Source organism: Verrucosispora sp. NA02020, from assembly GCF_013364215.1.
Lineage (GTDB): Bacteria > Actinomycetota > Actinomycetes > Mycobacteriales > Micromonosporaceae > Micromonospora.
The window spans coordinates 57,672-113,148 of the sequence record NZ_CP054923.1; the positions used below are offsets into that span (position 1 = coordinate 57,672).

The window sequence follows — 55,477 nt, forward strand, 5'->3', positions numbered from 1 at the left end:
CCCGGCCGGACGGCGCGAAGGAGCTCTCCACCATCATCGTCCCGAGCGGGACGCCGGGCTTCACCGTCGCGCCGGGCTACTCGAAGGTGGGGTGGAACGCCTCGGACACCCACGAGCTGACCTTCGACGACTGCCGGGTGCCGGCGGAGAACCTGCTCGGTGAGCGCGGCCGGGGCTTCGCCCAGTTCCTGCGGATCCTGGACGAGGGCCGGATCGCGATCGCGGCGCTGGCCGTCGGGCTCGCGCAGGGCTGCGTCGACGAGTCGGTGAAGTACGCCGCCGAGCGGCACGCCTTCGGTCAGCCGATCGGCAACTACCAGGCGATCCAGTTCAAGATCGCCGACATGGAACTGCGGGCGTACACCGCCCGTCTGGCGTACTACGACGCGGCGGCCCGGATGCTGGCGGGTGAGCCGTTCAAGCGGCAGGCCGCGATCGCCAAGCTGCACGCCAGCACCGTCGCGGTGGACAACGCCCGGGAGGCGACCCAGATCCACGGCGGCTACGGCTTCATGAACGAGTACCCGGTGGCCCGCTTCTGGCGGGACTCCAAGATCCTGGAGATCGGCGAGGGCACCTCCGAGGTGCAACGCATGATCATCGCTCGCGACCTGGGCATGTGAGCGCCCGGTCAGCCTGACGTCAGGAGACGTCGCAGGTACGCCTGGTCGGCGCCGGCGATCACGGCACGGGCGTCGACCCGCTCGCCCGCCGGCCCGATCAGGACGCCCCGGACCGCCGGATGCGCCAACCGCCAGCCACGGCGCAGCAGGTTCTCCTCGACCAGCCAGATTGTCGCGGCGGGCGGTTCGTCCCACTCGCAGTCGCCCGGATCGTCCGACAGTTCGCTTACCGGCACATGCATGGCGGCGGCCAGCACCTCCCGGGGGCGGGTCCGGATCACCTCGATGGCCTCGACGTCGTCGACGGGCGGTCGGCCCAGCACCGCGGCCACGTCGGCCCGGACCGAGCCGGCCTCCTGGGCGGCCCGCCGCAGCCACCAGCGCGGCGGGGAGTCGGCGAACGTGTACCACCGGATGTAGCGCGGGTAGGGGATGTTCAACAGCCGTCGGACCAACCGGCGGCGTTCCCGCCCGGACAGCGGGGCGACCGGCACGGGGCGGGCGGTCGGCACCACCGGCGGTGGTGTCCTGCCGAGGGCCCGTAGCGCGTCGGCGAGCCGGGGATGCAGGGTGGCGAGCACCTGCGCCTCGTCCTCGCCCCACTCGACGTCGAGCGTCCCGTGTCGCAGCAGGTGCCGCCACCCGTCGGACACGTCGCTGATCCCCACCTCGACCGGCCGCCACCACCGGTGCTCGGGCAGCGCCGTGCCGTCGAGGAAGTCGGCGTACCCCTCCGCGACGGCGTCCGCCAGCGCGAACGCCCGTGCCGCCGCATCGGCGCCGGCCGCGAGCACCGCGGCCTCGTCGGCGTCGTGCTGCACCTCGGCGGCGAAGCCGGCCAGCGTACGTCGGAACTCGGTGACCCGACGCAGGTCCCGGCCCTGCTCGTACGTCTCGGCGCGCACCGCCTCGGTCCAGAGGTGGAGCAGGCCGACGACCAGAGCGCAGTGGCGGTGGCGGAGCAGGGCGAGCCGGTGGCCGACGAGCGCCCGCAGTTCGGTCGCGCTGAGGCAGTCCAGCAACGGCAGACCGATCAGCAGGTGTCGACGCCGGTGTGCGACGGCCAGGTCCACTGTCGGCGTGCCGGTGAGCAGCACCCGGTCGGGCATGGCGGTACCCAGCCGACCGGCGGTCTCCGCCACCGTGTCGAAGAGTTCCGGTCGGGTTCGCCGGGTCACCGGTACGCCACTGAGATGGCCCGGGTGAGGCTGACGACCGAGTAGGCCGGCGTGCCGGGTCAGCATCCAGCGGGCCTGCCGGATGTCGAGGTCGCCCGGCAACCGATTGCTGGACATGGGCCGCATTGTGACCGCTGCCGGTGAACTCGATCAATGGCTGATCGTCCAGTGCTGTCGCCCGGTCGGCCGCTGTCGGGTTTCTTCGCGGTGGGGTCGGGTGGCCGACGATCCCGTGTCCCGTGTCGGGTGTGGCCCGTAGTGTCCGTGGCCATGCCTCCGGGTCATGATCGTCGGGTCGGGCCGGTCACGTACGCCGGTCTCCCGGAACTGTTGCGGTCGCACCGCCTGACCGCCGGCCTCACCCAGGCCGAGCTGGCGGTGCGCGCGGGCGTCGGTATCCGGACGGTGCGGGACCTGGAACGGGGACGGTCCGTACGCCCGCAACGCACCACCGTCGAACTGCTCGCCGGAGCCCTCGACCTCACCGGTGACGCCCGCGCCGCGTTCCTGACCGCGGCCCGGGGGACGGGCGCCGCGGGCGCGTCACCCCATCCGGGTCCGGCGCTGGGCCTGCCGCCCGCGCCGGACCTGATCGGCCGGGAACAGGACGTGGCCGAGTTGACCGCGATGTTGACCGATCCGCGTGGCCCCCGGGTGGTGAGCCTGGTCGGGCTGGCCGGGGTCGGCAAGACGGCGCTGGCGTTGGCGGTGGTGCACGCCGTCGCACCGGCCCATCCGGGTGGTGTCGCCGGGGTGCTGATCGGCGCCGGGTCGGACGTCACCGACGTGCTGGCCGCCTCGGTGACGGTGTTCGGCGCCGCCCGGATCACCGAACTGGCCGCCCGGCTCGGTGACCGGCGGGCCGTACTCCTGGTGGACGCGGCGGAACGCGCGCCGGGCCCGGTCGCGGCCACCCTGCACCGGCTCGTCGGCGGAGTGCCGTCGCTGCGGGTACTCGTCACCGGCCGGCATCCGGTCGGGCTGCCGGGGGAGCGGGTCCGTCCGGTGTCGCCGCTGGACGTACCGCCGCCGGGCGGCACCGACCCCGCGACGCTGGCCACCTCTCCGGCGGTCGCGTTGTTCACCGCGCGGCTCGCCCAGGTGCGCCCGGAGCCGCCGTCCGACGCCGAGCTGCCGGCGCTGGCGTCGCTGGTCCGGCGGTTGGGCGGCCTGCCGCTGGCCATCGAGCTGATGGCCGCGCGCGGGCGACTGCTCGATCTCACCGAACTGCTCGACCGGTACGGCGACCGGGTGCTGGACCTGGACACCTCGGGCGCGGCACGCGGTGGGTGGGAGGCGGGGCCGAGCCGGGGCGACGACGCGCGGACGGCCGTGGCGGAGACGCTCCGCGACGCGGTGGCCACCAGCTACCGGTTGCTCGCCGACGAGGAGCGGGCCGCGTTGCGCCGGCTGGCCGCGTTCGGCAACCGCTGGTCGGTCGAGATGGCCGAGGAGATGCTCGCCGGTACGGGCACCACCGCCGATCCGGTGCCGATGCTGAACCGCTTCCTCGACCTGGGGCTGCTGAGCGTACGCGGCACCGGGCCGTTCCGGTTCCGACTGGTCGACGCGGTGCGGGACTATGCGGTGGAGCAGGCGTCCGGTGCCGGTGAGTCGACCACGATCCGACGCCGGCACGCCCGGGTGGTGACCCGGTTGGTGGAGCGCACCGTCCCGGCGCTGAGTGGTGCCGGTGCGACCGTCGCGGCACACCGGTTGGACGAGGTGACGGGCGACGTCAGCTCGGCACTGGCGTACGCGGCGGTGGACGACCCGCTGACCGCACTGCGCCTGGCGGCGGCGCTGTCCCGCTGGTGGCGGCTGCGGGGACGGGACGTCCTGGGGCGGCAGTGGTTGCTGCGGTTGCTCGCCGATCCGCGTACCGCCGATGCCGATCCGGCGTTGCGGGCGTGGGCGTCGCTCGGCGTCGCGATGCTCGCCGGTGAGCACGGCGCGGCGGGCGAGGAGTTGCCGACGGCGCGGGCCGCGCTGGCGGCCTTCCGGCGTCTCGGTGACGTGCCGGGTGAGTTGGAGGCGCGGAACGTGCTGGGTGCGCTGCTGTCCGCGACGGGCCGGCCGGGACAGGCCCGGGAGCAGGCGGAAGCGGTGCTGGCGGTGGCGACCGAGGCCGGTCTGCTCCGGCAGATGGCGATCGCGCAGCACCACCTGGCCTGGCACGAGATGCGGGTGGCCGACCTCGCTGCCGCCCGACGTCGTCTGGCCACCGTGGACCGTCTCGGTGGGCAGTGCGGTGAGCAGCGGTTGCGGGTGCTGGTGCGGGGCACGGTCGCGGAGGTGCTCCGCCTGGAGGGCCGGTACGTCGACGCGGTCGACGAGGCGCGGCGGGTCCTCGTGGCCCTGGCCGACCTGGGGGTGCCCCGGCACCGTCGGCGGGTGCTGGGCACGCTGGGTCTGGCGCTCGCCCAGGACGGTCGTTCGGCCGAGGCCGCCGAGGTGCTCGCCGAACTGCGGCCGTTGGACGGGACCGGCGCGCTGATCGAGGGACACCTGGCCCGGCATCGGGGGGATCGGGAGGTCGCGGTCGAGTGGTTCACCGCCGCGGCCGAGATGAACGGGGAGGACCGGGACCGGCGTCGGGTGGTGGAGGCGCTGGTCGGCCTCGCCGCGAGCACGGCGGACCCGGAGGTACTCGATCGACTGGATCTCGCCTGCCGTGCGGGCGGTGTCCGGCTGCTGGCGCAGGAGCAGGAACTGCTGTACGCGTTGTCGGTCGGCCGTCGGATGTCGGCGGTGACCGGGGCGGACGGTGCCCGGAAGCACGGCGGGCCGGGCTCGTGGCCCGGCCGGCCGGCGGCGGAAACTGGGGTGGCGCGGGCGAGGAAGCCCCCTGATACCACCCCTCGCTCATCGCCCGCGCCGATTCCCCCCAATGCGCCCCCGCTCCAGCGAGATTAGCGAGCGACCACTGCGACGTCTGTCCGGTTTAGGAGTTATCGCCGGTTGCTCGCCTGGTTCTGCCGGTCCTTCTGCCGGTGCGGTCACGCTCGGGTGTGCAGACCGGCACCGAAGGTCGGACGGGTGTGCGCGGTGGAGGCGCGGAGCCGCTCAGCAGGGGGACGAGTCGGGCGTTTTCAGAACCGTTTCCCCCTCCGGGGCCGTGTCGCTGCTGCCGGCGGTCGCGCAGGGATGGACGGCGTCGCGAATCTGCCGCAGACCGTCCAGCAGTGCGTGCAGCGCCGCCGGGTCGAGTTGACCGGTGAACCAGTCCTCGATGAGTTGGAGGTGGCCGGGCAGGCTCTCGTCGAGCCGCCGCAGGCCGGAGGGGGTCACCACCGCGTACGAGCTGCGTCGGTCGGAGGGGCAGGCGCGCCGGGTGATCAGGCCGTCGCGTTCCATCCGGTCCACCACCCGGGTGACGCCGCTGGTGGAGAGCGACGTCTGCGCGGCGAGGTCGGTCATCCGTAGTTGGTTGCCGGGTGAGCGGGTGAGCCGGGTCAGCACCTCGAACTCGACTGCTGACAGGCCGTGCTCGTCGAGTTGCGTGGCGAAGCGGGCGGAGAGGCCCGCGTGCACCTCGAAGAGGAGGCCGACAGCGGTGATCCGAGGGTCGTCGAACACGTTCGGGTTCACCGGCCCATCCTATCAGTACTTGACACACGGAATATTGCTACGACTATAGTTGCTAACGCAGTCGTTGGGCTACTAAACAATCTCTTCCGGAGGGCAGTCTCTCATGACCAGCAGCACCGAGTCGGTTACCCGCGAGTGGAACGGCCTCACCATCCCGGCGGCCGGCACCTACCTGCTGGACGCGGCGCACAAGCGCGTGGGCTTCGTCGCCCGGCACATGATGGTAAGCAAGGTGCGCGGTGAGTTCGCCGACGCCTCCGCCACCATCACCATCGCCGAGGAGCCCCTGGGGTCCACGGTCAGCGCCACCATCCAGGCCGCCAGCATCAACACCGCGCAGGCCGACCGGGACGCGCACCTGCGCAGCCCGGAGTTCCTCGACGCCGAGCAGTTCCCCACCCTGGAGTACCGCAGCACCGGCGTGAAGTCGCACGAGGGCAGCGAGTTCGTGCTCGACGGTGAGCTGACCATCAAGGGCGTGACGCGTCCGGTGGAGCTGAAGGTCGAGTTCGAGGGCGTCGGCCGCAGCCCGTTCGGCCAGGACATCTTCGGCTTCTCGGCGAGCACCGAGATCGACCGGGAGGACTTCGGTCTGACCTGGAACGTGGCCCTGGAGTCCGGCGGCGTGCTGGTCGGCAAGAAGGTCAAGATCGAGATCGAGGGCGAGGGCATCCGCCAGTCCTGATCCCGCACGCGAAGGGGCCCGCGCCGACCGCGCGGGCCCCTTCGCTGTCCGGTCCGGTCACGATCGCGGTGCGGTTTGTCACAGGTTGTTAGCAGGGTCGCGGGTGGCGCGACGGACCCGCCCGGGTAGGAATCCCGGCGGGAGCGGCTCACCCGCCCCGTCGATGGGTCCGACCCACCCGCAAGGCGGGTGGACTGCGGCAATGGACCGATCTTCGGGCCATCCGGTTCGGCGCTTTCACCGAGTATGGTTCACACTGCGCTGCGGAACGGCACCGTTCCGTCGCGTCGCGCGCCGGGAGGAAACATGGGCAGGGACGTCGACCGAGCCGCCTTCTCCCGTGAGGATCGAATCCGGTACCGCCAGAAGGTCCGCCGTTGCCTGGACGTCTTCGCGTTGATGCTGGACGACTTCGGGTTCGACGCCGACCGGCCGATGACCGGGCTGGAGATCGAGCTCAACCTGGTGGACCCGCTCGCCGAGCCGGCGATGCGCAACGAGGAGATCCTCGCCGCCATCGCCGATCCGTTGTTCCAGACCGAGCTGGGCCAGTTCAACCTGGAGCTGAACGCCAACCCGCGATTGATCTCCAACGGCGGGTTCGCCGACTACGAGCGTGACCTGCGCGGCAGTCTGGACCGGGCGAACGAGCGGGCGGCCCGCTCGGACACCCGGATCGTCCTGGTCGGCATCCTGCCCACGCTGACCGAGCGCCACCTGGTCGCGGACAACCTCTCCACCAACGAGCGGTACCGGGTGCTCAACGACCAGATCGTCGGAGCCCGGGGCGAGGACATCGAACTCGACATCCGGGGCGTCGAGCGCCTGCGTACGCACACCGACTCGATCGCGCCGGAGGCCGCCTGCACCAGCCTCCAGTTCCACCTCCAGGTCGCGCCGGACAGCTTCGCCGACTACTGGAACGCCTCCCAGGCCATCGCCGGGGTGCAGGTGGCGGTGGGCGCGAACTCGCCCTTCCTGTACGGCCGCCAACTCTGGTCGGAGACCCGGATCGCCCTGTTCGAGCAGGCCACCGACACTCGGCCGGACGAGCTGAAGGCACAGGGCGTACGCCCCCGGGTCTGGTTCGGGGAACGCTGGATAACGTCCATCTTCGACCTTTTCGAGGAGAACGTCCGCTATTTCCCGCCGCTGCTGCCGATCTGCGAGACCGAGGATCCGGTGGAGGTGCTGCACGCGGGCGGCGTACCGGAGCTTGCCGAGCTGCGGCTGCACAACGGCACCGTCTACCGCTGGAACCGGCCGGTGTACGACATCATGGACGGCCGACCGCACCTGCGGGTGGAGAACCGGGTGCTGCCCGCCGGGCCGACCGTGGTCGACATGCTGGCCAACGCGGCCTTCTACTTCGGGATGGCCCGTGGCCTGGCCGAGGCCGACCGGCCGATCTGGAGCCAGCTCACCTTCAGCTCCGCCGAGGAGAACTTCCACGCCGCCGCCCGACGGGGCATGGACGCCGTGCTGCACTGGCCGCGCCTGGGTGAGGTGCCGGTCACCACGCTGGTGCTGGACGTGCTGCTGCCGATCGCCGCCGCCGGGCTCGACGGGTTCGGGGTGTCCCCGGCGGAACGGGACCGCCTACTCGGCATCATCGAGCAACGCTGCCGTACCGGACGCAACGGAGCGGCCTGGCAGACCGCGGCGGTGTGGACCGCGGAGCGGCAGCACGGCCTGGACCGGACCGCCGCCCTGCACCACATGCTCCAGCGCTACGCCGAGTTGCAGCGCACCAACGAGCCGGTGCACACCTGGCCCGTCGACTGACCCGCCGCGCCGACGTCGAGCGCCTCGGCGCGCACCGCCGGGTCAGCGGCTGCGGCGGTTCCGTCGGCCGGTGCCCTCGGGGGCGCTGTCGGACGTGTCGCCGTCCGACGGCGTGGTGGCCGGGGTGGATGGCGTCGACGGCCCGTCGGAGGTCGGCGAGCCGCCCGGGGTGACGGGTGCGTCGTCGCCGACCGTCCCGCTCCTGCCGCCGAGTCGCCGTCGGGCCGTGCTGGTGCTCCGGGGCGTGGCGCGCACGGACTCCTTCGCACTGTCCGCCGCAGGGCCGTCGAGCGTCGATCCGGACCCGGCCGGGTCGGGCGTGGTCGGGTCGGCGGTGGTCGAGTCGGACGCCGTCCGGGTGCGCGCAGCGCCCTCGTCGGCCGCTGGTGCGGTGTGGGCGTCGTCGGCCGCCACGCGTTGCCGGGGGACCCGGGGTACCTCGCCGGTGGGCGGCAGGTCCTGCCTGCGCCGGGCGGCCCGCTGCGCGAGTGCCGCGACCAGGACCGACCCGCCGATACCGACGATCACCGCGTACGGGGCGATCAGGTGGGCCGACACCTGCTCCGGGCTGATCGCGGTCAGCCTCGGCACGGCCAGGAAGTAGGCGACGGCCACCAACAGCGGTCCGGCGGCACCGGAGGCGGTGGCGCCGACCCGTCGATCTGCCGGGCGTACGCCGTGACGGGCGGCCAGCGCGCCGATCAGCAGCGCCGAGGCGAGCGAGAGGACGGCGCCGGGCCAGTAGAAATAGTCGCGGATCCAGAACTGGGGGTTGTCCGAGCTGAGTTGCCAGATGCCGAGCTGGGCCGTGGTGAGTCCACGACCGGCGAGCACCGAGTCGACCACGGCCACCACGGCGAGCAGCCAGAGCCAACCGGCGGTGGCGATGACGTTGGTGGCGGCCGCCCGGCAGCGCAGTGCCCAGACCGCCACCAGCACTCCGACCAGTACGCCGATCGCGGCGTAGCCGGCGGCCATGTTCCGTGGCGACGGGGTGTCCGGCACCTCCGCCACCCGCGCCGGTACGGCGACCAGCAGCACGGTGATCAGTGCGCCCAGGCCGGCGGCACCGGCCAGCGCGATCCACCAGAGGCCACCGCCGTCACCGACCTCCCGACGTGCGTCGGTCGACCCGGCGGCGGGCGACCGAACGTCGTTGTCGGACCGGACGGTGTCGGCCCCGGCGGTGTCGCTCTGCGGGGCGGTGTCGACCGACGGCGGGTCGGCGTCGGGGGGTGCGACGGCCGGACCGGAAACCGGGTGCGGGCCGTTGCGGCGGTCGCGTAGTCGTTGCGCACAGACCGCGCCGAAGATCGTCGAGGTGGCGGCGATCCAGGTGGCCCAGATCAGGCTCGCCACCCAGGCCGCGGTGCCGGCGGTCGCCTCGGTCGGTGCCCAGTTGAGAATGCCCAGGCCGTATCCGAAGCCCAGTTGGGCGGCCCCGGCACCGGCTGCCACGCCGGCCGCGGTGGCGATCGATCCTCCCCAGCCCTGTCTGGCCATGCCGGGCAGCGTAACGTCCTGTGGTCGGTGCGGCGAGTCGTGCGCAGTACCAGGCGGCAACAGTGACGGACAGTGCTTGGCGTCGGCGACTACCGTCGCCGGTGATAGGGCGGTGGCGGAGATGACGGACGAATCCACGGATCGGGGTGAGGTGCGCTCCGGTGCCGGCCCGGACCGCACGAGGGTGGTGATCGGCGGCGGGCTCGCGGCGGTGCTCCTCGCCGTCATCGGGGCGGCCGGCGGCTGGATGCTGGCCGGCGATCAGGAGTCGCCACGCGACACGACCCTCGACGCGAGCGGCAGTCGGGCTCCGACGTCCGAGGGCTCGCCGACGCCGCGCGAGAAGCCGACGACGGCGACCAGCCAGCCTGCCCGGCCCGCGCCGAGCCGTTCCGGCCTGACCGTGCCGGAACTCGTCGGGATGGACTTCGAGGAGGCCCGGGAGGAACTGCGGGACCGTGGGCTGGGCTGGCATTTCGTGTTCGGCGGCAGCGGCGACAGTTCCAGCGTGCGCAGCACCGAGCCGGCCGCCGGTGCACCGGTGAAGCGCGGGGTCACCGTCAAGATCATCGTGGCGGGTGCGGCACCGGAGACTTCGGTCCCGGACGTGGTCGGCGACTCGTGCGGCGAGGCACAGGACGAACTCGTCGACGACGGCTTCTCACCGCGTTACCCCACCGGGAGGTCCGGCACGGTCACCGCCCAGGACCCGACCGGCGGCGCCGTCGGGAAGTGGAACGACGCGGTCCAGATCTGGTGCGGCACGACCCCGAGCCCGGAGGCCAGCGACCAGTAGCAGTGACGCGCTTCCGACACGCTGATGCCGGCCGATGGCCCGACGAACCGTTAGGTTGACCGTCGAGGGCCATGCCGCCCGCCGGACCGGCGGAAAGGACGTGCGATGAGCGACGACCGCCAGGAGCCGCCCGAGGACGCGTCGGACGACCGGACCCGCCGGATCCCGCCGGTCACCGGACGCCCCGACGAGACCGCTCCGCTGGACCGTACGCCCGGTGACACCGCACCCGACGCGACCGCGCCGATGGACCGTACGCCCGGAGAGCCCGCACCGGCGGACGCCACCGCGCCGTTGCCCCCGACGCAGCGGTCCGGGTCGGCGGCGTGGTCGGGCCGCGCGGAGGTGCCGTCGGTGCGGCCGGGTTTCGACGGCGAGCCGGCCGGTGGTGACTGGTACCCCGACGACCAGGCGAGCCGGCGCTGGTGGCTGCCGATTCTCTGGGGTGTCGTCCTGCTGCTCCTGCTCGGCCTGCTCGGTCTGGGCCTGTGGTTGGTCCGGCAGGCGCTCGACGAGGACGGATCGACGCCACCGTCCCCACAGCCGACGACACAGGCACCGCCGACCACCGCCGCACCGTCGCCGACCACCCCGTCACCGTCTTCACCGCCGACCACCAGCGCCGCCCCGGCCCAGCTTCCGGTGCCGCCGTTGACCGGGCTCTCCGAGGCGGCGGCGCGGGCGCTGCTGGACCAGCTCGATCTCGGCTACGAGGTGGAGTACCGGCCGTCGGACCAGCCGTCGGGCACGGTGATCGCCACCGAGCCGGGTGCGGGTGTGTTGGTCGAGGCGGGTGACGAGATCAGACTGGTGGTGGCCGCCGCGAGCCCGAGCCCGTCGCCGACGACCGGTGCGCCGACAGCCGAGCCGACCGGCACGGCGAGTCCGACCGCCTGAGGGCCGGTCACCACATCCGGCGTCTGGTGCCGACCAGGCCCAACCCGGCCAGTGAGATGGCCAACCCGAACACGCCGGACCAGAAGAGCGAGCGGCTGAGATCCTGGCGAGGATCCGCACGGGTCGCATGGGCCGTCGGGGCCGTCTCCCGGTCCTGGCCGTCCACCGACACGGCACCGCCGTACGCGGTGGTCGGATCGACGCCCGGCTGGTCGCTCGTGCCGAACCGGTCCCAGCCGCCGGTCACGCCGTACGGGCCGGTCGGTTCGGTCTGCACCACGGTGATCTCTGGTGCCGGCACCGGCTCGGCCAGCCGGGTGGACGAGAGGGCGGGGTCCCGGACCAGCACCAGCATGGTGGTGGCGGCGCCGAGCAGCGCCAGGACTCCGAAGGCGTAGGTGATGCGGGATCGTCGGGGCTGTCGCGTGGGCAGATTGACCATGGCCATCCCAGGTTCAGGGCCCGGGACGCGCGGGATGGAGACTTTGCCGGGGTGGGCATACCGATTCTATGGCGTCGGCATGCCCCCACGGCGGCTGTTCGTGATGCTCAGCCCACCCGGACCGGTGTTCGGGTGACCGGCCGACGGGCTGAGCGGACGGTGTGCGGACGAGGCTGCGGAGCGGCCTGGATCTGCTCCAGACCCGCTCGCTGGACGAAGATCGAACGCCGGTTGACCGCGTCCCCCGCCGCGTTCAACTCGTAGCCTTCGAGCCAGAGCCAACCGTCGTAGGTGGGTCGGTCGAGTACCCGGATCACCCGGAACTGGATGGGCTTGCTGCGGAACTGGACACTCGCCGCGCGAGTCACGTGCAGTACGTCACCGGAGCGGGGATGCACATGGGCTCCTGAGAGGGTTGGCCGGCGGGGAAGGCCGGCGGGGGCGATCGGGGGGAGATGCGGCTCCGGCGACGAGGTCGTGTCTCGTGCGCCGGTTCGTGGCGCGGGCGTTGGTCGGTGCCGGGAACGCTGGTGGCGCGCCGCTCGACCGGTGCGGGCTCAGGTGGTGTCGCCGGAGCCGCCGTCGGGGGTGGGCGGCGGGTTCCCGTGCGGGAGATCCGGGCCCGTGACCGACGGTCGGGTGTACGCCCCGTTCGCGGCTCCGCCGTGGAGATCACGGGGGGAGACGGCGCGGAGACGGTGCGTAACCCAGGTCATACGGACAGAGTGCATCAGAGGCGTGCTGCATGCAAGTTGCACGTAGACTTTTGCCGATAAGTGAGCGGCTCGCACGAAACGGCGCTTGAACGCGCCACCACCCGAGCGGCACACTGAGGAACGGTTTCGCCGCCGCGGCCGGCCGACGACCGGCACCACCCCAATGCCGCGTACGCTCGCCAGCCCCGACGGTCGCGCCCGAGGCGGGTGTCGAACCAGCGGCGCGTCGAGGCGAGAGGTGACAACGGGTGAGCGAGCGCCGCAGTCCGACCATCCGGCGGCGCCGGCTCGGCGCGGAGTTGCGCCGCCAACGCGAGGCCGCCGGCATCACCATAGAAGCCGTCGCCGAGCAGTTGGAGTGCTCGGCGTCGAAGATCTCCCGCATCGAGACCGGCCACACCTCCGCCACGCCCCGCGACGTGCGGGACATGCTCCGGATCTACGGTGTGGTCGGCGCCGAGAGTGACGAGCTGGTCCAGATCGCCCGCGAGGCGCGACAGAAGGGCTGGTGGCACCCGTACAGCACGGTGTTGGTCGGTGCGTTCGTCGGCCTGGAGGCGGCGGCCAGCTCGATCCGTGCGTACGAGCAGCAGGTGATTCCCGGACTGTTGGAGACCGAGGAGTACGCCAGCGCGATGATCAAGGCCGCCCGTCCGGACTTCACCCCCGAACAGGTGCAACAAAGAGTGCGTGTCCGACTCGGCCGTCAGTCGTTGTTGACCCAGGATGATCCGGTCGATCTGTGGGTGGTGCTCGATGAGGCGGTGCTGAGCCGTCCGGTTGGCGGGGACACGGTCATGCGTGGCCAGCTCAAACGATTGGCGGAGGTGGCCCAACTGCCGAACGTGACGCTCCAGGTCCTGCCGTTCGAGGTAGGGGCGCACGCCGGCATGGACGGCACCTTCACGATCCTCAGCTTCCCCGAACCCGGTGATCCGGATGTCGTGTACGCGGAGAACGCCACGGGTGGGCTTTTCCTGGAGAAGAGCGACGAGCTACAGAAGTACAGCTTCATCTTCGATCACATTCGAGCAGCGGCCCGACGTCCGGAGGAGTCCGTCGAGTACATCGCGAGACTGGCAGAGGAGCCGTTGTGGAAGTGGCGACGCAAGGATTCTCCGTGGACCTGACGCAGGCGACATGGTTCAAGAGCTCGAAGAGCGGCCCGAACTGTGACAACTGCGTGGAGGTGGCGTACGTGACCGGGGCGGTCGGCGTCCGGGATTCGAAGGACAAGGCCGGTCCGGCCCTCGTCTTCGCACCGGGACACTGGCACGCCTTCGTCGCCGGCACCAGGGACGGCGCGTTCGGCCGGAGCTGACTGGCGGTAAGCGGTGTAGACGGTCCCCGTCCGGCCTGGCCGGACGGGGACCGTGCGTTGCGGCACGGGCCCGCCGGTCGGCCGGGACGGCTGCCGTCGCCACATCGACCGTGTCTCGTTGTACTACTCGGTACGCGCTGGTCGACATCCCCCCGGCAGGGCGGGTAACCGAGCGAGGCAGGCGAGACGGAATGACGAACATCGGATCAGAGAACATCAGCAACGGCCCGGCCAAGGCGGAGCGCTTCGGCGGGCAGTACCGCGGCGCCCGCAGGGACAGCATGCTGACCGAGGTGCCGCCCGACGGTGATCGCGGCGGGCGGGACGTCAGAGGCGTGGCCGAGTCGGTACAGTCGCAGCACGCGCCGTCACTGGATCCGAACCCGCTCACCGAGGCATCGTTCCCGCCGCCGGGATGGCCGATGGCGGAGAATCCCTCCCTGGTGGACCACCCACTGATGCACGGGCTGATGATGGAGCTGCCGCCGCGCGGCAGCGTCCCGCCGCCCGGCTGGCTGGACCGCTGGTTCGAGGCGACCCGGGCGATCCTGGAACTGCTATACGTGCAGGGCTCGGGCCGGCTGCGCTGAGGTCGCCGCCCGCTCCGGCATGGCCAACTCGGCGAGCCGGTTGTGCCGCAGCGCATGGCGTACGCCGATGGCCGCCACGCCCAGCGCGCCCACGGTGACCGCCGGTCCGGCCGCACCGGGCCCGAAGAGCTGACCGGCGCCGCTGGCCGCGATCAGAGCCGGCAGCAGAGCCAGCCCGGTCACCTGCAACGGCAGGCCGATCAGCGGATGGGCGGCGGCGGCCCGCAACCCGTGCGGGGCCGGGGTCCGGGGGGCGGTGGCGAGCGTGCTGGCTCCGGCCAACAGGCGGCGGACCCGGCGGACCGTGCAGATCGCCACCACGGCGGCGGGTACGGCGGCCAGCGTGAGTCCGCTCGCGGCCCGATCGGCCAGGGTGGCCCCGGGAGTGCTCAGCCCGGCGATCGGCAGCGCCACCGTCAGGGCGAGTCCGACCCCGGTCAGGCCGAGCAGCCAGCCGGTGTGTCGGCGCAGGCCGCGGGCGTGGGTCATCCGGGGCAGCCCGTCCGCGAGGTATCCGGCGACCCACCAGACGGTGGCGACCGGGAGCAGGAGGGCGAGATGGCTCTGCATGCCCATCAGACTTGCCCGATTTCCGCTCTCGCGAATCCGGGCCCGCCCCCCGTTCGTCCCGTACCTGGTCCCCGTAGGGGGCCATCGCACCGACGTGATGGGAGATCCGGCATGTTTATCTGCCTCCGGGCACACCACTACTCTCACCTCGATCGGCATTCATCGATCAACCTGCCACGAGCGGGTAGACGATCAGGGCCGGTCGGAGGGAGGTAGGAAGATGGCTCTTCCACACAGGTCCGTACTCGTCGGCCTGGCCGCGCTGGCCATGGTCGCCACTGCCACGCCGGCCATGGCGGCCGAGCCGGTCGGCACGATCAGGAGTGCCGGCGGTGCCACCGCCGTCGAGGGCAGCTACATCGTCGTGTTCAAGGACGCCGAGGTGGGCCGCAACGCCGTCGGTTCGTCGGTGGACCGGCTGGTGCGCCGCCACGGCGGCAGCACGGCCCGCACCTGGACCGCAGCGGTACGCGGCGCGGAACTCCGGGTCAGCGCCAAGGCTGCGGCGCGGATCGCCGCCGACCCGGCGGTGGCGTACGTCGAGCAGAACCACACCGTCACGATCAGCGGCACCCAGACGAACCCCCCGTCCTGGGGCCTGGACCGGATCGACCAGCGGAACCTGCCGCTGAACAGCTCCTACACCTACCCGAACACCGCCTCGAACGTCACCTCGTACGTCATCGACACCGGCATCCGGACGACCCACTCCGACTTCGGCGGCCGGGCGACCTGGGGCACGAACACCGTCGACACCAACAACACCGACTGCAACGGCCACGGCACCCACGTCGCCGGTACGGTCGGCGGCACCGCGTACGGCGTCGCCAAGGCCACCCGACTGGTGGCCGTCAAGGTGCTGAACTGCCAGGGCAGCGGCACCAACGCCGGAGTCATCGCCGGCATCGACTGGGTCACCGCGAACGCGGTCAAGCCGGCCGTCGCCAACATGAGCCTGGGCGGCGGGGCGAACACCTCGGTCGACAACGCGGTGATCAACTCGATCAACGCCGGCATCACCTACGCGGTGGCCGCCGGTAACGGCAACGCGCTCGGCCAGCGGCAGAACGCCTGCAACTACTCGCCGGCCCGGGCCGCTCCGGCGATCACCGTCGGCGCCACCCAGAACAACGACGCCGCCGCGAGCTTCTCCAACTTCGGCACCTGCGTGGACATCCTCGCGCCGGGCGTGAGCATCACGTCGGCCTGGCACACCGGCGACACCGCGACCAACTCGATCAGCGGTACGTCGATGGCGTCCCCGCACGTGGCCGGCGTCGCCGCGCTCGTGCTGTCGGCCAACCCGTCGTGGACCCCGCAACAGGTCCGGGACTACCTGGTGGCCAACTCCACCCCGAACGTGATCACGAACGTGGGCACCGGCACCCCGAACCAGCTGCTCTACGTGGTCAACGGCGGCACCCCGCCGCCGACCAACGACTTCTCGGTCTCGGTGTCGCCGACCGCCGGCTCCACCGCGCCCGGTGGCTCGGTGACCACGAGTGTGTCCACCGCCACCACCAACGGGTCCGCGCAGTCGGTCAGCCTCTCGGCGAGCGGTCTGCCGTCCGGGGCGACCGCCTCGTTCAGCCCGGCCACCGTCACCTCCGGCGGGTCGTCGACGCTGACCGTCACCACCTCGGCCGGTACTCCCGCCGGCACGTACCCGGTGACGGTGACCGGCAGCGCCGCCTCCGGCAGCAGGACCGCGACGTTCTCGCTGACGGTGACCGGCAGCGGCAGCGGCGGCTGCACGGGCAGCAACGGGACCGACGTGGCGATCCCGGACGCCGGATCGGCGGTGACCAGCTCGATCACGATCGCGGGCTGCAACCGGAACGCCGCGTCGAACTCGACCGTCGCGGTGAACATCGTGCACACCTACCGTGGTGACCTGGTCGTCGACCTGCTCGCCCCGGACGGCTCGTCCTACCGCCTGAAGAACAGCAGCATCCTCGACGGCGCGGACAACGTGATCGCCACCTACACGGTGAACCTCTCCAGCGAGGCGGCGAACGGCACCTGGCGACTCCAGGTGCGGGACGTCTACAGCGGAGACACCGGCTACGTGAACACCTGGACGCTGACCCTCTGACGTCCGCGACGGCATCGGGCCCCCGGCATCAGGCCAGGGGCCCGGTGGTCGTTCGACGCCGTGGTCAGACCGCGAACGTGCGCGGACGCTCGGTGGCCGGAGCCGGCGGCCGGGCCTTCCACAACCCGGTCTTCTGCGCGAACAGCCGGCCGAGGTAGGCCGGGTTGAGTATCACGTAGCGACGCCAGAGCCGCTTCGGCTCCAGCCAGAGCCGCCAGAACCACTCCAGCCCGGCCCGCTGCATCCACGGCGGCGGCTGACGCAGCAGCCCGGCGTGATAGTCGAAGGCCGCGCCGACCGCCATCATCGGCATGTCCAGCAGCGGACGCATCGCGTACGTGAAGACCTCCTGGCGGGGGCAGCCGAGGCCGACCAGGACGAGCCGGGCGCCGCTGGCCCGGATCCGGTCGGCGATCTCGACGTCCTCGCCCGGCTGCACGGGGCGGAACTTCGACGCCTCCACCCCGGCGATCTTCAACGCCGGGAACATCCGCTCCAGCTCCGGGATCAGCCGGGCCAGCGTCTCGTCGGTCGAGCCGTACAGGTAGACCGGCAGGCCCTCGTCGGCGAAGCGGGAGAGCACGTGCAGGGTCAGCAGTGGCCCGTACACCCGGTCGGTGAGGCCGGCGCCGTGCAGCAGGTTGAGCGCCCAGCGCACCGGCTGGCCGTCCGGGGTCACCACGTCGAACGAGTTGAGTCGCGCGTTGTGCGGCGGGTCCAGTACGCCGGTCATCACGCCGTGCACGGCCAGCGCGGTCAACGCCATCGGGCGGCGTTCCTGCGCGGCGGCCACCACCCGCTCGGTCGCCTCGGCGTAGGTCGTGGCGTCGACGAGGACGCCGAGGACGTTCTTCTTGGTCATGCTCCGGGCACCCACTTGTCCACGTTGGCCTCGTAGATCTCACGCATGATCATGGGTACGTCGTAGACCTGCTTCCAGTCCGGGTAGTCGGCCTGGAACGCCTCGTTGGAGCCGATCCACCACTTGTGGTCGCCGACCCGGTTGGCCTCGACGTACTCCGAGATCATCTCTTGCCCGGTGATCCGCTCGGCCTCGGTGAACGCCTCCCGCATGGAGGTGTTCGAGTGCCGGCCGCCGCCGAGGTTGTACACCGCCGCCGAGCGCGGGTCGCGGAAGAACGCCTCGAACGCGGAGACCACGTCCGAGCTGTGGATCGCGTCCCGCACCTGCTTGCCCTGGTAGCCGTAGATCTTGTACGTCCGGCGCTCCAGGTTGCAGCGCATCACGTACGCCAGGAAGCCGTGCAGCTCGGTCGCCGAGTGGGCCGGGCCGGTCAGCGTCCCGCCCCGGAAGCAGGCGGTCCGCATGTCGAAGTAGCGGCCGTACTCCTGCACCATCACGTCCGCGGCGACCTTGGAGGCGCCGAAGATGGAGTGCAGGCAGGCGTCGATCGACATGTCCTCGCGGATGCCCTGCTCGTACGGGTGGCCCGGCTCGATCTCCCAGCGGGTCTCCTGCTCGACCAGCGGCAGGCTGTTCGGCCGGTCGCCGTAGACCTTGTTCGTGGAGCAGTGGATGACCGGTGCCTCCACGCAGTGCTCGCGGACGCTCTGCAGGACGTTCAGGGTGCCGGCGGCGTTCACGTCGAAGTCGGTGAACGGGTCGCGCACGGCCCAGTCGTGCGAGGGCTGCGCGGCCGTGTGGATCACCACGGCGACGTCCCGGCCGTACCGCTTGAACAGCGCGCCGAGCGCGCTGCGGTCGCGGATGTCGATGCTGTGGTGCGAATACCGCTCACCCAGCTCGTCGGTCAGCCGGCGGACGTTCCAGGCGGTGGACGCCTCCTCGCCGAAGAACTCCTGCCGCATGTCGTTGTCGATGCCGACGACGTCGAGACCGAGGCCGGCGAAGTGCCGGACCGCCTCGGAGCCGATCAGCCCGCCCGAACCGGTCACGAATGCGACACTCACATGCCACTCCTGGTGCGTCGGAGGCAGAAACCATCGGAGCATAGCGTGACGTTTCGTACGCCTCGATACGGAGCGAGGGCCCCGCGTCGCCGCGGAGCCCTCGTCTGTGGTGGGGAAGGGGGGAGTTGAACCCCCACGCCCTTTCGGGCACACGGACCTGAACCGTGCGCGTCTGCCATTCCGCCACTTCCCCGTGGCATGACTTCGGGCAGCGTAGCCCGTGCCAGCTCCACCGTCTCCGGCGGACCTCGGCAATGCTACGTGACCCTCGGTCGTGACCGCGAATGGCATTCGCTGCTTCCAGCGGTTACCGTTCGTGGCGGACGAAAGAGTAGCACGACGATTCGAGGCCGTCCGAACGGGCCGTGGCCTGCTGGCCGAGCGGCGTGTGAGCTGCGTGCGCTCTGGACGGATACCATCATGTCCTCGGGACCCGAGGAGGAGCCGGTGAGCGTGCTGCAACGCTTCGAGAAGCGTCTGGAAGGCCTGGTAGAGGGGGCCTTCGCCAAGGTCTTCAAGGGGGTCGTGCACCCCGTGGAGATCCTCAACGCCATGCAGCGGGAGGCCGAGGCGCACAAGGCCATCCTGGCCGGTGGGCGCACCTTGGTGCCGAACCGCTACGTGATCGATCTCTCGCCGTACGACCACAGTCGGCTGGCGCCGTACGCCGCCGCGCTGGCCCAGGAGTTGGCCCAGTCGCAGGCGGAGTTCATCGGCGAGCAGGCCTGGACGGTCTACGGCGACGTGATCGTCGAGATCGAGCGCGGTGAAGGGTTGGACACCGGCATGTTCCGGGTCACCGCCGAGGTCTACACCGGTGGCGAGGTCGCCCCGGTCTCGGCGCCCGGCGGCGGGTACGACGCCGGTCCGCCCGGCTACCCCTCGTACGACCAGGGTGGCGGCTACGGACCCCCGCAGGGGCACGGTGGTGGCCGCAACGTCCGGCTGGTCTCCGGTGACGGCCGCACCTACCCGCTCCAGATGGGCTCGACCGTGATCGGTCGGGGCGACCAGGCCAACCTGCGTCTGCCCGACGTCGGCATCTCCCGGCGACACGCCCGGCTGGACTTCGACGGCGGCCAGGTCGTGCTGACCGATCTCGGCTCGACCAACGGCACGATGGTCAACGGCCAGCGGGTCTCCGCCGTGGCGCTGAACCCCGGCGACATGATCCAGCTCGGTACGACCACCCTGACCTTCCGCGTGGACGGCTGACCCGCCTTGCCGGAACTCGTCATCACCGTCGCCCGGTTCGGATTCCTCGTCCTGCTGTGGATCTTCGTGTTCACGGTGGTCGGCGTCATCCGTCGGGACCTGTTCGCGGGGGCCCGCTCAGGTCGGCTCGTGGCCGCACCCCGAGCGGTCGGCGCGTCGACCGGTCAGGCGACGGCGAAGCCGGCGAAGGTCAAGCGGGGACGGGCGGCACACCAACTGGTGGTGACCGCGGGGCAACTGGCCGGCACCCGGATCACGTTGGGCGAGGCACAGATAACCATCGGTCGGGCCGAGGACTCCACCCTCGTCATCACCGACGACTACGCCTCCGCGCGACACGCCCGGCTCGTACCGCGTGACGGGCAGTGGTTCGTCGAGGATCTCGGCTCGACTAACGGGACGTACCTCGATCGCGCTAAGGTCACCGGACCGACCCCCGTCCCCCTCGGCGTGCCGATCCGGATCGGCCGCACCTCTCTCGAATTACGGCCATGACTCTGACCCTGCGCTATGCGGCCCACAGCGACCGCGGTCTGATCCGTGACGGTAACCAGGATTCCGTCTACGCCGGACCGCGGCTACTCGCCGTCGCCGACGGCATGGGCGGCATGGCCGCCGGTGACGTCGCCAGCAACATCGTCATCGGTGCCATGGCGCCGCTCGACGAGGACGTCCCCGGTGACGCCCTGGTCGACGCGTTGCGTTCCGCCGTGGGCACCGCCAACCAGCAGCTCCGCGACACCGTGGAAGCCAACCCACAGCTGGAGGGGATGGGCACCACGCTCACCGCGACCCTCTTCTCCGGCAGCAAGCTGGGCATGGTCCACATCGGTGACTCGCGGGCCTATCTCCTTCGTGACGGCGAGTTCGCGCAGATCACCAAGGACGACACCTACGTCCAGATGCTCGTCGACGAAGGCCGGATCAGCCCGGAGGAGGCGAGCAGCCACCCCCAGCGCTCGCTGCTCACCCGGGCCCTGGACGGCCGGGACATCGACCCCGAGTACTCCGTGCGCCAGGTGCTCACCGGTGACCGCTACCTGATCTGCTCCGACGGACTCTCCGGCGTGGTCAGTGCGGAGACCATCGGCGAGACCATGCGCGAGTACACCGACCCGCAGCAGTGTGTCGAGCGACTCGTGCAGCTCGCCCTGCGCGGCGGCGGTCCGGACAACATCACCGTGATCATCGCGGACGCCACCGACCGGGACATCGTCGAGGCGGCACCGATCGTCGGCGGCGCTGCCGCCCGCGACCGTGGCATGGCTACCTCGGCCGACGTCTCCACCCCGGCCGCCCGGGCCTCGGCGCTCTCCGCCCCCCGCCCGCCCGTGCCGGAGGAGCCCGCCGGCAACGGCGACGACGAGCCGGAGCCCCGTCGGCGACCGCTGCGGGCGCTGGCGATGACGACCGCCCTGGCGGTGATCCTCGCCGGCAGCCTCTACGGCGGGTACACCTACACCCAGCGGCAGTACTACGTCGGCGCCACGCAGGACGGTCAGGTGGCCGTGTTCCGCGGCATCCAGGGCCAGATCGCCGGGATGGACCTCTCCACGGTCCACTCCGAGAGCAGCGCCCAGCTCGACGATCTCACCCTCGCGGCACAGGAGCAGGTCAAGCAGGGCATCCCGGCCAAGAGCGAGCCGGACGCGGAACGCCGACTGGCCGAGTTGACGGTGGACAGCCCCACCAACGTCAACCTCAAGCCGATCTGCCCGCCCGCGACGCCCCCGCCCCCGACCCCCGACGCGGGCGAACCCTCGCCGGCACCGGATGCGCCGAGCGGCTCACCGAGCCCGGTCCGCAGCGCGTCGGTCTCCGCCACGGGCGGCTCCGCGACCCCACCGGTGCGGCCGTCCGACAACGGGGCGGCGGCCCTGCCCACCGGTACGCCCGACGCCACGCCCGACACCTTCTCGCCCACCGTCGACCCGGCGGCCTGCCGGTCGCCCGAGTAGGCACCGGCACCCGAACCGAGGACGATCGTGACCGCAGCGGCCACTCCGGCAACCTCGCCCGCCAACGCGGGCGAGCGTTCCGGCGTACGCCAGGCCCGGTCCCGACGCAACGCCGAGCTGTCGCTGCTGTTGCTGGCGATGGCCCTGGTCGCGGCGTACGGGGCGATGGTCGAGGCGAACGTGCTCGACACGGTCACCCCGACCTTCTGGGTGCCGGCCGCCGCGCTCACGGCGGTGTTCCTCGGCCTGCACCTGGTGATCCGGTTCCTGGCGCCCTTCGCCGACCCGGCCCTGCTGCCGGCGGTGGCCCTGCTCAACGGGCTCGGGGTCGGCTTCCTGCACCGGCTGGACCTGGCCCGGTCGGCTCCCGAGGACCGGGTCGACATGGCCACCTTCGCCGGCACCGGCGGGCGGCAGTTGGCCTGGACGCTGGTCTCGGTGATCCTCGCCGCCGGGCTGCTGGCCCTGATGCGCGACCACCGTTCGATCTCCCGGTACGCGTACACGCTGGGCCTGGCCGGCATCGTGCTGGTCATGCTGCCGGCCGTGCTGCCGGCCAGCATCTCCGAGATCAACGGTGCCAAGCTCTGGGTACGCGTCGGCAGCTTCTCCATCCAGCCCGGCGAGTTCGCGAAGCTCGCCCTGCTGGTCTTCTTCGCCTACTACCTGGTCCGCAAGCGCGAGGTGCTCTCGCTGGCCAGCCACCGGTTCCTCGGCATCGACTTCCCGCGCGGCCGTGACCTCGGCCCGGTGCTCGTGGTCTGGGTGATCAGCCTGCTCGTCCTGATCTTCGAGAAGGACCTGGGCACCTCGCTGCTCTACTTCGGCATGTTCGTGGCGACGGTGTACATCGCCACCGAACGGGTCAGTTGGCTGCTCATCGGTCTGGTCCTCTTCTTCGGCGGCGCCTACCTCGCGTACGTGCTCGGGGAACTGGTCGGTGGACCGTTCGCGAACTTCTACGTCCGGGCCGAGATCTGGCTCGACCCGTTCGCCGAGCCGTACGACTCCGGCTACCAGTTGGTGCAGGGGCTGCTCGCGCTCGGCACCGGCGGGATGTTCGGCGCCGGACCGGGCGGCGGCCAGCCGCTGCTGCTGCCGGAGGTGCAGAACGACTTCATCTTCGCCGGCCTCGGCGAGGAGATCGGCCTGTTCGGTCTCTCCGCGCTGCTGGTGATCTATCTGCTGATCGTGGAGCGCGGCCTGCGGGCCGCCATCGCGGTCCGTGACTCCTTCGGCAAGCTGCTCGCCGGTGGCTTGGCCTTCACCCTCGCGCTCCAGGTCTTCGTGATCGTCGGCGGCATCAGCGGGCTGATCCCGCTCACCGGTCAGACCACTCCCTTCCTCTCCGCCGGTGGCTCCTCGCTGATGGCGAACTGGCTGCTCGTCGCGGTGCTGCTGCGGGTCTCCGACGCCGGGCGGCGCCCGGTGACCGGGGTCGGTGGCAAGGTGAACCGTCCGTCCGGCGGGCCGCCCGAGCAACTGCACGGTGCCCCCACGGAGGTGATCAAGCCGTGAACGCACCCCTGCGCCGGGTCGGCGTCGTCGTCATCGTCCTGTTCGCCCTGCTCTTCGCGAACCTGAACTGGATCCAGGCGTACAAGGCCGACGAGTACCGCACCAGCGACTACAACGGCCGGGTCCAGGTCGCCGAGTACGAGCGCCGTCGCGGCAACATCGAGGCGGGCGGCACCGCACTGGCGGTCAGCAAGGAGACCGAGGGCGAGCTGAGGTTCCTGCGGACCTATCCGGGCGGGGCGAAGTACGCCCACGTGCTCGGCTACAAGCCGGTCAACCTCGGCGACACCGGGATCGAGCGCTCCGAGAACGACTTCCTCGCCGGCACCAGCGACCAGCTCATCGCCAACCGGATCAAGGACATGTTCACCGGCGACCGCACCGCCGGCGGAAACGTGCTGCTCACCCTCTCCAAGGGGGCCCAGGACGTCGCGTACGACCAGTTGCGCAACAACAACCGGGGGGTGAAGAAGGGCGCGGCGATCGCCATCGACCCGAAGACCGGGGCGGTGCAGGCACTGGTCTCCATGCCCAGCTTCGACCCGAACCCGCTGGCCAGCCACAACACCAGCGAGGCGACCAAGGCGTACAACGAGCTGGAGCAGGACCCGCAGCGTCCGCTGCGCAACCGCGCGCTGGCCGAGGTGCTGCCGCCGGGCTCCACGTTCAAGATGGTGGTGGCCGCCGCCGCGCTGGAGAACGGGATCGGCAAGGACACGAACATCCCGGCCGGCCCCAGCTACACCCCGCCCACCTCCGGCGAGGCGATCACCAACGCGGTGCCGTCGATCTGCCCGCAGTCGCAGGTCACGCTGATGAAGGCGGTCACCGACTCCTGCAACACCGGCTTCGCCAAGCTCGGTGTGCAGCTCGGCCCGGACGTGATCAAGGAGAAGGCCCGGCAGTTCGGCTTCGAGCAGGAGGACCTGACCGTCGGCCGGCTCGGCGAGGGCGGCCAGTCGGTGGCGGCCAGCCGTACCGGCGACATGCTGAACCCCGACGGCGGGGCCGACCCGGCGGCGCTGGCCCAGTCCTCCATCGGGCAGCGCGACGTGCGGATGAGCCCTCTGGAGGGGGCGTTGATCGCCGCGGCGGTCGCCAACCAGGGCAGCCAGATGCGGCCCTACCTGGTACGCCAGCTCCTCGGGCCGGACCGCACCACCGTCTACGACCCCGCCCAGCCGCGTGAACTGCGCCGGCCGGTCAGCCGTGAGGTCGCCGCCGACCTGCGGGACATGATGGTCAGCGTGGTCGAGAACGGCACCGCCCGCTCGGCACAGATCAACGGCTACACCGTGGGCGGCAAGACGGGCACCGCCCAGTCGGCGCCGGACCGGCCCGACCACGGCTGGTTCATCGGTTTCGCCATCGACTCCAACGGGGAACCGGTCTCGGCGGTCTGCGTGCTGCTCGAAGAGGCCGGCAGCGGCGGCAGCGCAGAGGCGGCCCGGATCTCCGGGCAGATCATGCGCGCCGTCATCGCCGACCGTGGGGGGCGTTGACATGCTCAGTCCGGGAGTTCAGCTCGGTAACCGCTACCGTCTCGACGAACGCATCGCCAGCGGCGGCATGGGCGACGTCTGGCGCGGCCTGGACCAGGTGCTCGGCCGTACGGTCGCGGTGAAGAGCCTGCTCCCGGCGTTGATGGACGAGCCCGGTTTCGCCGAGCGGTTCCGTGGCGAGGCTCGCACCATGGCGACGATCAACCATCCGGGTGTGGTCGACGTCTACGACTTCGGCAACGACCAGCAGATCGCCTTCCTGGTGATGGAGTACGTGGAGGGCGACCCGCTCTCCGCCACGCTGAGCCGGGTCGGTCGACTCACCCCGGCCCGGACGATGGCGTTGGTGGCGCAGGCCGCCGACGCGCTGCACGCGGCCCACCTCAAGGGGATCGTGCACCGGGACGTGAAGCCCGGCAACCTGCTGGTCCGGCCGAACGGCACGCTGGTGCTGACCGACTTCGGCATCGCCCGCTCGGAACTCGTCGGCCAGCTCACCGCCGCCGGTTCGGTGCTCGGCACCGCCTCGTACATCTCGCCCGAGCAGGCCACCGGTCAGGTCGCCACCCCCGCCTCGGACGTGTACGCCCTCGGCGTCGTCGCGTACCAGTGTCTCGCCGGACGCCGTCCCTTCGAGGGCGACAACCCGCTCGACATCGCCATGCGACACGTGCGGGAGACCCCGCGACAGTTGCCGTCCGACATCCCGCCGCAGGTCTGCGCCCTGGTGGAGCGGGCCATGGCGAAGGACCCGAAGGACCGCTGGCAGAGCGCCGCCGCGCTGGCCGGGGTGGCCCGGCAGCTCAAGACGGCACTGTCCCAGCAGGCGCGGGCGGGTGGGCAGAAGGCCAACCCGATCTCGGCCGCTCCCGCCTCACCGGCTCCGGGGCGCGCCCAGGTGCCGACGCCGCAGCCGCCGCGTCCTCCGGCGGCACCGCACTCGACACCTCCCGGCCGCCCACCGGCTGTGAACCACCGGCCGCCGATGGCGGCCCGTCACCCGGCGGCGCAACCGCTCCGTCCCACGACCGTCGCTCCGGCCGTCCCGGCGATGCCGGCTGGCCGACCGATGCCACCACCCAACAACTATCAGCGTGCCGCCGCCACCCCGCCGCCCGGCTACCAGCTCCGACCCGCTCCACCACAGCAGGCGCCCGGACGGTCGCGTTCCGGAGTGCTGTTCCTGGCGGTGATGCTGGGCGTGCTGGTCCTGCTCTGTTCCGGCGTGATTTCCTACAAGGTGCGACTGAAGAACAGCGCCGACCTGCCGGTCGGGGTCTCTGTGCAAACGGTGTCGTCCGTCGTGCGTGGGTTCGACGGGCGAGACGATCCGGCCGGTACGGCGTACCGTCGACTGGATCAGCCCCGTGGAGGCAGCCACGAGACGACGACGAGCGAAGGACGACGGACGCGATGACAGCGCAGGCCCGCCTGCTCGGTGGCAGGTACCAGGTCGGCGAGCTGCTCGGTTATGGCGGCATGGCCGAGGTGCATCGTGGTCGCGACCTGAGGCTCGGTCGGGACGTGGCGATCAAGATGCTCCGGACCGACCTGGCCCGGGACGCCACCTTCCAGATGCGGTTCCGTCGGGAGGCGCAGAACGCCGCCTCGCTCAACCACCCGGCCATCGTCGCGGTCTACGACACGGGTGAGGAACAGGCGCCGACCGGCGAGACCCTTCCGTTCATCGTGATGGAGTTCGTCAACGGGCGCACCCTCAAGGAGGTGCTCGGCGCCGAGGGCCGGCTACAGCCCCGGCGGGCGCTGGAGATCTCCGCCGACATCTGTGCGGCGCTGGACTTCAGCCACCGGCACGGCATCATCCACCGCGACATCAAGCCCGGCAACGTGATGCTCACCCAGACCGGCCAGGTCAAGGTGATGGACTTCGGCATCGCCCGGGCTCTGGCCAGCGGTGCCACCACGATGACGCAGACCAGCGCGGTCATCGGCACCGCGCAGTACCTCTCCCCGGAGCAGGCGCGCGGCGAGGCCGTGGACGCCCGCTCCGACGTGTACGCGGCCGGCTGCGTCCTCTTCGAGCTGGTCTGCGGCCACCCGCCGTTCGTCGGCGACAGTCCGGTCAGCGTCGCGTACCAACACGTCCGGGAGACCCCGCCGACGCCGAGCGACCTGAACCCGGACGTCAACCCGGCGGTCGACGCGATCGTGCTCAAGGCGCTCTCCAAGAACCCGCTCAACCGTTACCAGAGCGCCGGCGAGATGCGTGCCGACATGCTTCGGGCGGCGGCCGGTCGTCCGGTGATGGCGACGCCGGTGATGCGCGAGGACGAGACCGTCGCCATGGCCCCGTCCTCGGGCTACTCGTCGGGTGGGGCAGGTGGTGCCACCCAGACGCGGCAGATCCCCGCCCGGGTCGGCGACCCGCGCCAGCGGCGCGCCTCGTCCTGGCTGATCGCCATGTTCGCCGCGCTCGGCGTGCTCGCGGTGATCGCGCTGGTCGCCGCGCTGCTGTTGAACCAGCGCGATGACGAGGACACTCCGGTGCCCACCCTCACCGGGCTCACGCAGCAGGACGCATTCGCCCAGATCGAGCAGAACGGCCTCACCGCGGCGCTCGGCGACCCCGTCCTCTCCTCCGACTGCAAGAAGGGCGCCGTGGTCAGCCAGACCCCGGCCGCCGGCGAGCGAGTGCAGCCGAACAGCACGGTGACCGTGCAGATCTGCGACGGGAAGCCCGTGGTGACCATCCCGGCCGTGGTCGGTGGCACCCAGGAGTTCGCCGAGCAGCAGCTCAAGGAACTGAAGCTCGACGTGGACGTCAAGGAGGACAACAACGCCGCGCCCGAGGGCCAGGTGTTGGCGATCGATCCGGGCGTGGGCGAGCGGGTGGAGGAGGGGAGCAAGGTCACTCTCACCGTCTCCAAGGGCAACGTGGTCCGGGTGCCGGACGTCGCGAACCTCACCGAGGACGAGGCGCGTAAGAGGCTGCGGGACGCGGGCTTCGAGGTCCGGGTCGAGCTCGGTCGTGAGGTGCCTGCGGACCAGGCCGGACGGGTGCTCGACCAGAACCCGAACGCCAACACCCAGCGCACCAAGGGCAGCAGGGTGACGATCACGATCTCCGTCGAGGAGGAGGTGGAGGACCCGGACCCGCCGACGCCGACGCCGCCGACCGGGTCTCCGAGCACCCCGCCCCCCGACGAGGACGACGGTGGTGGCGGCAACGGTAACGGTGGCGGCAGCGGTGGTGGCGGTCAGGTCATGCCGAGTCCGGGCTTCCCGCCGTTCCGGTTCCCCGGCGAGTGACCGAACCGGCCCCGGCCGGTGTCCCGGTGCGGTGGCGACGCCGCCTGATCCGGGTCGCCGTGCTCCTCGCGGTCGCGCTGCTGCTGGTGAGCGTGCCGTGGTTCTGGACGACGGTGTCCGCGCGCGGACACGTCCACACCGAGGCCGACGCGCCGAGCGTCGACGTGGTGATCGTCCTGGGCACGGCGGTGACCGAGAACGGGCAGCGACCCGGCATCCGGCTCGCCGGACGCCTGGAGACCGCCGCTGAGCTGGTACACAGCGGGCGGGCCCGGGTGGTGCTGGTGTCGGGTGACGGTGGCGGGACGTCCGGGGACGAGCCGGCGGCGATGGCCGCGCACCTGACCGGGCCGCTCGGTGTTGACCCGCAGCGCGTCGTCACGGATCCGCACGGCCTGGACACGTACGACACCTGCCTGCGGGCACGGGACGTCTACGGAATCGAGCGGGCCCTGATCGTCACGCAGTCCTACCACCTGGACCGGGCCGTGACGCTCTGCCGACATCTCGGCATCGACACCGACGGGGTCACCGCCCGCTGCACCGGCTGCGGATCGAGCCTGCTGGCGCAGAAGGCGGCCCGTGACTACCTGGCCAGCGGCAAGGCGGTCCTGGACGCGGTTCGCCACCGACCGCCTGCGGTCAGCTCGCCCGCCGACCCGAGCGTCACGGACGCGCTGCGTCGATGACCGCTCCGGTGATCCGACGGGCGGGTGGCCGCTTCGGCCGATCCGGGCGCTGGGCCACCCGGCACGGCGGAGGCCGCCGGTCGGTGACCGCTTCGCTGTACCGGTGACGGACCGGCGTCAGGCGGCGGCTCGGCGTCAGGTGGTGGCGAAGGCGGCGCGGCGGCGGGTGTCGACCTCGGCGGCCAGCGCGGGGGCACGGTCCAGCGCCTCCCGGTAGCCGCAGCCGGCCAGCCAGTTCGCCAGCATCAGGTGGCCGCCCTCGGTGAGCACCGACTCCGGGTGGAACTGCACACCCTCGACGGGCAGCGTCCGGTGCCGCATCGCCATCACCACGCCGGACTCCGTCCGGCCGGTGACCTCCAGCTCCTCCGGCAGCGTCTCGGGCAGGACGGCGAGCGAGTGGTAGCGGGTCGCCGTGAACGGGTCGGGCAGACCGGCGAGTACGCCGACCGAGTCGTGGCGTACCTCCGAGGTCTTGCCGTGCAGCAGTTCGGGTGCGCGGGCGACGGTGGCGCCGTACGCCTCGCCGATCGCCTGGTGACCGAGGCAGACGCCGAAGATCGGAATCTCGCCCGCGTACCGGCGGATCACGGCGAGGCAGATGCCGGCCCGGTCGGGGCTGCCCGGTCCCGGTGAGAGCAGGATGCCGTCGGCACCGACCCGTCCCACCTCCGCCACGTCCATCTCGTCGTTGCGCCGTACCTCGCACTCGACGCCGAGCTGGCCGAGATACTGCACCAGGTTGAAGACGAACGAGTCGTAGTTGTCGATCACCAGGACGCGCATCGGCCTCACTCGTCTTCGTCCGGCGGCGGGGTGTTGTTCCGGTCGGTGTCGTACGGCAGGTCGTGCTCGTCGCCCGGCGGGGCGTCGGAGGGGTCCCCACCGGGCACCACGTCACCGCCGGGTACCCCGGGACCGTCGTCCTGCTGGGTCACCTGGACGTCCTCTCCGGTGAACGGGAGGTGTGGCCCGGCCCAGGGGAACACCACGTACCAGAGCAGCGCCACCGCGGTGGTGGCGAGCAGCAGACTGCCGACGAGTTTGCCGGGCACCCCGAAGGGCAGCTTGCGCCAGATCCAGGCGTACATGGTCAGGCTCCCAGCTCCGCCGGGCGCCCCTCGGCCTTCGGCTGCGTACGGGTCAACTCGGCGTGGACGATCAACCGCTCGTAGTTGTCGAACTTGGGGTTGCAGGTGGTCAGCGTCAGCATCCGTTTGGACGGCCGGACCCCCGGCCGCCCCGGCACGGGCGCGACCACCTCCACCTGGGACGGCTTCACGATGTGGTTCTCGGTGACCTGGTAGACGTACCAGTCGTCGCGGCCCTCGACCACGATGGCGTCACCGTCGCGCAGCTCGTCCAGTCGCCAGAAGGTGGCCCGGTTGCGGTGCCCGGCCACGGAGAAGTTGCCGACCTGACCGGGCAGGGCGCTGTCCGGGTAGTGGCCCGGCGCGTACCGGATGTCCTCCTGGCGGACACCCTCGACGACGATCCACTCCTTCTCGAACTTCGGAATGTAGAGCCCGGCGATCGGCTTGCCGTTGACCGGCGGTTTCGGGGACGCGGACGCCGAGGCGCTGGCCGAGGGAGCCACCGTCGGGTCGCCCTCGGGCCCCCACGCCTGCGCGAGCTGCTGGCTCAGCTCGCCCTGGTGCGCGTCGACGATCGCCGACTTGCCCCAGATCTCGTATCCGGCGAAGAGGAGCACCACCAGGCCGAACGTGATCAGCAGTTCGCCGCTGAAGCGCAGACTGGTGCGGACCCGGGACCACGCGGACGGCCGGGTCAGCTCGGAGTAGACGCTCTTGTAGCCCTCGTCGGTCTGGTGCGGCCGGAGCTGCACCACCCGGTCGCCGCGTCGCGGCTTGGGTGCCTCGGCCCCCTTGTCGGCACCGTCAGCCGGGTCGTCGGTCTTCGGCGGCCGGGGTACGGCTCCCATCAGGGCGGTGGAGTCCATCGCGGGCGGGGTGCTCGGCCGGGTGCCGGTGATCGCCGGGATGAGGGCGGTGGCGCCCGGGTCGGCCGGTCGCCCGCCGTCCGGGCGGGAACCGCCGGACGCCCCGCCGGGCGGCGACAACGCCGGGGTGGTGCCGGTCGGCGACGTCGGGCCGCCGCGCGTCGGCGAGGAGGGGGTGCCTCCCGTCGGTGGTGGCGTGGAAGCTCCCCCGGTCGGCGACGACGTGGGCGGACCGCTGGTCGGGGAGGTGGCGGAGCGGGCCGGGCCGCCGATCGCCGGCATCAGCGCCGTCGGCCCCTCACCCGCCCAGCCATGCTCGGTGGGCTGCCCCGAGGCTGAGGCGTCGCGGCCGTCCCGGTTTCCCGCCCGCCATGCTGCGGGCGGCGGCGGGCCGGCGGGCTGAGACGTCGGGTGCTGCCCCGCCGGGTGCTGCCCCGCCGGGTGCTGCCCCGCCGGGTGCGGTGACGTCGGGTGCTGCGGGGCGGCGGGCTGCGGGCGGGTGGGCTGCGCCGCCGGGTACGGCGATGCCGGGTGCTGCGGAGCCTGGTGCTGCGGGCGGGTGGGCTCCGACGGCGGAAGCTGCCCGGGCTGCGTACCGTGCCGCGCCTGCGCCGGGTCGAGACCGTGCCGGGCGTACGGCGACTGTCCCGGTCCGACAGGTGGGGTCTGGGTCGGTGGGTGACCGGGCTGGGGTGTGGCCGGTCGCACCGGGCCGGCATCCGACCGGGGTGGGCCGGCCCCTGGCGGGACGGAACCGCTTCCCGAAGGGGCCAGGCTGGGTACGTCCGGGTGCGTGGATCTGGGGCCTTGTGGCGGTGACCCGGCATCGGGCGGGGTCGGGGCGGCGGGACGCCGAGCCTCGAAGGCCCCGCGCCACGGGGTCGGACCGACGGGGATGTCCGGTTCGCCGGAGGGCAGGGGCACGCCGTTCCACTGACCGGCGCCGGTCGGGCTCTGCCGTCGAGCGGTTCCGCCGACCGGCGGCACGTTCGGCGACGGGCCCCACTGCCCCGGCGTCCGCTCCTGGCTCGGCGTCCGGTCCTGCCCCGGCGTCCGGTCCTGCCCCGGCGTCCGGTCCTGCCCCGGTGCGGCATCCCAGCGGCCGGGTGCTCCGGAGCCACCCTGGCCGGTTGGTGTGCCGAAGCGAGGACCCGGTCCGCTCTCCGGCGGGGCGGAGGTGTCCCAGCGGCCGGGCGTGCTGTTCCACCGACCGGCCGGGCCGGTGTTCTCCGCGGAGCGGGTGTCGCCCGTCTCGGACGGCCGGGTGCCGGGTGGGACCGGCGGACGGCGCTCGGGCCCGACCGACGATCGGGTGTCTGGCGTGGCGGCGCGACGGCTGTCGGGCGTGGCCCGGGGGCGGCTGTCGGGCGTGGCCGGGTCGGGCCGCTCGACCTTCGGCAGGAAGGCGGTGGATTCGTCGGCCTGGTCGCGGTGCCGGCCGTCGGGGTGCGTGCTCACTGCGTGCTCACCTCGGCACCGTCGCCGATCGCAGGGTGGTCGAGTCCTCGAACGCGGGCACGGTGACGGGGCCGGGAAGCTCCTGGTAGCCGAGCTGGTAGTTGTCGACCGCGTCCCTGAACCACCGGACTCCCTCGGAAGCGGCGAGGGCCTGCCGCAGTGCGGCGGGGTCGCCAATCGCTACGATCTTGAACGGAGGGGAGTACACCCGGCCGTGCAACAGCAGGGTGTTACCCACGCAGCGTACCGCGCTGGTCGCCAGGACGCGGACGTTCATGATTGACATGGCCTCGGCGCCACCGGCCCACAACGCGTTCACCACGGCCTGGACGTCACCCTGGTGCACGACAAGATCGTCGTTGGTGGCCCCTTCGGGCAGGTTGTTGAGCCGGGGCGCGTCGTCGAGCACGACGGTCATTCCCGAGCCGGTCAACTCCGTGAAACCGGCGGTGCCGAGGCTGGCGGTGCCGCGTTCCTGCTGCTCCTTGATCGGCCCGTCCGAGTCGGCGAGGTCGGCCGTACGGCTCTCGACCTCCTTGCGCAGCGTCGCGGCGCGCTCCTCGTTCGCCGCCACCTGGGTGCGGCGGTCCTCGATCAGCTCGGTGAGCTGCGGGCGTCGGTCCTCACGCAGGTTCGTGCCGCCCGCCGTGGTGGCGGTGGTGGTGAAGAGCAGGCCGGCCGCGGCGGCGATCAGCGGTACGCCGATCGACCAGCCCGGACGGCGCTGGCGGGGCCGGCGGGGCAGCAACCCGGCGACGAGTCGTCGCAGCGCCTTCTGCCACGACGCTGCGCCGGACGTGTACTCCACGGCCGTTCCCCCTTGTCCTCCGGCTCCGGCACCCGAGGGTGCGGCGGAGCGACAGTCGCCCGCCCGTCCGATTCCGGGATGCCGGGCATCGGTCTGGCCTCATTCGTGGATTGGACGGGCCTTCCGGACTACGCTAGCTGTCGAACATTATTGGCCATGGACCGTCGCCCTCGCGCCCGGTTGTCAGGCCGGACGAGGTCGTAACCCCTCTGGAGAGCGTCGTGCCCAAGTCTCAGGTCCGCAAGAAGAAGGTGTACACCCCGCCCACGGACGTGCGCCCGACGACGACATCGGCGTCCCGCAAGCCGAGCCCGGTCTGGCTGCCCGCCACGGCCGTGTCGCTGATCGCCTTCGGCATCGCGTGGCTGGTGGTCTACTACCTGTCCGAGCAGGAGTACCCGGTCATGGAGCTCGGGTACTGGAACCTCGCGATCGGCTTCGGCGCGATGGTCGCCTCGCTGATCCTGCTCTCCCGCTGGCGCTGATTCCCTGCTCAACGGCCACCTGCGCAGGCCCCGACCGAGCGGACTCGGCGGCGGCCTCCTAAGGTGTGCGCAGGGCGGCGTGGCCCAGGTGCGAGAAGTCTCACGTTACTGCTGAGTAACCTTGCGCGTAAGCTGCATCGCATGACCGAGTGGACCGAGGTCATCGACCGATCCGGGTCGAGGTGCGGCACCCTGGGGTGACCAACCGCACCCCGACCCCGGTCGCCGAGCCGCTCGACAGGCAGCAGACCGGGAGGCCAACTCGATGGGCAGCGTCCAGATCGTCACCACGATCCTCGCGGCCGCCATCACCGCCGTGGCGGTGTGGCTTGCGGTGCGTGCGGTCTCGAAGATGTTCGCCGTGATCCGGCTGGGTCAGCCCGACCCCGCCCGCTCGGGCGACCACGTCGCGCGGACGAAGACCATGCTCGCGGAGACGGCCGGGCACACCCGGATGCTGCGCTGGAGCGTGGTCGGCGCCGCGCACTGGTTCGTGATGGTCGGCTTCCTCGTGCTGTCGCTGCTGGTGCTCGAGGCGTACTTCGAGGTGGTGTCGCCGACCGCCGGGCTGCCGCTGGTCGGTGGCTGGGCGCTCTACGGACTGGTCACCGAGTGGATCGGCATCCTCGGTGTCGTCGGCATCGTGGTGCTGATCGCGATCCGGGTGGCCAACCGTCCGAGCCAGGCCGGACGCCGGTCGCGGTTCACCGGCTCCACCATGTGGCAGGGCTACTTCGTCGAGGCCGTCGTCCTCGCCGTCCTGGTCATGGGCTTCCTGATCCGTGGCTTCAAGGTCGCCACCGACCACTTCGAGTACCCGACCTGGGCCACCCCGCTGAGTCACGCGGTCGGCTCGGTGCTGCCGGACTGGGAGTCCGGGGTCAGTGTCGCCGCCCTCATCAAGATCGCGATTTCGATGACCTGGCTCATCGTGATCTCGCTGAACGTGACCATGGGCGTCGCCTGGCACCGCTTCCTCGCCTTCCCGAACATCTACTTCAAGCGGAAGCCCGGTGCCTCCGGCTCCGGACTCGGGCCGCTGCGGCCGATGACGAGCGAGGGCAAGCCGCTGGACTTCGAGGAGGCCGATCCGGAGAAGGACCAGTTCGGCGTCGCGCACGTCGAGCAGTTCACCTGGAAGGGCCTGCTGGACTTCAGCACCTGCACGGAGTGCGGCCGCTGCCAGTCGCAGTGCCCGGCCTGGAACACCGGCAAGCCGTTGTCGCCGAAGCTGCTGGTGCTCAGCCTGCGCGACCACGCGTACGCTAAGGCGCCCTATCTGCTGGCCGGCGGCGGTAAGGACCTCACCGGCGAGGAGAAGGCCACCGCCGCGCAGCTCGCCCACCTCGACGTGCTGGCCCTCGCCGAGGCGGAGAAGCCGCTGATCGGCGACGCCGAGGCGGGCGGCGTGATCGACCCGGACGTGCTCTGGTCGTGCACCACCTGCGGCGCCTGCGTCGAGCAGTGCCCGGTGGACATCGAGCACGTCGACCACATCGTCGACATGCGCCGCTACCAGGTGCTGATCGAGTCGAACTTCCCCTCCGAGGCCGGCGTGATGCTGCGCAACCTGGAGAACAAGGGCAACCCCTGGGGCGCGCCGCAGAACACCCGGGAGGACTGGACCAAGGGCCTCGACTTCGAGGTGCCCCGGGTCGGCGAGGTCGAGGACTTCGAATACCTGTTCTGGGTGGGCTGTGCCGGTGCCTTCGAGGACCGCGCCAAGAAGACCACCCGGGCGGTCGCCACGCTGCTGAACGAGGCGGGTGTCTCGTTCGCCATCCTCGGTGAGGGCGAGACCTGCTCGGGCGATCCGGCCCGCCGGATCGGCAACGAGTTCGTCTTCCAGATGCTCGCCCAGCAGAACGTGGAGACGCTCAACGAGGCGTTCGAGGGTCGCGAGAAGGCCAAGCGCAAGATCGTCGCGACCTGTCCGCACTGCTTCAACACCCTGGGCAACGAGTACGGCCAGCTCGGCGGCGAGTTCGAGGTGGTGCACCACACCCAGTTGCTGGCGCACCTGGTCGCCACCGGCAAGCTGACCCCGGTGCAGCCGGTCGACGGCGGCGTCACCTATCACGACCCGTGCTACCTGGGCCGACACAACCGGGTCTTCACCCCGCCACGCGAGGTGCTGGGCAGCGCCGTCGGCGCCGACAACGACCTCGTCGAGATGCCGCGCAACAGCGAGCGTTCCTTCTGCTGCGGCGCCGGTGGCGCGCGCATGTGGATGGAGGAGCGGATCGGCAAGCGGATCAATGTGGATCGGGTCGAGGAGGCCATGTCCACCGGTGCGAAGACCGTCGCGGTCGGCTGTCCGTTCTGCTCCACGATGCTGAGTGACGGAGTGAACGGCAAGGGCGCCGGCGACCAGGTCGAGGTGGTCGACGTGGCCAGCGTGCTGCTGCGTTCGATCAAGCCGGAACAGGCCCGGGGCGCCGAGGAGGGCGAGCCGGTCGCCGGTTGACCAGCGCGAACGTCGGGACGTGTCGGGCATCTGTACGGATGCCGACACGTCCCGATTTTTATATTGGCGTAGATAACTGTAACGAATTGGTCGACACCCTTTGTGTGCGGTCGGTCGCACAAAGGTGAATGAGCCGTTGGTCGCCTTGATTCCGCTGCGCGCCTTCCCTAATGTGGGGCACCGACCGCCGTGGTCGTCTGTCTCGCCCCTTACCGCTAGCGGGACGCCCGGTGGTCGGTCGCAAAGGAGTCGGTGCCGGTGGCAACCATGCCCCTCCATCGTCATGCGCCGGGACGTTCCACCCCCGTGCGCGGGCTGCGCAAGGCCGCTCGCCGCCTGGTCGTCCTGGTCGCCGCTGCTGCGGTCGGTGCCGGTCTGGTCGCCGCGCCCGCGTACGCCGCGCCGTCGGTGGACGAGATCGAGCGCCAGATCGACAAGCAGTGGCAGCAGCTCGAACCCACCATCGAGCAGTTCAACAAGGTGCGCTCGGAGCTGAGGGTCAACCGCGAGAAGGTCGACAAGCTGGAGAAGAAGATCCAGCCGTTGGCCCTGGAGACCGAGTTGGCGATGAACCGCGTCGCCGGTCTCGCCTCCCGGTACTACATCACCGGCCCCTCGCAGGAACTCGGCGCGGTGCTGCTCAACGCGAAGCCGGACCAGCTCGGTGAGCAGATGGCCCTCCTCGACCGGCTCGCCTGGGAGGAGCGCCGCCAGCTCGAGGGCGTCATGAAGATCCGCAAGAAGTACGACGACCAGAAGGCCACCCTCGACGCGCTGATCGTCGACCAGGAGGCCAAGCAGAAGCAGCTGGCGGCGAAGAAGAAGCAGATCGACGCCGAGATCAAGCGGCTGGAGCGGTCCCTGCCGGTCACCACGGTCAAGACCACCAACTGCCCGACCATCAACGGCGTGGTCAGCGACGCGGCCCGGACGGCCATCCGGACCGCCTGCGCCCAGGTCGGCAAGCCGTACGTCTGGGGCGCCACCGGGCCGAACTCGTTCGACTGCTCCGGTCTCACCCAGTACGCGTACCGGGCGGCGGGTATCTCCCTGACCCACTTCACCGGCGCCCAGTGGCGCGAGGGCAAGGCGATCTCGCGGGCCGACGCCCGCCCCGGTGACCTCGTGTTCTTCCGCAGCGACGTGAGTCACGTCGGGATCTATCTGGGCAACAACACGATGGTGCACGCGGCGCGTGCCGGTGTCCCGGTCAACGTCTCGCCGATCACGACGATGCCGGTCGCCGGCTTCCGTCGACCAGGCTGACGCCTGAGCGCGTACGCAGGAACCACGGAAGGCCCTCGGTCAAGCGACCGGGGGCCTTCTTCATTGTCGGATTAATGCACCGAGAGTGACGGTGTGGGTGTGTTGCGTATTGACGCCGGTCGTCCCTACGCTGGGCAATCGTCGGCCCGCTGGCACAACCGCCCATCCGGGGCGGTGACGGTCCGACACCGCCGAGTCGCTGTCCGAGCGAGCCGGGGACCCAGGTTTCCGGGGTGAGTCCGCGATGGTCGCGGTAGGGCGTCCCCTTCCCGCCCGAACCCGTCAGCTAACCCGGTAGGCGGTCTGGGAAGAAGGAGTACGCAGCCCGGTGGCACACCATGCCCCGCGGCCACCGTCGTACCGGCCGGGGACATCCGGCCCGACGACGGCTGCGCCGCGATTCCGCTGGTACCGCTGCACCACCGCACTCGCCGCACTCGCCGCGACCGCCGTCCTGCTGACCGGTGGCGCGACGGCGGCCCACGCCGACCCGACGGTCGACGACATCGAGCGCCAGATCGACGAGGACTGGAACCGGCTCGAAGCCGTCATCGAACGACACAACGCGACCAGACAGGACCTGGCCGGCACCCGCCGGGAGGCGGACGCCCTGACCGCCCGTATCGCCCCGCTGCAACTGCAGGTGGACGAGGCGATGAAGCGGGTCGGCGCGCTGGCCGCGCGGGCGTACCGGGGCGAGCCGGTCCGCGCCGTGAACACGCTGCTGGGCAGCCGGTCCCCGAGCGAGGTCGTCGCCCAGCTCGGCCTGCTCGACCGGTACGCCCGCTTCCAACAGGAGGACGTACGCCAGGCGAGTGAACTGCGGGACGAACTCGCCGCCGCCCGAGCCGGACTGGACCGCACCATCGTCGAGCTGACCCGTACCGAAGCCGACCTGGCCGCGAAGCGGCGGCAGATCGACACCGAGATCGACCGGTTGCAGCGGTTGCGGCTGCGGGCGTACGACGACGGGGGTGGTGGTCCGCTGCGGCCGGCGCCCTGTCCGGCCACCTACCCGGGTGGCCCGGCCGGCGAGGCGGTCACCTTCGCGTGCGCCCAGATCGGCAAGCCGTACTCGTGGGGTGCCGAGGGGCCGCACGCGTACGACTGCTCGGGGTTGATGTTGGCCGCGTGGGCGCGGGCCGGGGTGTCGCTGCCGCACAACGCGGCGCGGCAGCGGCAGGTCACCGCCTCGGTCAGTCGCGGCGACCTGCGCCCGGGTGACCTGGTCTTCTACTTCCGCGACCTGCACCACGTGGGGATGTACGTCGGCGGCGGCTGGGTGGTGCACGCCTCCCGTGCCGGCAAGCCGATCGCGATGAAGCGGATGGACACCAGTCCGATCCACAGTTTCGGTCGGCCCGGCTGAGTCCCCGGGCGGACGACCACGGGCCCGCGTCCGCGCGGCGCGGGCCCGCCGGTGGTCAGCGGGTCGGCCAGGTACGCCAGTTCTGCCAGGCACGGCTCGGCGTCGGGCCGCGCTGCCCCTGGTAGCGCGAGCCGTAGACGAGCGAGCCGTACGGGTGCTCGGCGGGCGAGGCGAGCCGGAAGATGCAGAGCTGACCGATCTTCATGCCGGGCCAGAGCATGATCGGCAGGTTGGCCACGTTGGACAGTTCCAACGTGACGTGGCCGGAGAAGCCGGGGTCGATGAAGCCGGCGGTGGAGTGCGTCAGCAGGCCGAGGCGACCGAGGCTGGACTTGCCTTCGAGCCGGCCGGCGAGCTGGTCGCCGAGCGAGATCACCTCAAGCGTGGAGGCGAGCACGAACTCGCCCGGGTGCAGCACGAACGGCTCGCCGTCGGGCACCTCCACCGGCGAGGTGAGATCGTCCTGCTGGGTGGCCGGGTCGATGTGTGTGTAGAGGTGGTTGTTGAACACCCGGAAGAGCTTGTCCAGGCGTACGTCGATGCTGGACGGCTGCACCAGGGTGGGCTCGAAGGGCTCCAGCGCCAGAGTGCCGGCCTTGATCTCGGAGACCAGGTCACGGTCGGAGAGCAGCATCGCCACACCATAGCGGCCGGTAGTCGTGACCTGCGTGTCGGACTACCTGCTTAGAACGTATGTTCGATAGGATGTCGGCATGGCTTCCTGGTCCGATTTCGCCGTCGACGAGCCCCGACTCGCCGACGGGATCCGCCTTCTCATGCAGCAGTACGGCCCGGGCTTCGGCTACCTGGCCACGGTCCGCGCCGACGGCGGGCCCCGGGTGCACCCGGTCTCACCGGTGATCACCGACGACGGTCTGTTCTGCTTCGTGATCGACTCGCCGAAGCGGCGCGACCTGGAACGCGACGGGCGTTACGCGCTCCACTCGTTCCCGGCGGAGGAGAGCGACGACGAGGCGTACGTCGCCGGCCGGGCCCGACCCGTCACCGACGACGCCACGGTGGCCCGGTTGGCGCTCGCGGCCCGCGCGGCCCCGCACGCCGACTGGCGTCTGTTCGAGTTCACCGTCGACGTGGCGATGCTCGCCCGGCACGAGCGCGCCGCCACCGGCGGGCTGGTCGGTGAGCCGGCCGTGCAGGTCTGGCTCGACCCGGCCGGCGCCACCCCGCAGGCCGCCCGGCCCACGCCCCACCGGACCCGTGCGGCCCGACATGTCCGCGCCGCCTGAACCGACCGGTGCCGGTCCCGCCTGACGACGGGACCGGCACCGGAGGTACGCGCCGACGACTGCCGCGCTACGCGCGGTACGTGTTCCACGCGTTGATCATCCGGGTCGCCTGGCCCGGGGTGAACTGGTACATGCAGGTGTCGTACGTGTAGTCCATGAAGTTGGTGATCGGGTCCAGCCCCGCGGTGGAGCAGGTGTCCCGACCGGTCGGGCACTGGTAGGCCGGCGACGCCTCCGCCGGAGTGTCGGAAACCTGGTCGCCGCTGCCCGAGCAGCCGCCCTGGAACGTGTGGTACAGGTTCAGCCAGTGACCGACCTCGTGGGTGCCGGTGTCACCCTGGTTGTAGTTGGTGGCGGTGCCACCCGGCAGCGACTCGCTGAGCACGACCACGCCGTCCATCACGTTCAGCGTGCTCTGCGGGAAGGTCGCCCAGCCGAGCAGGCCCCCACTCAGCTCGCCGAGATAGATGTTGAGCGTGCCCTTGGTGCCCTGGCGGAGCTGGGTCTTCATCTGCCGCTCGGCCGTGGAGCCCTGCCGGATCGGGTACCACGACGTGTTGGTGACCCGGTTGATGCTCTGCAACTGGAACGCGAAGGCGGTGGCGGCACCGCCCGTCGCACCCGCGAACGACTGGTTCAGCACGTTGATCTGCGATTGGATCATCGAGTCGGGGATGTTCCCGCCGGCCCGGGTGGTGTCCTTGCGGATCACGTGCACCACGACCGGGATGGTGACCGAGGCCGCGGCGGCCTGGGCGCTGAGCGTCCGCTGGCCGACCCGCTTGGCCCGCTCCTGCAACAGGTCGGCGAACTCCGACTCCCGCTGGTGCAGTTGCGCCATGGTCAACTCGTTCGGGTCGTGCTTGACGACCGCGTCGCCCCGGACCCGGGCCGCAGTGCCCGTCGGGTCCTCACACACCTCGTCGGCGGAGACGGCGGCAGCCGTCGGAATGGCGGCCGTGGTGGCCGCCGGCAGCAGACCGACCGTGGCCACACCGAGCGCCACTGCCAGCGACGTCGATGCGATGCCGGCGATCCGCCGGTTCAGCAGGACGGGACGGAGTCCCATAAGCCCACCTCTTTCTGGCGACGCGACCGGGGGTTGTGTCGCGTCGTGCGGGAAACGTGGGCCAGACGTTACAACGCATAGACAGATTTGAGAATGGCTATGTGTTGCCGGCATGCAACTTCTTGCGGAGCGTGCGGAGGCGGGCCGGGCAGGGTGGCCGGCGGGGGTGGCTGGGTGCACCGGGGCGACGGCTCAGGTACAGTGGTGCCGCTTGCGGGTGTAGTTCAATGGCAGAACATCAGCTTCCCAAGCTGACAGTGCGGGTTCGATTCCCGTCACCCGCTCCAACGTGAAGCCCAGGTCAGGATGCGCTCCCGACCTGGGCTTCATTCATGCCGACCGCTTTTCGGGCGTGCTGTGCCCGCTGCGCGTCAGGGCGCAGAGCAGTCGATAGGCGAGGTCGACGGCGCGTTGCTCCCGTCTACGTGAGCCCCAGATTCGGTTGATGGTGGCCAGTTCGGCGTGGACGTCGGCCGTGGGGTCGCGGCGGATCTTCGCGCAGTAGGAGGTGTTCGCCGCCCGTGTCTCGTCGTTGATGCGGCGGACCTCCGTCCGGCCGAGGCGGCGGATGCCGGTCACCGCGAGTTCCCTGATCTGGCTGATCGACAGCACGTTGACATCCGTTGGGATTCCGGCGGCGTGGATGGCGACAGCGAGTTGACCGTTCGACAGGCGGGCCAGGCGGGCTGCTGTCAGCGACAAGGGGTTGACCGGTGCCGCGATGTGGGCGGGAGTTTGGATGTCCTGCGCCGAGGTGCGTCTGGTGGCGACTCGGTCGTTAGGGTGAAGAAGCATCGTGTTCCTTTCGCGAGGGCGATGCGTCTGGCCTCGGCGGGCCGCAATCCCGTCGGGGCCTTCGCTTTGCGCGTCCGGAGTCCTCGTAAGGACGGTCGCGCGTCGATCCATAGGTGAAGCTGGCAAGCATTGAGGGTCTGAATCGACCGTAGATTTGCTTGACTAGCCAAGTCAAGGCTCTGCGGTAAACTTTCCTTGCCTGGCTAGCCAGCGTTAGGGTGTTGTGGTGAGCGAGAGCCCTGACTTCCTCGGTCAGCTTGATCCCGACGACCCGAAACAGGCGTCCCAGCAGATCGCGAACAAGCTGCGGGCTGCCATCCTCACGCGTCGACTCGCGCCGGGCGACAAGCTGCCGTCGCAACCCGAACTGGCCACCCGCTACGGCGTGGCCCGAGAGACGGTCAAGCGAGCCCTGGACCTGCTCCGGGCCGAGCGGCTGATCGTGTCCCGTCAGGGCAGCGGTGTGTTCGTCCGGGCGCAGACGCAGCGGGCCGTCGAACTACGCCCCCACGTCGAAGCCGCGTTCGAGCGGCCCCACGTCACCATCGATTTCGCCGGATTCTCCGGCGAGACACTGCGCGACGCGCTCGCCGAGACCCTCGACAAGGTGCGCGTCGGTCGACTCGCGCCCGAGACCATCGCCGTGCGCGTCCTGATCTCCGACATGACCGCACCGATGGCACTGCCCACGCGGGTCGAGACACAGACCGACGACCCAGCGGTACGCGAACGCGCCGAGCGAATCACCCGCCGAGCAGTAGACGCGATCATCGATCAGGTCACCGAGCTGGGCGACCTCGGCCTGATCCGGTCAGCCGCCGTCGAGGTCCGGCTACAACGGGCATCCCCGCAGTTCAAGCTCTACATCCTCAACAACGAAGAAGTTTTCTACGGTTTCTATCCCGTCACCGAGCGCTCCGTCTCGATCAAGGGTGAACCGATGGCCATCTACGACCTGATGGGCAAGGACGTGCCCCTGTTCCACTACGCCGTAACCGACGACGACACCTCCCACGGCACACAGTTCGTGGAGGCGTCTCGCCAGTGGTTCGACTCGGTGTGGTCGACGATCGCCTACCGGTACGACGCATGAACGCCGACCTCGGCCGACTGCTCGGCGACGTCGATGCACTGCTGCTCGACTTCGATGGGCCGGTGTGCAGCATCTTCGCCGGATACCCCGCACCGCAGGTTGCCGCCGAGCTGGTCAACGTACTGCGGCGCCACGGGGTCGACGTGCCGCCAGACCTTGCCAGCGAGCCGGACCCGCTTGAGGTGCTACGCCGCGTCGGAGCGGCTGGAGACCAGGACGTCACGCGGGCGGTAGAGGACGCACTCTGTGCAGCCGAACGGCTGGCCGTCGCAAGTGCCGAACCCACGCCGTACGGGCGCGAAGTCATCGTGGCATCCCGGCAGGTCGGGATGCCGGTGGCGGTGGTCAGCAACAACTCGGCCGGTGCGGTGAGCGCGTATCTGGCAGCGCATCGGCTCGCCGCGTTCGTGCCGGCCGTAGTCGGTCGGGCGTGCGGAAAACCGGACCGCATGAAGCCCAACCCCGCGCCGATCCTAGAAGCCGTGAGTGCTCTCGGTGAGCCGGCGGGCCGGTGCGTCCTGATCGGCGACTCGTTGTCGGACATCGACGGGGCACGGGCCGCCGGAGTACGGGTGATCGGCTATGCGAATCGGTCAGCCAAGGTCGAGACGTTCCGCGCAGCCGGAGCGGACGTGGTGATTACGGGCATGGGTGAGATAGCCGGCGCGCTGCTTGAGCGTATAGAGGACTGAAATGCATCCGCGAATGGTGCGTTTGTGAGCGGATATGGTGACGCTCAAAGGGCAGCCAGCTATCCCGGACGGGTCAAGGTCCCGTCCGGGATAGCTGAGCGCTTGCCTACAATCGCTCCAACCCTTCGCCACTGGCACGCAGAATTGGCCGGTAAACCGCGAAAGGAACGATTGAGAGCTCGGGATCTTGTGGGTGGTCTGCGAGTCCTGCTATGCCTAGCAGTATGAGAAGGTCGTTGATAACACGGGCCATTTCTGTGCGCCTGATACCTATACCCTGGCCGGAAATAGAATCGGGATTATACTCGAAATCAGGGCTAGGCGAGTAGGAGCCAATCGTCCCTACCATCGTCCATTCCTGTTCTTGGAGGCCGTACCTCGCGAACAGAATCTCGGGCTCGCTGTCGAGGAACCTCCGACCTTCCTGAAGGCGTGCCGTAATACCGACGCCACCGGAGCCGCCAGGGGTCATGGCCAAATGTAGGCCAGGGTGAAACATTCCCCGGGCGACCTTAACGAATGCTCGTAGCTGTTCCGGCGGCAGCCCATCCATTATTCCCGTTGGGTCGTAGTCAGGGATAAGGCTCTCTAGCGCGTCTGGGCTTGGGGCGTCCGTTGGTCGCTGGCTACTCCGCCTGGGGCGTCCCTTTCCCGGCTGACCCTTCTTGCTACTTGTGCGTGCAGCGGCGGGTGCATCCTCGCTATCGCCGCTGAGTATCGCCGCTCAGTCTGCGGCCACGCCAACGCCCGCAAATGCCTGTGCGACATAACGCGCATCGAAGAACCTTGCGGGACCGGTCAATCGAACGAAGGATCCCGGCGGATAGGCTGACTTGAAGTCGTCGAAGGAATCGGAGTCGAAGCTCCTTAGTTCTTCAGAAACGTCCGTCAAGTAACCTTCGCTATCCAACGCTTCTTCCAGCATGGGAAAAACCGCATCGGCCAAAGATCTTTGCGTGCTTTCTTCAGTGCCCCACACCTGTTCTCGATTTGCCACGTTCCGCATGCCGCCTGAGAGGGTTCCCTGCTTCTTCTCGGTGACCTTTTGGTCTTCCGTAATGCCTCCATCGCGCTGCGCAAGCAGTGATCGGACCTTGTCCGTGTCAACATAAATCAGTTCTCGCATCATCTGGGCCAGACCTACCTAACGCTCCTCGATCTCACCGGCCTGCCGACCGTAGCGCCTAGGGCTGACAGGTTGGCTGCTAGGCAGCTGAGGCAAGGCCGGAAGCGCCAGCACGAGAAGGCCAGCGGCGGGTCTTACCCGCTAACCGGGCACGGCCGGTCATGCAGCCGACCCCTTAGGATCGCCGATGCCACGTCGGTGTCCAGGACGACCGGGCTCACGCCAGGCTGGCCCGCCGAGAGGCGTACAGGTCGGCCAGGAATTCGTCCAACTCATCGTCGGACTCGAACAGGTCCGGCCGAGCCAGGTCATCGACGGAGGTGACCGGCCGCACACCCTGACGACGGGCCAACTCCTCCACCGGCACATGCTCAGCGGTCGGCCACTCGGGCACCCGCTCCGCATTGCTCGACATCCCGACTCACCTCCTCCACCACACCGCCACTCATTGTCGCACTGTCAGCACCGAGACCACCCTCACTCAGACGCGCGGAGAGCCAGCGACACGGTAAGGCGGCCCGCAAACGGGCCGGGCCGTCTGGCATGTCCGGGTGTTAGAGCTAGGCGCCGGTCTCTGACCCAGATCGCGCCTGCGGCTCTCATTGATCAAGGAAGCGCGTCATGGCATCGCGCATCTGCCGGTTCGGATCACTTGGTATTAGGTCAGGTTCGGAGGACGTGTGGCTGGCAACGAGTTGAGCCACGGTCGAGGTCGGGCGCTTCCGTTCGGCTGGGTATCGGGCCGGAGACTGTTGCCCTGTCGGTCTTCCTCGACCCCCTCGCGAAAGGGTGGGAAGGGTGGCAGGGCGTCCGTACCTGGAGGTCTATGGAACGTGAGCTTTGCTGGAGGCTGGCGAGGAGATGACCCAGGTGGCTGCCGAGATCAGCAACCTGCTTTGGCTGTAGCGGCCCTTCCCCGCACATGCCATGAGCGTGTCGTACGGAGCTTGTCTGAGGTGAGGAATGCGCGCAGACTATGGCAGACGGAGCGCCATAGAGTGCTGCATGAGGAGTCAGGCCGTGGTCAAGGTGCCACAGTCGCGTATCGATTGGAACCTTCAGCGGTTTCGGATCGCGCTGGTCGACCTACGCGACCTGTTACGCCAGGCTGACACCGAGCACTGGGCACAGTGGGCGGACCGAGCGCTTACCCGCTTGGATGCTGGCGATGTGACTGGCCTCGATTACTGGATGGATGCATACGGCGGGATGGGGAGCATCAGCGATCTGTCGATCATCGGAAGCGGCTCGCTGTCGCCGGATCGAGAGCGGGCTGTCTCCGAGCAGATCGAGGAGCTGCGAGGGCTGTGTTACGGCCTGGCCGCGCAGCTCAAGGCCGACATTCAGGAGTCTCGGCAGCAATGACTGCTCGAGCATGCCCGATCCAACGGTCGACGTCCGGCGTTGCAGACGGCGGCTACCACCGACGGGGCGAAAGCACGGCCAGGAGATGACGGGCCGATGGGTAGGGCTGAGCTACGACGGCACGATCGTCACCGGGTGGGGCGGGATGGCGCACAGTGAGCAGGAAGCCCGCGCCACCATAGACAGGCTCAGGGACGGGGGAGATCGCGAGTGACTGACGTCGTTGAGGTGATCATTACCGGGCCGGACCCCGAGTGGTTGGCGGCCTTCACGCGCCGCCTGGTGGACGACCGTCTGGCCGCCTGCGGACACCACCTCGTTCAGATTCGCTCGATCTATGGGTGGCAGGGCACGGTCCACGACGAACAGGAGGCGCGGGTGGCGCTGCACACCCGGGCGAGCCTGGTCGACCGCATCACCGCCCGTGTGAACGCGGAGCATCCGTACGAGGTGCCCTGCGTCATCGCCCTGCCCGTGAACCAGGGGAATCCCGCCTACCTCCGATGGGTGCTGGATGAGACAGAACCAGCGTGAGCACTTCATCGTGGTGAAGGTTGTCGCTCCGAGCTGTTGATCTGAAGTCGGGTTGAGGTTCTAGCCTCGGTCTGACCGATTCCCGGCACGAAGGAGGGCGGCATGACCGTCGTCTACCGAGTGGACAAGTTCGACGTCCCGGAACCCGCGCGCGCGGAGTTCTGGCGACACGTACGGCGAACTCACGCGATCCTGCGGGATCAACCGGGATTCCTCGACGATGCCCTGCTGGAACAGCACTCCGGCCCGGGGCGCTTCAACGCCGTCACCATTGTGCGGTGGTCGTCTGCGGACGATCTGCCCTCGGCCCGTGCTGCCGTGCAGGCGGCGCATCGCGCGGAGGGGTTCGAGCCGGCTGCCTTCTTCACGGCGGCCGGCATCGAGGCGGACCTGGCGAACTATGTGCAGATCGAGGCCTGATGCGCGACGCCGGGCCGGGAAAGCAGTGACGATCATGGGATGTGGCGGACTTCTACGCTTCCGTCCATGACTGATGGCGAGATCTGGCGTCTGTGTCACCGGGACGAGGTGGTGGCCGCGATCGAGGTGCGGAGCCGTGACTTCCCGTGGACGTACGGGCGGCTTCGTCCGCTGGCGGGGTTCGAGCCGTTCCGTCCGCTCTTCGTGGCGCGGAGCGCCGCTCTCGACGCGGACGACGACGAGGCCATGATGAGGATCGATGACGAGATCAGTGCCGCTTTCACCCTGGTCCGTCCGGATGGTGGCCGGGTCGCCGAGTTCCTGTTGAGCGTCGAGGGCGACGAGGCCGGGTTCCGCTGGCTGGACGAGCCTGTCACGGACGAGTAGGCGTACCTCCCGGTTCTTGTCGGACGGCGGTCTTACGGTGGGCGCATGGTCGAGATTCTGCTGTTTCACCATGCTCAGGGGCAGACGCCGGGGTTCCTGGCGCTGGCCGACCGGTGGCGGGCCGCCGGGCACACCGTGCACACCCCTGACATGTACGACGGTGCCACCTTCGGCACGGTCGACGAGGGGGTCGCGCACGCCGAATCGATCGGGTTCGGGGAGATCATCCGACGTGGGACGGCGGCGGCCGAGGCGCTGCCCGAGCGGCTCGTCTACGCGGGCTGTTCGCTCGGGAACCTGCCGGCGCAGTCGCTCACCCAGACCCGTCCGGGTGCCCTGGGCGCGTTGCTGCTCTACGGTGCGGTGCCTCCGGAGGAGTTCGACAGCCCGTGGCCGGCCGGAACGCCGGTGCAGATGCACGCGATGGCCGACGACGAGTGGGCCGAGGTGCCGGCGATGCGGGCGATGGCGGCGGATATCGACGGCGCGGAGCTGTATCTCTACCCCGGTGCCGGGCACCTTTTCGCCGATGCGGGTGGCGTCGACTACGACGAGCCGGCCGCCGAGCTGCTGATCGGGCGCACGCTGGACTTCCTCGACCGGCTGGGCTGAGCCCACACGCTCGACCGGCTGGGCTGAGGTCGGAGGTCGGTCGCCGTACCCTGGCGATCATGAGATTCGGCATCGTGATCCTGCCCGACCAGCGGTGGTCGGTGGCGTGCCACCGGTGGCAGCAGGCGGAAGAGTGGGGCTTCGACCACGCCTGGACGTACGATCACCTGGGCTGGCGGGATCTGGTGGACGGTCCGTGGTTCGACTCGATGGGTACGCTGACCGCCGCCGCGACGGTGACCTCGCGGATCCGGCTCGGCACGCTCGTGGCGTCCCCGAACTTCCGGCATCCGGCGGCCTTCGCCCGGCAGGTGACCTCGCTCGACGACGTGTCCGACGGGCGGGTACTGCTCGGGCTCGGCGCGGGCGGCATCGGCTTCGACTCGGCGGTGCTCGGTGGCGAGACGCTGCCGCCGCGACAGCGGGTGGACCGGTTCGCCGAGTTCACCGAGCTGCTCGACGCGATCCTGCTCACCGACGGTACGACCTGGCGGGGCGAGTGGTTCGCGGCGGTGGACGCGCGGAACAACCCGGGCTGCGTACAGACGCCTCGGGTGCCGTTCGTGATGGCGGCCAACGGTCCCCGGTCGATGCGGCTGGTCAGCCGGTTCGGGCAGGGCTGGGTGACCACCGGACCGGACGTCGACGACCTGGGCGAGTGGTGGGACGGGGTGGCCGAGCTGGTGGCCCGGATGGACGCCCGGCTCGCCGCCGACGGGCGTGACCCGGCCAGCCTGGACCGTTACCTCTCGCTGGACTCGGCACCGGCCTTCTCGCTGGGCAGCGCGCAGTTCTTCGCCGACCAGGTGGGCCGCGCGGCGGAGCTGGGCTTCACCGACGTGATCACGCACTGGCCCCGGGAGAGCAGTTGGTACGCGGGCGACGAAGCGGTCCTCGTCGACGTGGCCACCCGACTGCTGCCCGAGCTGCGCGGTTGAGGCGTCCTACGTCCCGTACGCGCCCTCGTCGCCTCGGCTGACCAGCCGGAAGCGTACGCAGACGATCTCGGTGTCGTCGGTGACCGGCGTGCCGAGCCGGGCCCAGTAGGCGGCGTGCCCGGCCCGCCACTCCTCGATCGAGCGGTCGCCCTCCCCCTCGGAGCGGGCGAAGTCCCAGCTCACCTCGGCGAAGCGGGTCACCTCCACACCTGTCACCTCGACCACGGCCACCAGGGAGTCCTGGTCGTCGACGACAACCAGCCGTTCACCGACGTGTTCCAGGTCCTCGCGCTCCTCGGCGTACTCGGTGAGCAAGCCGGCGGTGGCGGTCTTCACCTCGCCCAGGACCAGGGTGTTGAGCCTCGCACGAAGCTCGCCGGGTGTGCCGAGGGCGAGGGTGCGTAGTTCGCCGACGCGTGGCCACATGACGCGAGATTACCGGTGGGACCGACGGATTCCGGTCGGTTCTCGACGGGTGGAGAGTCCGCATGGGAGCGGTACGGTCGATGCCCGACGAACGAGGAGATGTCGATGGCGGACCGACGCGCGGTGCTCATTCCCGGACGCGGCTACGACACCCGGTATCCGCTCTTCCTCTATCTGGGTGAGGCGCTGCGTCGGCTTGGTTTCGGGCTGCACGGCATCGCCTGGCAGGTGCCGGAGGACTTCGACCCCAACACCATCGGCCGGTGGGTCTGCGACGAGGTCGCCCCGACCCTGACCGAGCGCACCGACCTGCTGGTCGGCAAGTCGCTCGGCTCGCTGGCCGCGCCACTCGCGGTCGAGCGGCGGCTGCCCGCCGTCTGGTTGACGCCGCTGCTGCACCGGGGTGAGGTGGTCGACGCGCTGCGCCGGTCCACCGCCCCGTTCCTGCTGGTCGGCGGTACGGCCGACTCGTCCTGGGATGGCGGGATCGCCCGCCGGTTGACCCCGCACGTGCTGGAGATCACGGCCGCCGACCACGCGCTGATGGTGCCGGGGCCGTTGGCCCGGTCCGCCGAGGTGCTCGGCAAGGTCTGCACGGTGGTCGAGGACTTCGTCCGCTGACCCCGCCCGGGTCGGCTTCGGGTGCCGGCCTCCGGCGGCGGCTGGTGCTTGGCGATGGCTGGTGTTCGGCGGCTGGTGTTCGGCGGCGGCGCGGCGGGGTTCGGTGTTAGCAGGGGACCCCTGCTATGCACGAGGCGTTAATAAGGTGCCCTTCCTTTCACAAGGCGGCGCTGGTGAGCAAGCCGCTTATGCGGAGTTCGGTGCGCAGTTCCGGTGCGCAGTCGACCACCACCGCCGAAGTGCCCAGCGGTTCGGCACCTCGGGCGGCGCAGATGTCATAGAGCGCTCGGACCTGGGCGGCGGTGGCCACCCAGTCGTCCACGACCAGCACTCGGTCGCCGGGGCCGAGGTGCCGGTCCCGTACGGCCAGGTCGACCCGCCGGCCACGGAAGTCGGGCGGGCTCTGCGCCCAGGTCAGCGGACCGGCGGGCAGCCGGCCGTCGCCGGGCTTGTGTGCCGGCACGAACCCGACGCCGAGCGCGGTGGCGGCCAGCGGGCCGAGCAGGAAACCGGTCACGGCCGGGGAGACGACCACGGTGGGTCGGGCGTCCCGGAACGGCGCGACGAGCGCGGGACCGAGAGCGGCGAGTACGTCGGGGTCGCGCCACCAGCCGGAGACGTCGCTGACCAGGTGGCTCGCCCCGGGACCGGGGTCGATCCAACGGAACAGCTCGACCAGGCGGGCTCTCAGCTCGGTGGACATCCCCTCATCCTGCGGCACACCCGGGGTCTGCGAGGCAGCCGCGGCCCACCGCTGCGAGGCAACCACCGGTGGCTGTGTGGCCGCCACCGGCCCCCCGCTGCGGGGCAGCGACAGCCCATGGCTGCGGGGGGCCGGCTGGCCCACCTCGGATCGGATGATCGGCTTCACGTATCGCCGCAATTATGGTCATACCATCATGATCACGTTGACGTCGGAAGTGGTTCTCTCGTTATGGTCCGACCCGATTTGATCTGCTGAGGAAAGGACCGGGCCGGTGACTGGTAGGCACACCCGTACCCGCAGGATCACCTCGCCGGCCGGGCTGACCGCCACGGCCGTGCTCGCCGTCGCGCTCGCCGTCGGCGGGACCGTCGGTGCGGTGCGTCTGGCGGGCGACTCGGAGCCGGCCGGTCCGACCGCGATCGACCTGCCGGTCACCCCGGACGTCACCGAGCCGTCGACCGGCTCGCCGAGCGCGTCACCGAGTGCCAGCCCGAGCCCGACTGCCAGTCCGAGCGCCAGCGCCTCGCCGAGCGCCTCGGCGAGCCCGACGCCGGTCCGGACCACGCAGGCACCGTCGCGGAGCAAGACGCGCACGGCCAGTCCGACACCGAAGCCGACGGCCACGAAGACGACGGCCCGTCCGGTGGTGGACAGCGGCTCGTGTGGCGCCTCCTTCTACTGGCAGGGCCAGGTGACCGCCAACGGCGAGGCGTTCAACCCGGAGGGGATGACCGCCGCGCACAAGACCCTGCCGTTCGACACCCGGGTACGCGTGACGAACCCCGCCAACGGAAAGTCGATCACCGTACGCATCAACGACCGGGGACCGTTCATCGAGGGCCGCTGCCTGGACCTGTCCCGTGGCTCGTTCGCCGAGATCGCCTCGCTCGACCTCGGCCACATCCAGGTGCGTTACGAGGTGTTGGGCTGAGCCCGACCGGGCGGCGATCGGCGCGCGGGATGATCCTCGCGGCCAGATCCCTCTCGTCCGACGGGTCAGGTTCATTTTTTCGTTCACGTCCATCGGGCATGCTGTCGGATGTACGTACGCAACTCCTCCAGCCGGGCCGTAACCGGCTGAGTCCCGGATCCCGCGCCGGCCTCGGCGCGGCCCTTGCCCTGCTCGCGCTCGTCTCCGCCGTCGAGCTGGCAGACGGGAGGGCGGCGAACTACATCGCGCTGATGGTGGCCGCTCCGTTCCTGGCCGCCGCGTTGGCGTCCTGGCGCATCGTGCTCGGCGTCGGTGCCGCCGCGTCCGTGCTCGGCGCCTCGTTCGCATTGGCCGAGGAGAACGTCTCGCTCTCCACGGCGGTCGCGGTGGCGGGCATCGCGTTGGGCACCGGGATCGCGGCGGCGGTGGCGGCGGTACGTCAGCGGCAGGCCGAGCAGATCGCCGAGTTGTCCAAGCTCGCCGCGGTGGCCCAGCAGGCGGTGCTGCGTCCGCTCGGTCCCCGGGTCGGCACGCTGGCGGTGGCCGGACGTTACATCTCGTCCACCGCGAAGGCGGAGATCGGCGGCGACCTCTACGAGGCCATCGACACCCCGTACGGCGTACGCATGATCATCGGTGACGTACGCGGCAAGGGCCTGGAGGCGGTCCGGCTGGCCAGCATCGTGCTGGGCTCCTACCGGCACGTGGCGTACGAGCGCTCGGACCTGCGCGGGGTGGTCGCGGACCTGGACCGGGCGGTGGCCCGCAGCGTGGGTGACGAGGATTTCGTCACCGCCGCGCTGGTGGAGGAGCGGGGCGGCACGCTCACCATCGTCAACTGTGGACATCCGGCGCCGCTGCTGCTGCGTCGGGGCGCGGTGATCCCGCTCGAACCGCCCGCCCCGGCACCCCCGCTGGGCTTCATGCCGGTGGTCCGGCCCCGGGTCGAGCGGCTGGAACCCGGCGATCGCCTGCTGCTGTTCACCGACGGGCTCGGCGAGGCCCGCCGGGACGGCGAGTTCTTCCCCACCGCCGACCGGGCGTGGCGGCTGCTCGGGCACGGCACGGTGGGCGACGGTCTGGCCTCGCTGGAGACCGCTCTGGTGGAGTGGGTGCACGGTCGGTTGGACGACGACATCGCGCTGGTCCTGATGGAGTACACGGGTTCGCGCGGTGGCGCGACGGCGGCGGTGCCGAGCTGGGAGGTCGGGGCGGCCGAGAGCTGACCCCCGGGGCCGTCGGGCGGTGTCCGGCCGGGCCGGGTCGACCTTCGGGGCCGGGCGACGGCGTGCCGCCGGAACCTGAACCGCAAGTGTGTAATCCCTGTCACTCCGGTGTGCGGGTTGTCGCTGCCTACCCGTCAGTAATAGAGTCTGGGGTTACTGATCGGTAACACCTGTCCGGAAGCGGGGCCAGCGACATGACCCACTACAAGAGCAACCTTCGGGACCTCGAGTTCAACCTGTTCGAGGTGTTCGGGGCGGACCGGTCGTTCGGCCAGGAGCCGTACTCCGAGCTCGACGTCGACACGGCGCGGAGCTTCCTCGCCGAGATGGACCGCCTGGCCCGCGAAGACCTCTCCGCCAGCTACACCGACGGTGACCGCAACCCGCCGGTCTTTGACCCGGCCACCCACACCGCGCCACTGCCGGAGTCGTTCAAGAAGTCGTACCAGGCGTTCATGGACTCCGAGTTCTGGCGGCTCGACCTGCCCCCGGAGCTGGGCGGCACCAACGCCCCCCGGGCGCTGTGGTGGGCGCTCGCCGAGCTGGTGCTCGGCTCGAACGCCCCGGTCTGGATGTACGCCTCCGGCCCGTCCTTCGCGCACGTGCTGCACGTCGAGGGCACCGAGCAGCAGAAGAAGTGGGCCAAGCTCTTCATCGACCAGCAGTGGGGCTCCACGATGGTGCTCACCGAGCCGGACGCCGGCTCGGACGTGGGCGCCGGCCGCGCGCGGGCGATTCCCCAGCCGGACGGCTCGTGGCACATCGAGGGCGTGAAGCGCTTCATCACCTCCGGCGAGCACGACCTGAGCGACAACATCGTCCACTACGTCCTGGCCCGTCCGGTCGGCGTGGAGGGTGTGGGCGGCCCCGGCACCAAGGGCCTGTCGTTGTTCGTCGTACCGAACTACTTCTTCGACGAGGACAGCGGCGAGCTGGGCGAGCGCAACGGCGTCTTCGCCACCAACGTCGAGCACAAGATGGGCCTCAAGGTCTCCAACACCTGCGAGCTGACCTTCGGCGAGCACGGCGTACCGGCCAAGGGCTGGCTGCTGGGCGAGAAGCACGACGGCATCCGGCAGATGTTCATGATCATCGAGTACGCCCGGATGCTGGTCGGCACCAAGGCGATCGCCACCCTCTCCACCGGCTACCTCAACGCCCTGGAGTACGCCAAGAACCGGGTGCAGGGCGCCGACCTGGTCCAGCAGTCCGACAAGAGCGCTCCCCGCGTCACCATCACCCACCACCCGGACGTCCGCCGGTCGCTGCTGCTGCAGAAGTCGTACGCCGAGGGCCTGCGTGCCCTGGTGCTCTACACCGCGTCCTGGCAGGACAAGATCGCCCTCGCCGAGGCGGCCGGTGACGAGAAGGCCACCAAGCTGGCGAAGCGGGTCAACGACCTGCTGCTGCCCCTGGTCAAGGGCGTCGGCTCGGAGCGGGCGTACGAGATGCTCGGGCACGAGTCGTTGCAGACCTTCGGTGGTTCCGGCTTCCTCCAGGACTACCCGCTGGAGCAGTACGTCCGGGACGCCAAGATCGACACCCTGTACGAGGGCACCACCGCCATCCAGAGCCTCGACCTGATCTTCCGGAAGATCGTCCGGGACAACGGCAAGGCGCTGATGGCGGTCGCCGGAGAGATCCAGGAGTTCATCACCACCGAGGTCGGCAACGGTCAGCTCAAGCAGGAGCGGCAGGCGCTCGGCAAGGCCCTCGCCGAGATCCAGAACATGATCGGTGTGATGACCGGCTGGCTGGGCGAGGTCCAGGGCGGCGACGCCCGGTCTCTCTACAAGGTGGGGCTGGGCAGCCGGCGGTTCCTGCTGGCGCTCGGCGACGTGGTGGTCGGCTGGCTGCTGCAGAAGCAGGCGGACGTGGCGCTGAAGGCGTTGGCCGGCGAGGTCTCCGCGACCGACAAGGCGTTCTACACCGGCAAGGTGGCCGCCGCCCGGTTCTTCGCCCGCGAGGTACTGCCCCGCGTCGGCGCCGACCGGCGCATCCTCGAAAGCACCGACCTGGACATCATGGACATCCCGGAGGAGGCGTTCTGATCGGCCCGGTCGACACCGCGCGGTGACGTAGTCCGCGCTGTCCGGTGCAGCCGGTGGGGCATGTGCCCCACCGGCTGCACCCGTTCGCGGGTGCTTCCGTGCGCTCGGTGTGTCCATGCCCTTTTGAATGCCTCATTTACTGAGGCTGGTGGAACGGGTTCCGGAGTATCGATCTGGAGGTGGGTGGAGTTGTTGTCGCCAGAGCGACAACAACTCCACCCACCTTCACGATGAACGCCTCGGGAGTCCCGAAGCCGATCAGCGCGGCGGCAACACCCCCGGCCCGACACCGCGCAGGGGCACCACCCACGCCCACACCCACCGGTCAGCTCGGCGGTGCGGTCGGCGGTGGCGGGTCGGGAGGCGGCGGCATCATCGCGGTCGGATGCGAGAGCCGGTTCTCCTCCACGATCAGTGTCCGGGCCCGCTTGCGGCGGTCCTGCCAGAACCAGAGCGTGGTGAGCAGGACGGTCAGCCCGGCCAGGATGAAGACCCAGCCGACCGCCCGCAGGTCGATCCACCAGACGTTGGCCCTGATGGCGAACGTCA

The 55,477-nt window shown here is 70.5% G+C and carries 56 protein-coding genes, 2 tRNA genes, 1 pseudogene and 1 riboswitch (2 of these 60 only partly in view); of the genes and pseudogenes, 38 read left to right on the forward strand and 21 right to left on the reverse strand.

Annotated features, from left to right (window positions below; translation table 11 throughout):
* Nucleotides 1–623: the 3' portion of an acyl-CoA dehydrogenase family protein gene (locus tag HUT12_RS00240; protein ID WP_131051399.1), read on the forward strand. Its footprint begins 532 nt before the window's first position; only the last 623 of its 1,155 coding nucleotides appear in the window; its start codon lies off the left edge, out of view; it ends in the stop codon at nt 621–623.
* A gap of 8 nt (nt 624–631) precedes the next feature.
* Here HUT12_RS00240 and HUT12_RS00245 read toward each other — a convergent pair whose 3' ends face one another.
* Nucleotides 632–1,918, reverse strand: coding sequence for a hypothetical protein (locus HUT12_RS00245; RefSeq protein WP_176092212.1), 1,287 nt, complete (start codon nt 1,916–1,918; stop codon nt 632–634).
* 153 nt (nt 1,919–2,071) lie between these two features.
* Between HUT12_RS00245 and HUT12_RS00250 the strand changes: the two are divergent.
* A pseudogene (locus HUT12_RS00250) lies at nt 2,072–4,462 on the forward strand (helix-turn-helix domain-containing protein); the annotation flags it as partial.
* A 405-nt stretch (nt 4,463–4,867) separates the two neighbouring features.
* On the opposite strand, the gene HUT12_RS00255 reads toward HUT12_RS00250, so the two are convergent.
* Complete coding sequence (locus HUT12_RS00255; RefSeq protein ID WP_176092214.1) at nt 4,868–5,392, reverse strand: MarR family winged helix-turn-helix transcriptional regulator; 525 nt, start codon at nt 5,390–5,392, stop codon at nt 4,868–4,870.
* Nucleotides 5,393–5,495: 103 nt separating this feature from the next.
* Between HUT12_RS00255 and HUT12_RS00260 the strand changes: the two genes are divergently transcribed.
* Together HUT12_RS00260 and HUT12_RS00265 are read left to right on the forward strand one after the other, a co-directional pair.
* On the forward strand, nt 5,496–6,077 hold the full coding sequence (locus HUT12_RS00260) for a YceI family protein (protein ID WP_131051395.1): 582 nt from the start codon (nt 5,496–5,498) through the stop codon (nt 6,075–6,077).
* Between the two features lie 306 nt (nt 6,078–6,383).
* On the forward strand, nt 6,384–7,862 hold the full coding sequence (locus HUT12_RS00265; protein ID WP_131051394.1) for a glutamate--cysteine ligase: 1,479 nt from the start codon (nt 6,384–6,386) through the stop codon (nt 7,860–7,862).
* A 42-nt stretch (nt 7,863–7,904) separates the two neighbouring features.
* Here the strand turns inward: HUT12_RS00265 and HUT12_RS00270 are convergent, their stop codons facing one another.
* Nucleotides 7,905–9,365: a hypothetical protein gene (locus HUT12_RS00270; RefSeq protein ID WP_176092215.1), complete on the reverse strand. Its 1,461-nt coding sequence runs from the start codon at nt 9,363–9,365 to the stop codon at nt 7,905–7,907.
* A 121-nt stretch (nt 9,366–9,486) separates the two neighbouring features.
* On the opposite strand from HUT12_RS00270, the gene HUT12_RS00275 reads away from it, so the two are divergent.
* The gene (locus HUT12_RS00275; RefSeq protein WP_176092216.1) at nt 9,487–10,161 is read left to right on the forward strand and encodes a PASTA domain-containing protein; all 675 of its coding nucleotides are present in this window, start codon (nt 9,487–9,489) and stop codon (nt 10,159–10,161) included.
* Nucleotides 10,162–10,266: 105 nt separating this feature from the next.
* Nucleotides 10,267–11,058 carry a PASTA domain-containing protein gene (locus tag HUT12_RS00280; RefSeq protein WP_176092217.1) on the forward strand — a complete coding sequence of 264 codons (792 nt, stop codon included), beginning with the start codon at nt 10,267–10,269 and terminating at the stop codon, nt 11,056–11,058.
* Between the two features lie 7 nt (nt 11,059–11,065).
* On the opposite strand, the gene HUT12_RS00285 is transcribed toward HUT12_RS00280, so the two are convergent.
* On the reverse strand, nt 11,066–11,506 hold the full coding sequence (locus HUT12_RS00285; RefSeq protein WP_176092218.1) for a hypothetical protein: 441 nt from the start codon (nt 11,504–11,506) through the stop codon (nt 11,066–11,068).
* Nucleotides 11,507–11,607: 101 nt separating this feature from the next.
* A complete protein-coding gene (locus HUT12_RS00290) occupies nt 11,608–11,898 on the reverse strand; it encodes a hypothetical protein (protein ID WP_131051389.1) in 291 nt (96 codons plus the stop codon).
* A 566-nt stretch (nt 11,899–12,464) separates the two neighbouring features.
* Here HUT12_RS00290 and HUT12_RS00295 point away from each other — a divergent pair.
* The 3 genes from HUT12_RS00295 (at nt 12,465) to HUT12_RS00305 (ending at nt 14,127) form a co-directional block, all read left to right on the forward strand.
* A complete protein-coding gene (locus HUT12_RS00295) occupies nt 12,465–13,346 on the forward strand; it encodes a helix-turn-helix transcriptional regulator (RefSeq protein WP_131051388.1) in 882 nt (293 codons plus the stop codon).
* A complete protein-coding gene (locus HUT12_RS00300; protein ID WP_131051387.1) occupies nt 13,316–13,537 on the forward strand; it encodes a DUF397 domain-containing protein in 222 nt (73 codons plus the stop codon). The genes HUT12_RS00295 and HUT12_RS00300 overlap by 31 nt, the downstream gene beginning before the upstream one ends.
* Nucleotides 13,538–13,728: 191 nt before the next feature.
* Complete coding sequence (locus tag HUT12_RS00305) at nt 13,729–14,127, forward strand: hypothetical protein (RefSeq protein WP_131051386.1); 399 nt, start codon at nt 13,729–13,731, stop codon at nt 14,125–14,127.
* On the opposite strand, the gene HUT12_RS00310 is transcribed toward HUT12_RS00305, so the two are convergent.
* Nucleotides 14,095–14,697 (reverse strand): hypothetical protein, encoded by a 603-nt coding sequence (locus HUT12_RS00310; RefSeq protein ID WP_131051385.1) that lies wholly within the window; start codon nt 14,695–14,697, stop codon nt 14,095–14,097. The genes HUT12_RS00305 and HUT12_RS00310 overlap by 33 nt on opposite strands.
* Nucleotides 14,698–14,917: 220 nt before the next feature.
* Here HUT12_RS00310 and HUT12_RS00315 point away from each other — a divergent pair, with 220 nt between their 5' ends.
* Nucleotides 14,918–16,792 (forward strand): S8 family serine peptidase, encoded by a 1,875-nt coding sequence (locus HUT12_RS00315; RefSeq protein WP_131051384.1) that lies wholly within the window; start codon nt 14,918–14,920, stop codon nt 16,790–16,792.
* Between the two features lie 64 nt (nt 16,793–16,856).
* On the opposite strand, the gene HUT12_RS00320 is transcribed toward HUT12_RS00315, so the two are convergent.
* From HUT12_RS00320 to HUT12_RS00330, 3 genes are all read right to left on the reverse strand, one after another.
* A complete protein-coding gene (locus HUT12_RS00320; RefSeq protein ID WP_131051383.1) occupies nt 16,857–17,654 on the reverse strand; it encodes a WecB/TagA/CpsF family glycosyltransferase in 798 nt (265 codons plus the stop codon).
* On the reverse strand, nt 17,651–18,766 hold the full coding sequence (locus tag HUT12_RS00325) for an NAD-dependent epimerase/dehydratase family protein (RefSeq protein ID WP_176092219.1): 1,116 nt from the start codon (nt 18,764–18,766) through the stop codon (nt 17,651–17,653). Before HUT12_RS00325 ends, HUT12_RS00320 begins: the two co-directional genes overlap by 4 nt.
* Before the next feature lie 65 nt (nt 18,767–18,831).
* Nucleotides 18,832–18,917 (reverse strand) — tRNA-Leu (locus tag HUT12_RS00330).
* A 227-nt stretch (nt 18,918–19,144) separates the two neighbouring features.
* Between HUT12_RS00330 and HUT12_RS00335 the strand changes: the two genes are divergently transcribed.
* From HUT12_RS00335 to HUT12_RS00370, 8 genes are all read left to right on the forward strand, one after another.
* Complete coding sequence (locus HUT12_RS00335) at nt 19,145–19,939, forward strand: DUF3662 and FHA domain-containing protein (protein ID WP_131051381.1); 795 nt, start codon at nt 19,145–19,147, stop codon at nt 19,937–19,939.
* 6 nt (nt 19,940–19,945) lie between these two features.
* Nucleotides 19,946–20,434, forward strand: a complete 489-nt coding sequence (locus HUT12_RS00340) for an FHA domain-containing protein (protein ID WP_111242783.1) — start codon at nt 19,946–19,948, stop codon at nt 20,432–20,434.
* Nucleotides 20,431–21,897: a PP2C family serine/threonine-protein phosphatase gene (locus HUT12_RS00345; RefSeq protein ID WP_176092220.1), complete on the forward strand. Its 1,467-nt coding sequence runs from the start codon at nt 20,431–20,433 to the stop codon at nt 21,895–21,897. The genes HUT12_RS00340 and HUT12_RS00345 overlap by 4 nt, the downstream gene beginning before the upstream one ends.
* A 138-nt stretch (nt 21,898–22,035) precedes the next feature.
* Nucleotides 22,036–23,415 carry an FtsW/RodA/SpoVE family cell cycle protein gene (locus tag HUT12_RS00350; protein ID WP_236145568.1) on the forward strand — a complete coding sequence of 460 codons (1,380 nt, stop codon included), beginning with the start codon at nt 22,036–22,038 and terminating at the stop codon, nt 23,413–23,415.
* Nucleotides 23,412–24,917: a penicillin-binding protein 2 gene (locus tag HUT12_RS00355; RefSeq protein ID WP_131051378.1), complete on the forward strand. Its 1,506-nt coding sequence runs from the start codon at nt 23,412–23,414 to the stop codon at nt 24,915–24,917. The genes HUT12_RS00350 and HUT12_RS00355 overlap by 4 nt, the downstream gene beginning before the upstream one ends.
* Before the next feature lies 1 nt (nt 24,918).
* Nucleotides 24,919–26,334: a serine/threonine-protein kinase gene (locus HUT12_RS00360; RefSeq protein WP_176092221.1), complete on the forward strand. Its 1,416-nt coding sequence runs from the start codon at nt 24,919–24,921 to the stop codon at nt 26,332–26,334.
* Nucleotides 26,331–28,187, forward strand: coding sequence for a Stk1 family PASTA domain-containing Ser/Thr kinase (pknB, locus tag HUT12_RS00365; RefSeq protein ID WP_176092222.1), 1,857 nt, complete (start codon nt 26,331–26,333; stop codon nt 28,185–28,187). Before HUT12_RS00360 ends, pknB begins: the two co-directional genes overlap by 4 nt.
* Nucleotides 28,184–28,876, forward strand: coding sequence for a vancomycin high temperature exclusion protein (locus HUT12_RS00370; protein WP_176092223.1), 693 nt, complete (start codon nt 28,184–28,186; stop codon nt 28,874–28,876). The genes pknB and HUT12_RS00370 overlap by 4 nt, the downstream gene beginning before the upstream one ends.
* A 135-nt stretch (nt 28,877–29,011) precedes the next feature.
* On the opposite strand, the gene HUT12_RS00375 is transcribed toward HUT12_RS00370, so the two are convergent.
* The 3 genes from HUT12_RS00375 to HUT12_RS00385 are packed head-to-tail and all read right to left on the reverse strand — an operon-like array spanning nt 29,012 to nt 30,836.
* Complete coding sequence (locus tag HUT12_RS00375) at nt 29,012–29,662, reverse strand: aminodeoxychorismate/anthranilate synthase component II (protein ID WP_131051374.1); 651 nt, start codon at nt 29,660–29,662, stop codon at nt 29,012–29,014.
* 5 nt (nt 29,663–29,667) lie between these two features.
* Nucleotides 29,668–29,967, reverse strand: coding sequence for a hypothetical protein (locus HUT12_RS00380; protein ID WP_131051373.1), 300 nt, complete (start codon nt 29,965–29,967; stop codon nt 29,668–29,670).
* A 2-nt stretch (nt 29,968–29,969) separates the two neighbouring features.
* Nucleotides 29,970–30,836: a class E sortase gene (locus tag HUT12_RS00385; protein ID WP_131051409.1), complete on the reverse strand. Its 867-nt coding sequence runs from the start codon at nt 30,834–30,836 to the stop codon at nt 29,970–29,972.
* Between HUT12_RS00385 and HUT12_RS00390 the strand changes: the two genes are divergently transcribed.
* The gene (locus tag HUT12_RS00390) at nt 30,826–31,239 is read left to right on the forward strand and encodes a hypothetical protein (protein ID WP_176092224.1); all 414 of its coding nucleotides are present in this window, start codon (nt 30,826–30,828) and stop codon (nt 31,237–31,239) included. The two genes, HUT12_RS00385 and HUT12_RS00390, sit on opposite strands and share 11 nt — an antisense overlap.
* A gap of 1,062 nt (nt 31,240–32,301) precedes the next feature.
* Here the strand turns inward: HUT12_RS00390 and HUT12_RS00395 are convergent.
* Complete coding sequence (locus HUT12_RS00395; protein WP_131051693.1) at nt 32,302–33,102, reverse strand: DUF881 domain-containing protein; 801 nt, start codon at nt 33,100–33,102, stop codon at nt 32,302–32,304.
* A 221-nt stretch (nt 33,103–33,323) separates the two neighbouring features.
* Between HUT12_RS00395 and HUT12_RS00400 the strand changes: the two genes are divergently transcribed.
* From HUT12_RS00400 to HUT12_RS00415, 4 genes are all read left to right on the forward strand, one after another.
* Nucleotides 33,324–33,587, forward strand: coding sequence for a cell division protein CrgA (locus HUT12_RS00400; protein WP_131051694.1), 264 nt, complete (start codon nt 33,324–33,326; stop codon nt 33,585–33,587).
* A gap of 265 nt (nt 33,588–33,852) precedes the next feature.
* A complete protein-coding gene (locus HUT12_RS00405) occupies nt 33,853–36,054 on the forward strand; it encodes a (Fe-S)-binding protein (RefSeq protein ID WP_131051695.1) in 2,202 nt (733 codons plus the stop codon).
* Between the two features lie 252 nt (nt 36,055–36,306).
* Nucleotides 36,307–37,320 carry an NlpC/P60 family protein gene (locus HUT12_RS00410; protein WP_236145589.1) on the forward strand — a complete coding sequence of 338 codons (1,014 nt, stop codon included), beginning with the start codon at nt 36,307–36,309 and terminating at the stop codon, nt 37,318–37,320.
* Between the two features lie 179 nt (nt 37,321–37,499).
* Nucleotides 37,500–37,636, forward strand: a riboswitch (cyclic di-AMP (ydaO/yuaA leader).
* A gap of 12 nt (nt 37,637–37,648) precedes the next feature.
* Nucleotides 37,649–38,689, forward strand: a complete 1,041-nt coding sequence (locus tag HUT12_RS00415; RefSeq protein WP_131051697.1) for an NlpC/P60 family protein — start codon at nt 37,649–37,651, stop codon at nt 38,687–38,689.
* Nucleotides 38,690–38,744: 55 nt separating this feature from the next.
* Here HUT12_RS00415 and dcd read toward each other — a convergent pair whose 3' ends face one another.
* Nucleotides 38,745–39,323, reverse strand: a complete 579-nt coding sequence (gene dcd, locus HUT12_RS00420; RefSeq protein ID WP_131051698.1) for a dCTP deaminase — start codon at nt 39,321–39,323, stop codon at nt 38,745–38,747.
* Between the two features lie 79 nt (nt 39,324–39,402).
* Here dcd and HUT12_RS00425 point away from each other — a divergent pair, with 79 nt between their 5' ends.
* Complete coding sequence (locus tag HUT12_RS00425; RefSeq protein ID WP_131051699.1) at nt 39,403–39,936, forward strand: pyridoxamine 5'-phosphate oxidase family protein; 534 nt, start codon at nt 39,403–39,405, stop codon at nt 39,934–39,936.
* A gap of 67 nt (nt 39,937–40,003) precedes the next feature.
* Here the strand turns inward: HUT12_RS00425 and HUT12_RS00430 are convergent, their stop codons facing one another.
* A complete protein-coding gene (locus tag HUT12_RS00430) occupies nt 40,004–41,005 on the reverse strand; it encodes a zinc metalloprotease (protein ID WP_131051700.1) in 1,002 nt (333 codons plus the stop codon).
* Nucleotides 41,006–41,218: 213 nt separating this feature from the next.
* Here HUT12_RS00430 and HUT12_RS00435 point away from each other — a divergent pair.
* Nucleotides 41,219–41,292 (forward strand) — tRNA-Gly (locus HUT12_RS00435).
* Between the two features lie 43 nt (nt 41,293–41,335).
* Here the strand turns inward: HUT12_RS00435 and HUT12_RS00440 are convergent.
* Nucleotides 41,336–41,800, reverse strand: coding sequence for a hypothetical protein (locus HUT12_RS00440; RefSeq protein WP_176092225.1), 465 nt, complete (start codon nt 41,798–41,800; stop codon nt 41,336–41,338).
* Nucleotides 41,801–42,026: 226 nt separating this feature from the next.
* Between HUT12_RS00440 and HUT12_RS00445 the strand changes: the two genes are divergently transcribed.
* Both HUT12_RS00445 and HUT12_RS00450 read left to right on the forward strand, forming a co-directional pair.
* Nucleotides 42,027–42,893, forward strand: coding sequence for a winged helix-turn-helix domain-containing protein (locus HUT12_RS00445; RefSeq protein ID WP_131051702.1), 867 nt, complete (start codon nt 42,027–42,029; stop codon nt 42,891–42,893).
* Nucleotides 42,890–43,585 carry an HAD family hydrolase gene (locus HUT12_RS00450; protein ID WP_131051703.1) on the forward strand — a complete coding sequence of 232 codons (696 nt, stop codon included), beginning with the start codon at nt 42,890–42,892 and terminating at the stop codon, nt 43,583–43,585. Before HUT12_RS00445 ends, HUT12_RS00450 begins: the two co-directional genes overlap by 4 nt.
* A 724-nt stretch (nt 43,586–44,309) precedes the next feature.
* Here the strand turns inward: HUT12_RS00450 and HUT12_RS00455 are convergent.
* Together HUT12_RS00455 and HUT12_RS00460 are read right to left on the reverse strand one after the other, a co-directional pair.
* Complete coding sequence (locus HUT12_RS00455; RefSeq protein ID WP_131051704.1) at nt 44,310–44,714, reverse strand: hypothetical protein; 405 nt, start codon at nt 44,712–44,714, stop codon at nt 44,310–44,312.
* A 214-nt stretch (nt 44,715–44,928) separates the two neighbouring features.
* Nucleotides 44,929–45,126 carry a hypothetical protein gene (locus tag HUT12_RS00460; protein WP_131051705.1) on the reverse strand — a complete coding sequence of 66 codons (198 nt, stop codon included), beginning with the start codon at nt 45,124–45,126 and terminating at the stop codon, nt 44,929–44,931.
* On the opposite strand from HUT12_RS00460, the gene HUT12_RS33315 reads away from it, so the two are divergent.
* The 7 genes from HUT12_RS33315 (at nt 45,079) to HUT12_RS00490 (ending at nt 48,967) form a co-directional block, all read left to right on the forward strand.
* Nucleotides 45,079–45,576: a DUF6228 family protein gene (locus HUT12_RS33315; protein WP_368660219.1), complete on the forward strand. Its 498-nt coding sequence runs from the start codon at nt 45,079–45,081 to the stop codon at nt 45,574–45,576. The two genes, HUT12_RS00460 and HUT12_RS33315, sit on opposite strands and share 48 nt — an antisense overlap.
* A 155-nt stretch (nt 45,577–45,731) precedes the next feature.
* Nucleotides 45,732–46,076: a hypothetical protein gene (locus HUT12_RS00465; protein ID WP_131051706.1), complete on the forward strand. Its 345-nt coding sequence runs from the start codon at nt 45,732–45,734 to the stop codon at nt 46,074–46,076.
* A gap of 210 nt (nt 46,077–46,286) precedes the next feature.
* Nucleotides 46,287–46,610, forward strand: coding sequence for a divalent-cation tolerance protein CutA (gene cutA, locus HUT12_RS00470; protein ID WP_131051707.1), 324 nt, complete (start codon nt 46,287–46,289; stop codon nt 46,608–46,610).
* A 102-nt stretch (nt 46,611–46,712) separates the two neighbouring features.
* Nucleotides 46,713–47,030 (forward strand): antibiotic biosynthesis monooxygenase, encoded by a 318-nt coding sequence (locus HUT12_RS00475; RefSeq protein WP_131051708.1) that lies wholly within the window; start codon nt 46,713–46,715, stop codon nt 47,028–47,030.
* A gap of 66 nt (nt 47,031–47,096) precedes the next feature.
* Nucleotides 47,097–47,417, forward strand: coding sequence for a hypothetical protein (locus HUT12_RS00480; RefSeq protein ID WP_131051709.1), 321 nt, complete (start codon nt 47,097–47,099; stop codon nt 47,415–47,417).
* Between the two features lie 45 nt (nt 47,418–47,462).
* A complete protein-coding gene (locus HUT12_RS00485; RefSeq protein ID WP_131051710.1) occupies nt 47,463–48,029 on the forward strand; it encodes a dienelactone hydrolase family protein in 567 nt (188 codons plus the stop codon).
* Nucleotides 48,030–48,088: 59 nt separating this feature from the next.
* A complete protein-coding gene (locus tag HUT12_RS00490; protein WP_176092226.1) occupies nt 48,089–48,967 on the forward strand; it encodes an LLM class flavin-dependent oxidoreductase in 879 nt (292 codons plus the stop codon).
* 6 nt (nt 48,968–48,973) lie between these two features.
* Here HUT12_RS00490 and HUT12_RS00495 read toward each other — a convergent pair whose 3' ends face one another.
* Nucleotides 48,974–49,393 (reverse strand): ASCH domain-containing protein, encoded by a 420-nt coding sequence (locus tag HUT12_RS00495; protein ID WP_176092227.1) that lies wholly within the window; start codon nt 49,391–49,393, stop codon nt 48,974–48,976.
* Between the two features lie 105 nt (nt 49,394–49,498).
* Here HUT12_RS00495 and HUT12_RS00500 point away from each other — a divergent pair, with 105 nt between their 5' ends.
* On the forward strand, nt 49,499–50,014 hold the full coding sequence (locus HUT12_RS00500; protein WP_117228054.1) for an alpha/beta hydrolase: 516 nt from the start codon (nt 49,499–49,501) through the stop codon (nt 50,012–50,014).
* Between the two features lie 157 nt (nt 50,015–50,171).
* Here HUT12_RS00500 and HUT12_RS00505 read toward each other — a convergent pair whose 3' ends face one another.
* Nucleotides 50,172–50,717 carry a phosphoribosyltransferase gene (locus HUT12_RS00505; RefSeq protein WP_131051713.1) on the reverse strand — a complete coding sequence of 182 codons (546 nt, stop codon included), beginning with the start codon at nt 50,715–50,717 and terminating at the stop codon, nt 50,172–50,174.
* Between the two features lie 274 nt (nt 50,718–50,991).
* On the opposite strand from HUT12_RS00505, the gene HUT12_RS00510 reads away from it, so the two are divergent.
* The 3 genes from HUT12_RS00510 (at nt 50,992) to HUT12_RS00520 (ending at nt 54,928) form a co-directional block, all read left to right on the forward strand.
* The gene (locus HUT12_RS00510; RefSeq protein WP_131051714.1) at nt 50,992–51,651 is read left to right on the forward strand and encodes a septal ring lytic transglycosylase RlpA family protein; all 660 of its coding nucleotides are present in this window, start codon (nt 50,992–50,994) and stop codon (nt 51,649–51,651) included.
* Between the two features lie 98 nt (nt 51,652–51,749).
* Nucleotides 51,750–52,877, forward strand: a complete 1,128-nt coding sequence (locus HUT12_RS00515) for a PP2C family protein-serine/threonine phosphatase (RefSeq protein WP_131051715.1) — start codon at nt 51,750–51,752, stop codon at nt 52,875–52,877.
* A 194-nt stretch (nt 52,878–53,071) separates the two neighbouring features.
* The gene (locus tag HUT12_RS00520; RefSeq protein WP_176092228.1) at nt 53,072–54,928 is read left to right on the forward strand and encodes an acyl-CoA dehydrogenase; all 1,857 of its coding nucleotides are present in this window, start codon (nt 53,072–53,074) and stop codon (nt 54,926–54,928) included.
* A 325-nt stretch (nt 54,929–55,253) separates the two neighbouring features.
* Here the strand turns inward: HUT12_RS00520 and HUT12_RS00525 are convergent, their stop codons facing one another.
* On the reverse strand, nt 55,254–55,477 hold the 3' portion of the coding sequence (locus tag HUT12_RS00525; protein ID WP_131051717.1) for a DUF6458 family protein. Its footprint extends 46 nt past the window's final position; 224 of the gene's 270 nt are visible here — the last part of the coding sequence; the start codon falls outside the window, past its right edge — the gene reads right to left on this strand; its stop codon occupies nt 55,254–55,256.

Coding starts and splice junctions, on each gene's coding strand:
- HUT12_RS00320 (WP_131051383.1), bottom strand. CDS start 17,654: ATGACCAAGAAGAACGTCCTCGGCGTCCTCGTCGACGCCACGACCTAC.
- HUT12_RS00310 (WP_131051385.1), bottom strand. CDS start 14,697: ATGCAGAGCCATCTCGCCCTCCTGCTCCCGGTCGCCACCGTCTGGTGG.
- HUT12_RS00375 (WP_131051374.1), bottom strand. CDS start 29,662: ATGCGCGTCCTGGTGATCGACAACTACGACTCGTTCGTCTTCAACCTG.
- HUT12_RS00315 (WP_131051384.1), top strand. CDS start 14,918: ATGGCTCTTCCACACAGGTCCGTACTCGTCGGCCTGGCCGCGCTGGCC.
- HUT12_RS00485 (WP_131051710.1), top strand. CDS start 47,463: ATGGTCGAGATTCTGCTGTTTCACCATGCTCAGGGGCAGACGCCGGGG.
- dcd (WP_131051698.1), bottom strand. CDS start 39,323: ATGCTGCTCTCCGACCGTGACCTGGTCTCCGAGATCAAGGCCGGCACT.
- HUT12_RS00490 (WP_176092226.1), top strand. CDS start 48,089: ATGAGATTCGGCATCGTGATCCTGCCCGACCAGCGGTGGTCGGTGGCG.
- HUT12_RS00380 (WP_131051373.1), bottom strand. CDS start 29,967: ATGTACGCCTGGATCTGGCGCAAGCTGCCCTTCGGGGTGCCCGGCAAA.
- HUT12_RS00385 (WP_131051409.1), bottom strand. CDS start 30,836: ATGGACTCCACCGCCCTGATGGGAGCCGTACCCCGGCCGCCGAAGACC.
- HUT12_RS00345 (WP_176092220.1), top strand. CDS start 20,431: ATGACTCTGACCCTGCGCTATGCGGCCCACAGCGACCGCGGTCTGATC.
- HUT12_RS00335 (WP_131051381.1), top strand. CDS start 19,145: ATGTCCTCGGGACCCGAGGAGGAGCCGGTGAGCGTGCTGCAACGCTTC.
- HUT12_RS00505 (WP_131051713.1), bottom strand. CDS start 50,717: ATGTCCACCGAGCTGAGAGCCCGCCTGGTCGAGCTGTTCCGTTGGATC.
- HUT12_RS00325 (WP_176092219.1), bottom strand. CDS start 18,766: ATGCTCCGATGGTTTCTGCCTCCGACGCACCAGGAGTGGCATGTGAGT.
- HUT12_RS00280 (WP_176092217.1), top strand. CDS start 10,267: ATGAGCGACGACCGCCAGGAGCCGCCCGAGGACGCGTCGGACGACCGG.
- HUT12_RS00500 (WP_117228054.1), top strand. CDS start 49,499: ATGGCGGACCGACGCGCGGTGCTCATTCCCGGACGCGGCTACGACACC.
- HUT12_RS00455 (WP_131051704.1), bottom strand. CDS start 44,714: ATGATGCGAGAACTGATTTATGTTGACACGGACAAGGTCCGATCACTG.
- HUT12_RS00520 (WP_176092228.1), top strand. CDS start 53,072: ATGACCCACTACAAGAGCAACCTTCGGGACCTCGAGTTCAACCTGTTC.
- HUT12_RS00450 (WP_131051703.1), top strand. CDS start 42,890: ATGAACGCCGACCTCGGCCGACTGCTCGGCGACGTCGATGCACTGCTG.
- HUT12_RS00475 (WP_131051708.1), top strand. CDS start 46,713: ATGACCGTCGTCTACCGAGTGGACAAGTTCGACGTCCCGGAACCCGCG.
- HUT12_RS00350 (WP_236145568.1), top strand. CDS start 22,036: ATGGCCCTGGTCGCGGCGTACGGGGCGATGGTCGAGGCGAACGTGCTC.
- HUT12_RS00360 (WP_176092221.1), top strand. CDS start 24,919: ATGCTCAGTCCGGGAGTTCAGCTCGGTAACCGCTACCGTCTCGACGAA.
- HUT12_RS00270 (WP_176092215.1), bottom strand. CDS start 9,365: ATGGCCAGACAGGGCTGGGGAGGATCGATCGCCACCGCGGCCGGCGTG.
- HUT12_RS00260 (WP_131051395.1), top strand. CDS start 5,496: ATGACCAGCAGCACCGAGTCGGTTACCCGCGAGTGGAACGGCCTCACC.
- HUT12_RS00440 (WP_176092225.1), bottom strand. CDS start 41,800: ATGCTTCTTCACCCTAACGACCGAGTCGCCACCAGACGCACCTCGGCG.
- HUT12_RS00245 (WP_176092212.1), bottom strand. CDS start 1,918: ATGTCCAGCAATCGGTTGCCGGGCGACCTCGACATCCGGCAGGCCCGC.
- HUT12_RS33315 (WP_368660219.1), top strand. CDS start 45,079: ATGCTCAGCGGTCGGCCACTCGGGCACCCGCTCCGCATTGCTCGACAT.
- HUT12_RS00495 (WP_176092227.1), bottom strand. CDS start 49,393: ATGTGGCCACGCGTCGGCGAACTACGCACCCTCGCCCTCGGCACACCC.
- HUT12_RS00480 (WP_131051709.1), top strand. CDS start 47,097: ATGACTGATGGCGAGATCTGGCGTCTGTGTCACCGGGACGAGGTGGTG.
- HUT12_RS00305 (WP_131051386.1), top strand. CDS start 13,729: ATGACGAACATCGGATCAGAGAACATCAGCAACGGCCCGGCCAAGGCG.
- HUT12_RS00405 (WP_131051695.1), top strand. CDS start 33,853: ATGGGCAGCGTCCAGATCGTCACCACGATCCTCGCGGCCGCCATCACC.
- pknB (WP_176092222.1), top strand. CDS start 26,331: ATGACAGCGCAGGCCCGCCTGCTCGGTGGCAGGTACCAGGTCGGCGAG.
- HUT12_RS00285 (WP_176092218.1), bottom strand. CDS start 11,506: ATGGCCATGGTCAATCTGCCCACGCGACAGCCCCGACGATCCCGCATC.
- HUT12_RS00265 (WP_131051394.1), top strand. CDS start 6,384: ATGGGCAGGGACGTCGACCGAGCCGCCTTCTCCCGTGAGGATCGAATC.
- HUT12_RS00460 (WP_131051705.1), bottom strand. CDS start 45,126: ATGTCGAGCAATGCGGAGCGGGTGCCCGAGTGGCCGACCGCTGAGCAT.
- HUT12_RS00515 (WP_131051715.1), top strand. CDS start 51,750: ATGCTGTCGGATGTACGTACGCAACTCCTCCAGCCGGGCCGTAACCGG.
- HUT12_RS00425 (WP_131051699.1), top strand. CDS start 39,403: ATGGCTTCCTGGTCCGATTTCGCCGTCGACGAGCCCCGACTCGCCGAC.
- HUT12_RS00275 (WP_176092216.1), top strand. CDS start 9,487: ATGACGGACGAATCCACGGATCGGGGTGAGGTGCGCTCCGGTGCCGGC.
- HUT12_RS00430 (WP_131051700.1), bottom strand. CDS start 41,005: ATGGGACTCCGTCCCGTCCTGCTGAACCGGCGGATCGCCGGCATCGCA.